The sequence below is a fragment of the Corynebacterium sp. HMSC056E09 genome, from assembly GCF_001813425.1.
Taxonomy (GTDB): domain Bacteria; phylum Actinomycetota; class Actinomycetes; order Mycobacteriales; family Mycobacteriaceae; genus Corynebacterium; species Corynebacterium hesseae.
Genome location: NZ_KV812506.1, coordinates 56105 through 103417 on the forward strand (window position 1 = coordinate 56105; position 47313 = coordinate 103417).

Here is a 47313-nt window from a genome sequence, read left to right on the forward strand (position 1 = left end):
GACGCCCCGGCCGTGGAGGCGCGCCGCGCGGAGATCATTGAGGCCATCGGGCGCACGTGCAAGCCCTACTTCGGCGACCTCGATGAGATGTCCTATTCCGCGTGGCTGCAGCGCTACCTTGAGCTGTCCTACCTGGACGGCTGGGTTGATGAATCCTGGTTTGATCGATTCACGCGCATGGTGGCGCGGGCTGAGGCCCGACTTAACCCGGTCGATCAAGGCGAGATTGAGCTGCGCGTTGAGGTTGACCGCGAGAACCCGGCTGAGGCAGTTGTCCAGCTAACCGAACTCTACGGTGACGCGGCGCTGCACCCGACCGACGCCGCGTGGTTCATTCAGCTCGTGGATGGTCCCGGCAAACCCGCAAACTTTGTGCCGGTCATCGATGCTGACGTACGCCGCCGCTGGCGCCGCGACACCCTGTGGCAGGCACACGATGAGCATTACGAGGCCGACGAGGTCTGCATCATCCCCGGCACGTCAGCCGTTGAGGGAATCGCGCAGGCCAACGAGCCGGTGGCACAGATACTCGGCCGCTTCGAGCAGGCGGCGCTTGCGCTTCTCGACGGGACTGACGATGACTCTGGCGAGCCCGCTTTCAGCACTGAAGAGCTCATCCGCCGCGCCCCGAGCCTGAATTGGGCCGGGCGCGAGCAGCCCAACCCCCTGCGCCTTGGGCTTGATGGCGCCGAGCTGGAAGCTGCGGGCGAGGAGGCCATGTGGTTGACCGTTCCTTTCCACTCCGATGCGTCGATGCGTGTTCGCATCACTCCGCCGAGCATTCCGGGTGCCTCACCACTCGTTAGGGTCGAGGATGCCGAGACCGCCATGCGGGAGCTGCTGCGCCAGGCCCTCGGCGGTGACCTTCCGGACGTTAGCTCTGGGACCGCGACGGTCAGCGCTCACCTCAGCACCACCGACATCGCCCACTACAGCGCGGTGACCAGCGGGGAGATGAGCGCTACTGTCTCGCCCGATGTCCTCGTCGGCCTCGCCTGGCCGGCCACCTTCGCTGTGCTGGCCGGTGCCCACACGCAGTCAGGGGAGCCGGTGGTGGAGGGCTTTCTTGACCTGGTCCACCTCGAGCACTCGCTGAGCCTCAAACCAGATACCTGGGAGCTGCTTCGCGCCAGCGCCGCGCCGGGCTCCGAGCCTTTGGACCTGCGCTACACCGCTGAGCTGGAGGAGGTACGCGATACACCGTCGGGGCGCGTAGTCGACGTTTCTGTCGGCGTGACTGCAGCCATGCGCGGAGAAGAACATGAGTTTGCACAGATGCATGAGCGCTTCCTCATCACCGGGCGCCGCGGTGACGCCGCGCTCGAGCTCGCGCGCGCCACGACTTTTGGTGCACAAGAAAGCGGGGCGGAGACAGCAGCGACTTTGGTCCGTGAGACACCGCGCTCCTTCCGCCACCGCACCAGCGTGGTGGCACCGGAATCCTTGCTGCCTTTCGCCGTGGTCACGGGGGATAGGAATCCCATTCACCTGTCATCGAACGCGGCGGCATTGGCGGGACATCGTGAAGGCCCCATCGTCCACGGCATGTGGACCTCGGCGCTCGCGCAGGCGGCCGCGGCTTTCGACGGTGCCCGCGTCCTCGACTGGTCCGCTACCTGGCTTGCACCTGTGCTGCCGGGCAGTGAGGTGGAGTTTGAGGTGGAACGGGTGGGCGTCGACAAGCGGCGCGGCTACGGTGAGGTCCGCAGCGTGACCGCCACCAGCCAGGGCGTGCCGGTGCTACAGGCGCGAGCAACGATGAGCAGCCCCACCACCTTCTATGCCTTCCCCGGCCAGGGCATCCAGTCCCCGGGGATGGGGGTGAAGGACTATGCGGAATCCGCAGCGGCGCGTGCGGTGTGGGAGCGCGCGGACAAGCACACGCGGCAGAGCTTGAGCTTCTCCATCCTGGAGATTGTCCGCCACAACCCCGACACCGTGGTGGTGGATGGTGAGACCTTCACGCACCCGGACGGGGTGCTCTACCTGACGCAGTTCACGCAGGTGGCCATGGCGACGCTGGGCTGCGCACAGATCGCAGCACTCAAGGAAGCTGGGGTCCTCGAAGACAGTGCCTTCTTCGCTGGCCACTCGGTGGGCGAGTACAACGCTTTGGCTGCCTATGCCGAGGTCCTGTCGCTGGAGGCGGTCCTGGACATCGTTTATGTCCGCGGGCTGACCATGCACCGACTGGTCGAGCGCGATTCCGCTGGCCAGTCCCTCTATGGTTTGGCGGCGCTGCGCCCGCACAAGATGAAGATGAGCGCGAGCGAGGCCTTCGCCCATGTCGCCCGCATGGCCGCGGAGACGGGTGAGTTCCTCGAAGTGGTCAACCACAATATTGCCGGGCGTCAATACGCGGTCGCCGGGACGAAGGCGGGCCTGGATGCGCTGGCGAGCGACGCCGAGCACCGCGCCCCCGGGCAACGCGCCGTCATCCCCATCCCGGGGATTGACGTGCCCTTCCACTCCTCCCGCTTAGAGGGCGGCGTGGCGGATTTCCGCGCCCACCTCGATGCACTCATCCCTGCAGAAATCAACCTCGACGTGCTGGTGGGGCGCTATATTCCAAACCTCGTGGCGCGGCCCTTTGCGCTGAGCCGTGAGTTCGTGGAGTCCATCGCAGAAGTGGTGGACTCGGAGCCTATCGAGGAGATCCTGGCGGATTTCGATGGTGCCGTGGCGAGCCCGGCGCGTCTGGGCCGAACCCTGCTCATCGAGCTTTTGGCCTGGCAGTTTGCCTCCCCAGTGCGCTGGATAGAGACCCAGGACCTGCTCCTTGGTGGGCTCGGCGTGGAGCGTTTCATCGAGGTTGGCGTTGGCACCGCGCCCACGCTGACCAACATGCTGGGCCAAACCCTGCGGCTTCCCCAGTATGCGGGCAGCACAGGCATTGAGGTACTCAACTACGAGCGCGACCGTGGGCGGGTCTTTGCCGAAGACGCCGAGACGGCACCCGAGTCAGCAGCGCAGGATTCTGCGGACGCCGTCGAAGCACAGGCAGATGAGCCTGAGTCGAGGCAGCCATCCGAGAGCGCACACCGGGAAGACTCCGTGCACGCCCCGCGCGAGGAGGCCCCAGCCGCCGTCGAGGATCTTCCGCTCAGCGTGCACCAGGCCCTCGAGATGCTCATCGCGCTGTGGACGAAGGTCCGGCCTGATCAGATGGCGGCGACCGATTCCATCGAAACCCTCGTGGAAGGCGTGTCCTCCCGCCGCAACCAGTTGCTCGTTGACCTCGGCGTGGAGTTCGGTATCAGCGCCATCGAGAATGCCGCGGACGCACCCATCTCGCAGCTGGCGGAGAGCGTGGCGCAGCGCGCACCGGGCTACGCAACGTTTGGGGAGGTCCTCGCGGAGCACGTCGCGCAGGCGCTCACCCGGCTGACCGGGCCTGCGGGCAAGAAGCCGAGCTACGTGGCGGAGCGCGTGAGCAATACCTGGGGATTGGGCTCGGGCTGGGCCGATCGCGCTATTGCACAGCTGGTCTTGGGCACGCGCGAGGGTTCGTCGCTGCGCGGCGGGGAGCTGGCCAGCTTGCCCATGACCGGTGTGGCGTCGGTTGCTGAGCTCGATGCGCTCATCGACGCCTCCGTGAACGCCGCCGGCGAGCGCGAAGGAGTCTCGTTGCAGAAGGCCGCAGCACCAATGCCACACGAGACCGTGGACCCGGAGGCGGTGCGCACTTATACCGAGCGCCTTGAAGCGGCGCTGGAGGATTCCGCCCGCGCGGCACTCGCCGCCCTGGGGCGCGAGGAGACCCCGACTGAGCAGGGGGACAGCGCTTCGCCCACGGAGCTGGAGCAGCTCGTTGCAGCGGAGCTCGGCCCGGACTGGCAGCGACAGGTCGCCCCCGCATTTGATGCGCGCAAGGCAGTGCTTCTCGACGACCGCTGGGCCAGCGCCCGCGAGGACATCGCCCGCGCGGCCGCCGCCGGGGAAGCAGAGCCCGAGCTGGACGTGCTGGGCACCGGTGAGGAGGTTGCGCTCCTGGCTGAGCACTTCGGCTATGAGGACCTAACCCGCGATGCCCGCACCCCGGCCGACGGATTGCTCTTCGCCGGGCAGATGGCCGTGATGACGGGTGGCTCGCCGGGTTCGATTGCCGCCGAGCTCATCGGCGAGCTGCTCGCGGAAGGAGCGACCGTGATTGCGACGACTTCCCAACTAAGCCACGAGCGCCTCGAGTTCTATAAGGAGCTCTATCGCAGCCGTGCCGTCGGCGCGGCAGCACTATGGGTTGTTCCGGCGAACCTTAATTCCTTCGCGGACGTGGACGCGCTTGCGGAATGGATTGCGGCGGAGCGCACCGCCACCGTCGGTGGAAAGTCTGTGCAGCTCAAGCCTGCTTACGTGCCAGATCTCCTCTTCCCCTTCGCCGCGCCGCGTGTGGCCGGCACTCTTGCGGATGCCGGGGCGGGGGCGGAGTCCCAGATGCGTCTGCTGCTGTGGTCGGTGGAGAAGCTCATCGCGTCGCTGTCCGGCGTAGGCGCGGATACACATGTTGGCCACCGGCTGCACGTGGTGCTTCCGGGCTCGCCCAACCGCGGGCGCTTCGGCGGCGATGGCGCTTATGGCGAGGCCAAGGCGGCCCTCGATGCATTGGTTAACCGCTGGTCTTCCGAGCAATTCAGTTGGGGCGCGCGCACCTCGCTGGTGCATGCCCAGATCGGGTGGGTGCGCGGCACCGGGCTGATGGGCGGCAACGACCCATTGGTTGAGCAGGTGGAGGCCCGCGGCGTGCGGACCTTCTCGGCGAAGGAGATGGCGGTGCAGCTTATCGACGCCACCGCCTCCCCTCGCATCCGCGCCGAAGCAGCACAGGCGCCGCTGAGCGTGGACCTCACCGGCGGGCTGGCCGAGGCTGAGCTGGACTTTGCAGAGCTGGCCCGCGCGGCGCAGCCCGAGACTGCCGACGCATCGAGCGCAGCCGCTAGTTTGCGCGAAGAGAAAACGCCGCGAACGGTAAAAGCCCTGCCGAACGTGCTCAGGCCTGCCGAGTGCACCAGCCCAGACTTCAACGGGGTGACGCAGTCCCTCGAGGACATGGTGGTCATCGTCGGGGCCGGCGAGCTCGGCCCGCTGGGTTCATCGCGTACTCGCTATGAGGCGGAGGTCGGCGGTGAGCTCTCCGCCGCCGGAGTGCTGGAGCTGGCCTGGAGCCGCGGGCTCATCAGCTGGGATGAGCGCACAGCCGGATGGCTGACGGCCGAAGGAGAGGAGGTAGCCGAGGAAGACGTCTACGCGCGCTTCCACGACGAGGTCCTCGCCGGGATTGGTGTGCGCCGCTTCCACGATGACTTTGGCCCGCACCTGCCCATGGTGGATAACCTCGCGCCCGAGCTGACCACCATCTACTTGGAGAAGCCGCTGAGCTTCACCGTGCAGGACGAAGAGACGGCGCGCAGCTTCGTCGACAGCTGCGAGGGCACTACGCTGCGCCGCGTCACTGATGCGACCGGTGAGGATGAATGGCAGGTCACCCGGGCCGCGGGCTCGTCGGTGCGCGTACCGCGCCGCGTGGCCATGACCCGCTTTGTGGGCGGCCAGATTCCGGAGGGCTTCGACCCGCAGGTCTACGGCATCCCCGCGGACATGGTGGATAACCTCGACCGCCTCGCCCTGTGGAACCTCGTGTGCGCTGTGGAGGCCTTCCTGTCAGCGGGCTTTAGCCCCGCCGAGCTCTTAGCCCACATCCACCCGGCGCGCGTGAGCTCCACCCAGGGAACCGGCATGGCAGGCCAGGAGGCGCTGCGCTCGCTGTACGTCGATAAGCTCTTGGCCCAGCCGCGGCCCAATGACATCCTCCAGGAAGCGCTGCCCAACGTCATTGCCGCGCACGTGATGCAGTCCTATGTCGGCGGCTATGGCCAGATGGTGCACCCCGTGGCCGCCTGTGCCACGGCGGCAGTGTCGGTGGAGGAGGGCGTCGACAAGCTGCGCCTGCGCAAAGCGGACTTCGTCGTGGCCGGCGGCATCGACGCCCTGTCGATTGAGGGAATCACCGGGTTCGGTGACATGGCGGCCACGGCCGATAGCGCGGAGATGGCGGCGAAGGGGATTGATTACCGCTTCTTCTCCCGCGCTAACGACCGCCGCCGCGGCGGCTTCGTGGAATCCGAAGGCGGCGGAACCATCCTGCTCGCCCGTGGATCCTTCGCGGCCGAGATGGGGTTGCCGGTGCTTGGCGTGGTGGGCTTTGCCGAGTCCTTCGCCGATGGCGCGCACACCTCCATCCCCGCGCCGGGCATGGGCGCGCTCTCGGCGGCGCGGGGTGGGCAGGACTCCCGCCTGGCCCGCTCGCTGAAGGCCCTCGGCGTGGGCGCGGACGATATCGCGGTGGTGTCGAAGCACGATACCTCCACCAACGCCAACGACCCCAACGAATCTGACCTGCACGAGCGCATCGCCGCCGCGCTTGGCCGCAGCCCCGGCAACCCGCTGTATGTGGTTTCGCAGAAGAGCCTGACCGGGCACGCCAAGGGCGGTGCAGCCGCCTTCCAGCTCATCGGTCTGACTCAGGCGTTGCGTAGTGGAGTCCTCCCGCCGAATCGTTCGCTTGATTGCGTTGACCCCGTGCTGCGCCGCCACGCGCACCTGGTGTGGCTGCGCCAACCGTTGGACCTGCGCCGCACCCCGCCGAAGGCAGGTTTGGTGACCTCCCTGGGCTTCGGACATGTCTCCGCCCTCATCGCGCTTGTACACCCCGGTGCGTTTTATGCCGCGCTGGTTCGTGAGCGGGGTGAGGCCGAGGCCGAAGCATGGCGCTCAGCCGCCGCCGAGCGGGAGCGGTGTGGCTTGCGGCGCCTGGAAAAGGCCATGCGTGGCGGGCCCGCCTTGTACGAGCGGCCGATGAACCGCAACCTGGGGGCGGGCACAGCCGCCGAGGTAGCTGAACGCGAGGCCGCGGTGCTGTTGAGCGAGTCTGCGCGCCTGCGCGGAGGCACCTTGGATCCGAAGGGAGGAAGCACGGCTCAACGGGGGTAGCAAACCGTGGAGTATCCCCAGCTTGTACCCTCTGGAACGATAAAGAAGCAGGTCAGATGGGTTGGAGAAGTCCCTCCACCTGGGGCACCATGCAAGGGTGAAAAATGCTAAGAAACCACTGCTAGGTCTCATCTCGGTCGCTGCCGCCGCCGTGCTTACTGCATGTTCGGCCACCGGTGGCGCGCCCCGCCCCGACGCTGACGGCGAGCTAGCCGGTGGCGTCGACACCGAGCGTCTTGTCGTCGCCATGATCTCCCACGGCGCGCCGGGGGATACCTACTGGGACCTCGTGCGTAAGGGCGCGGAGGATGCCGCCCGCAAGGACAATATCGAGCTGCGCTACTCCTCCGACCCGGAAGCGCCCAACCAGGCAAACCTGGTGCAGTCCGCCATCGACTCCGGCGTGGATGGCATCGCCGTGACCATGCCCAACTCTGGTGCGATTGGGCCTGTGGCCAAGAAGGCTTCCGATGCCGGCATCCCCACCGTCGGTCTTAACGCCGGCATGGATGATTACCAGAAGTACGGCATGAGCGCCTTCTTCGGCCAGGAAGAAAAAGTCGCCGGCACCAAGGCCGGCGAGCGCCTCAAGGATGATGGCGCCAAGCACGTCTTGTGCGTTATCCACGAGCAAGGCAACTCCTCGCAGGAGTCGCGCTGCGCCGGCGTGAAGAAGGGGCTGGACAACGGCAAGGTTGAGCTCCTGTACGTCAACGGCAAGGATCTGACCGCCGCGCAGTCCACCATTAACGCGAAGCTGAGCCAGGATCCTTCCATCGACTGGGTGATGGCGCTGCAGGCCTCCGTGGCCATGCGCTCCGCCGACGCGGTTGCCGACGCCTCCTCCAAGGCCAAGGTCTCCACTTTCGACACCAACGCCGAGCTTGTCGGAGCCATCGCGGATAAGCGCATTCAGTGGGCCGTCGACCAGCAGCCCTATATGCAGGGCTACCTCGCCGTCGACTCGCTGTGGTTGGCGCACCGCAACGGATCCACCATGGGCGGCGGCCGCCCGGTTTATACCGGCCCCTCCTTCGTGGATTCCACCAACGTGGACATCATCTCCGAATCCGCTAAGGAAGGTCTGCGATGAGCGAAGCCACGACTGCATCCGACGAGGTGCAATCACACCCCGCCGATACCCGCCTGACCCGCCGTAGCGGCTTCGCGCGCCTCATCCGCCGCCCGGAGCTGGCCAGCCTGCTCGGCGCGGTGGTTATCTTCGTCCTCTTCATGATCGTGGCGCCCGCCTTCCGCTCGGTTGAGGCTTTCTCCACGGTGCTCTACGCCAGCTCCACGCTGGGCATCGTGGCCTTGGCGGTGGGCCTGCTCATGATTGGTAATGAGTTTGATCTGTCCTCCGGCGTGGCGGTGACGTCCGCGGCGCTCGTGGCCACCATGCTCAACTACAACTTCCACCTCAACTCGTGGGTGGGCGTGGGCCTATCCCTGCTGACCGCGCTGGCCATCGGTGCGCTCAACGGTTTCCTCGTGGTGCGCACCAAGATCGATTCCTTCCTTATTACGCTGGCGGCTTTCCTCATGCTGCAGGGCCTCAACCTGGCGATCACCAAGCTGGTGACCGGCCAGGTGGCCACCCCGACCATCGCTGACATGGAAGGATTCAGCTCGGCCCGCGTCATTTTTGCCGGCACCATCCACATCGGTGGCTTGAGCATCCGCGCCACCGTCATCTGGTGGATCCTCTTCGTCGCCATTGCGTCGTGGGTGCTGTACAAGACGCGCTGGGGAAACTGGATCTTCGCCGTGGGCGGCGATGATGAAGCCGCCCGCGCCGTCGGCGTTCCCGTGCGCCGCGTCAAGGTGGCGCTGTTCATGCTCGTCGGCTTCGCGGCGTGGTTCGTGGGCATGCACACCCTCTTTGCCTTCGACTCCATCCAGGCCGGCCAGGGCATTGGTAACGAGTTCCTCTACATCATCGCCGCGGTCATTGGCGGATGTTCCATGACCGGCGGGCGCGGTACGGCGGTGGGCACGGCCATCGGCGCGCTCATCTTCGGCATGACGAACCAAGGCATCGTGTACGCCGGCTGGAACCCCGACTGGTTCAAGTTCTTCCTCGGCGCCATGCTGCTCTTTGCCGTGCTGACGAACACCTCGGTGGCCAACTTTACGAGGAAGCGATAACCATGATTGAGCTGCACGATATTTCCCAAACCTTCGGCAACTTCCACGCCCTGCGCGGCATCAACCTCTCTGTGAAAGAGGGCGCGGTGACCTGCGTGCTGGGTGATAACGGCGCGGGCAAGTCCACGCTGATCAAGATCCTCGCCGGCCTCAACCAGCCCACCGGCGGCACCATCACCGTCGATGGGGAAGAGGTGAACTTCACCAGCCCGCGCGATTCCCTCGACGCGGGTATTGCCACCGTGTACCAGGATTTGGCGCTGGTTCCCTCGCTGTCGGTGTGGCGCAACTTCTTCCTGGGCCAGGAACTCACCGGGGCGCTGGGGAGCTTGCGCGAGGAAGAGATGAAGCGCATTACGCACGAGCAGCTGTCCGAGATGGGCATTGAGCTTGGCGACGTCTCCGTGGAACTCTCCGCGCTCTCCGGCGGCCAGCGCCAGGTGGTGGCGATTGCCCGCGCCATCTACTTCGGCGCGCGCTACATCATCCTGGACGAGCCCACCGCAGCACTCGGCGTGAAACAGTCGGGCATGGTGCTGCGCTTTATCGACGCCGCCCGCGAACGCGGCATGGGCGTGGTCTTTATTACGCACAACCCGCAGCATGCCTACCTCGTGGGCGATCACTTCATCGTGCTCACGGTGGGGCAGATGTCGCTGGACGCCTCCAAGGAGGAGGTCACGTTGCCGGAGCTGACCCAGTGGATGGCGGGCGGCGACGAGCTGGAGGAGCTCAAACAGGAGCTGGCACGCTAAGCTTGCCCGCATGACAAAAAGTGGCGTGAGCGTGGGCACCGACCTGGTGCACATTCCGTCCTTTGCCCAGCAGCTGGAGCTTCCCGGCACGCGCTTCGCGCAGGTTTTCAGCGCCTCCGAATTGCGCGTGGCGCAGGCCCGGGGGCTGAGCGGTGCTGCCCGCGCGCAGCACCTGGCGGGGCGCTGGGCGGCGAAGGAGGCCTTCATTAAGGCGTGGTCGCAAGCGCTCTACGGGCGTCCGCCGGTCCTAGCGGAGGAGGCCGTGGACTGGGCGGAGATTGAGGTCCGCCCGGATGCGTGGGGGCGAGTAGCACTCGAGTTGCGTGGTGAGATTGCCCGCCTCACGCGGGAATCCCTGGGGGAGTTTTCCACGGCGCTGTCCATTAGCCACGATGGTGATTACGCCACCGCCATTGTGTACCTTTCGCGCTAAACACGCCTGGTCGCACCTGACTTCGCTGGGTGTGGCTAGGCGCTCGTGGCAATAGCGAAGAGGTAGGCGATGAGCATGCGCTTAATCTCTTCCACCACGCCATCAAAGCTTTCCTCGGAGCGCATGGTGCTGTAGTTGAGCAGGGAAACCACGGTGTGGACGAGGAAGGCGGCGATCTCCACACGGGCGTCGGCGTCCATGCCCTGGGCAAGAGGCTCGATGATTTCCGCGATGGGCTTGAGCAGGCTGAGCTCCGTGTCGGCGGCCGTGGCACGGGTCGCGGGTGTGGACTGCACGGCGTGCCACACCGCACGGCGCGAGGGGTCGTTGCGCCAAACACGAGCCATGCGGTCAATGAATTCTTCGAGGAAGTCCGGCCATTGCAGGGCCGGAACGCGCTGGGAAAAGCGCTCAACCTCAGCCAACATCTCCGCGGTGTCTTGGCGGTCGAGCTCGCAGATCAGCACGTACTTGTTGGCGAAGTACTGGTAGAGCGTGCCAATCGGCACTTCCGCGCGGCGCGAGACTTCGTCGAAAGTAAAGGACTCGAAGCCATAGTCCACGAGCGTCTCCCGCGCGCAGGACAAGATCCGGTCATACTTGGCCCGGCTGCGCGCCTGCGCTGGGCGACGCCTCGGGACCAGAATCTCCGGTGACTTCGAGCTGGATTCCACGGTTTAGTTGAGCCCCTTAAGCACGCGGGCGACGTGGCCGGTGGCCTTGACGTTGTACATGGCTTGGCCGATCGTGCCGTCCTCTTCCACAAGGAAGGTAGAGCGGATAACCCCCTGGACGATCTTGCCGTAGTTCTTCTTCTCGCCGAAAGCGGCATAAGCCGTCATGACTTCCTTGTCAGGGTCAGACAGCAACGGGAAGTTGAGCTCATGGTCCTCGCGGAACTTTGCCAGTGCCTCGGGCTTGTCAGGGGAGATTCCCACCACGGCGATGTTCATGTCATTGAGCTGCTCCAGGCTGTCGCGGAAGTCGCAGGCTTCCTTCGTGCAGCCAGGGGTGTTGGCGCGCGGGTAGAAGTAAACCACGACGCGCTGGCCAGCATAGTCACTCAGACTTACGGTGTTGCCGGCATCATCGCTCAAGGAAAAAGCGGGAGCCTTGTCTCCTACGGACAGTCGTTGTGCTTCAGTCATGCTGTCTACCTTACCGTGCCCTACGGGGAGGCTATCTGGCGTATCTACGCCACCGAGGGTGAAACAAACGTTGGTCAACTCTGCAGGGGAGCTGGCGGTCAATGTAGAATGTCGACGTTAGAACCACAACGGTTAGAAAGACACTAACCGCAGCAACACCGAACGAAGCCAAATTCAGGAGATTCACGTGGCACGCAACATTGATGATATCCAGCGCGACATCGAGCGCACCCGCCGTCAGCTGGCTAGCACCTTGGATGAGCTGGCTGATCGCAGCAAGCCGCAGAACTTCGTCGAGGACGCTAAGGGCGCGGCAACCCAGAAGCTGCAGGAGCGCAATGTGCAGATGGCGCTCGCCGGCGTTGGTGCAGCCGTCGTAGGCCTTATCGCTTTCTCCGTTTTCCGCTCCAAGCGCCGCAAGTCCGATATCAAGGAACTGCAGCGCCTGCTCGCTGAGCGTCGCTAGAGCCGGTTAGCGCCGTTGGGCGCGACTGCATACCTAGAGGCCCTGCCTTGGGAAATACCCCGGGGTGGGGCATTTTTGTGCTCCGTATGCGTTACTGGAAGCATTGCCTACCCTATGCAGGCTTTGGGTAGCCTTACCTGTCTGTGTAGTATGAACCTCCGAACAGACCATAAGACCAAAGTTTGAAGGAGAAATCGTGCTTCACGTATCGACGCCTGCAGGCCAGGCATCCCGTCCGCGCGCCGGGCGAGTAGTAGGGGCGTGCGCCATGGTGGCGGCGCTGGCCAGCGCGCTGGCGGGCTGTGCCTCCGACAATGCCGATGCCGGCAGCGAGCAGGCCACGGGAGCGCAGGGGACTGCCGCTGTGAGTTTCACAGACCTTGCCGGCCGCCAGGTGGAGCTGGACCACGCGCCGGAACGCGTCATCCTGGGAGAAGGCCGCAGCGTCTTTGCCACCGGCATCCTCAACAAGGAAGACCCGCTGGACAAGGTCGTGGCCATCGGATCGGACCTGAAGCAGAATGTGCCCGACTACTACCGCGAGTTGGAAAAGACCACGCCCAAAGTCAACGAGCTGCCGGAAATCGGCGGCTTCACCAAGGGCGATGTCACTGTGGAGGAGCTCATCAGCCTCGACCCGGACCTCATCGTGCTCTCCAAGGATCAGTACGAGGCCTCCCAGACCGCTGGGCTCACCGACAAGCTGGATCAGGCCGGCCTGACCTATGCCGTCACGGACTTCCGCGCCAAGCCCTTGGAGAACACCATTCCCACCATGGAAATCTTCGCCGATATCTTCGGCCACGAGGACCGCGCGGAGGAGTTCATCGCGGACTGGCAAAAGAACGTGGATCTGGTAACCGAGCGCGCCACGAAAGCGCAGGACAAGCCCTCCACCTTCGTGTGGCGCGCAGCGGGTGTCTCCGATTGCTGCGGCTCGTGGAATGACTCCAACATTTCTGAGCTGGTCAACGTCGCCGGTGGAAAGAACGTGGCAGACGGCATCATCGAGGGTGAGTCCGGCGCGCTGACCCCGGAGAAGGTCATCGACGCCAATCCCGACATGATCATTGCCACCGGCGGCGACTGGTCCGCCAAAGTGGATAACGCAAAGGGCCACACCGGCTTCGCTGCCGCCGGCTATGGCATCAGCGAAAAGGATGCCCACGAGAGCGCCGCTTCGCTGGCCGGCGTCCAACCTGGTTTTGAGGATCTTTCTGCCGTCAAGGAGCACAACCTCCACGGCCTGTGGCACCAGTTCTACAACTCGCCCTTCAACTACCTGGCACTCCTTCAGATCGCCGCGTGGCTCCACCCAGAGGACTACGCAGACGTCAACGTTCAGAAAGAATGGGCCGAAGCCCAAGAGAAATACTCGCCCGTCCCCGGCGACGGAACCTTCTTCAGCACCAACTAGTCATGAGCATTCTCACCTCAACCGCGCGCTCGGCAAGCCCTGAACGGACCACGCACGCAGAAACCGCGGTGCTTCCCGTGGAGGCCCTCGCACGCGAGCACTCCCGCGTGACCCGCCGCCGCATCGCCATCGTCGCCGGGCTTATCGGCGTAGCGCTCGCCGCATTCGTTGTTAGCGTGATCGTTGGCGCCATCGACCTCACCCCGGGGCAGGTGCTGCGGGGGATGGTGGATCCGGGAGGCGTCGACAAGCAAACGCGTACAGTCCTGTGGAGCCTGCGCCTGCCTATGGCCGTCATGGCGCTGCTTATTGGGGCCAGCCTGTCACTGGCTGGCGCGCAGATGCAGACCATCCTGGATAATCCGCTGGCGGAGCCCTTTACCCTCGGAATCTCCGCGGCGGCTGCCTTCGGCGGGGCCAGCGCCATCGTGTTGCGTTGGCAGCTTCTGGCCCAGCCGCAGTTCAACCTCGCGCTCATCGCGTGGCTGTCGGCGGCGCTGGCCACGGCCATCATCGTCGTCGCCGCCGTCATCCGCGGTGCGAAGTCCGAAACGATGGTGCTTCTCGGCATCGGCCTCGTCTTCTTCTTCCAAGCCATGCTGGCGCTCATTCAATACCGCTCTTCCAGCGAGGCTCTCCAGCAGATCGTCTTTTGGTCCATGGGTTCGCTTACCCGCGCCAGCTGGCAGGCCAACGCCGTGCTGGCCGGCGTGCTTGCGGTGGCCTTGCCCATCCTGGGAGCGCTGTCGTGGCGGCTGACGGCGCTGCGGCTTGGTGACGCCCGCGCCACCGCCCTCGGTATCAACACCTCCCGCCTACGCGTGATTGTTCTCGTCGTGGTCTCGCTCGTCGCGGCCACCACCGTGGCTTTCGCCGGCATCATCGGTTTTATCGGCCTGGTGGGCCCGCACATCGCGCGCATGTTGGTGGGTGAGGACCAGCGTTACTTCGTGCCGGCCTCCATGGCCGCAGGCGCGGCGGTGATGTGCGCCGCCCACGCGCTCAGCCTCCTGATTAAGCCCGGGCTGGCCATCCCCATCGGCATCGTCACCTCGCTTCTGGGCGTGCCATTCTTCATCGCCATCGTCATGACTCGGAGGAGGGCATTGTGGACGTAGAACTCACCATCACCGATCTATCTGCCGGCTATGGCTCGCGCACGGTGGTGGACGGGCTGAGCCTTCCCACCCTGCGCGGCGGGCAGGTCGTGGGGCTGCTGGGGCCGAACGCATCCGGCAAGACCACCACCATCAAGACGCTCGCCGGCGTGCACCGCGCGCGGGGCGGCACGGTGGACTTTCGCGTCGACGGCCAGAGCCCGCGCGGACAGCGGCGCCGCCAGCTCATCGGCTATGTGCCGCAGGGCCTGCCACACACCGCGGCGCTGCGCGCGTTTGAGGCGGTGCTGATTGCGGCGCGGCGCGAAGCGTGCGAGGACCCAATCACCCGCACCGCCGCGGTCCTGCACTCCATGGGGCTCGACGACATTGCGCAGCGCTACCTCAACGAGCTCTCCGGCGGCCAACGCCAGCTCGTCGCCGTGGCGCAGATGCTGGTGGGGACCCCTGGGCTCATGCTTCTCGACGAACCCACCTCCGCCCTCGACCTCAACCGGCAGCTCTTCGTCTTGGGCCGCGTGCGGGCAAAAGCTCGGGAGGAAGGAAGCCTCGCGTTGGTGGCGATTCATGACATCAACCTGGCCGCCCGGATGTGCGACCAGCTCGTCGTGCTCCATGGCGGCAAGGCCTGCGCCCATGGCGCGCCGGGGGAGGTGCTCACGGAGGAGCTCTTGCGCGAGGTCTACGGCGTAGAGACGGATGTGCTGGACCACTGCGGGCAACCCGTCGTGGCGCTGCGGGAGGTTAGTTAGACTCGGGCCGTGTGAGCCGAAATTCGCCCGAAAACCTCCTGTTGTACCTCACCCCGGAGGATGAAAACACCATCCGGGACGTCTATGCTGCCCTGGCTCAGCGTGGCTTTCCGGTGCAGCACCAGCGCCCGCACATTACGGTGACGTTCGCGCCGGCGCTCGAGACCGCAGTCGTCGACGAGGCCCGCAACCTGCTCCCGCCGCTTCTGCCCGCGGCCTTTCGCCGCGTGGGCACGGTGGTCTTTGGGACGAAGAGTAAACAGACCGTGGCGTGGCTTTTAGAAACCACGGATGAGCTGGAATCCGCCGCGCGCCGCCTCAGTGCCTCGAACCCGGAGGGGAGGGGCCCGCGGTGGACCCCGCACCTGACGATGGGTCTGCGGCTGCCGCGAGCGATGGTGCCGGAGTACATGCGGGCGCTCGATGAAATCTCGACCTTTGAGCACAAGGAATTCACGGCGGCGCAGGCCGCGTGGTGGCGGCCCAAGACGCAGCAGCTCGAGGTCTTGGGCTAGGATCGGAAAAGCCCCTCACCACGGGGGTGAGGGGCTTGAACTGTGCGCCATCAGGGACTTGAACCCCGAACCCACTGATTAAGAGTCAGTTGCTCTGCCAATTGAGCTAATGGCGCTTGGTGTTTCTGACCGGCTCTGATTTCCTCAGTGCCTGCCGTGCAACGAGATGTAACTTTAACACCCTCTTCGTAAAAAGGTAAAATCGCCAGGTAAATGGGTGTTTTCTGCGATCAATGCCATGGCTAAATGCTTCTCTCAAAGAGTCGCGGGTGTGGAAGTCTGACGGGTGGGTAACGAAACGGTTAAGAGCGGTGGCGCTAACTGGTTCGTAGGGTGCGTGTGCGGTTAGGCTATGTGCACTCTTATTATTGTCTGCGTCTTTCTATGAGCTAGGGGTTTGTGTGCATTCTCTATTCCCTTCCGCACGTCCCGCAATGCTTCTCTCGAGTATCGTTGCGACCGCTTCACTCTTAACCGCCTGCACCATTGGTGGTGCCGCGGATTCCGGTCCGGCCACTGACCAATCGGAGGCTGACGTCAAAGCGAGCGCTTCGGCGGAAGCATCGGCGTCGGCAGCCGCCAAGGCGAAGCAGCTGAAGTTTTCCGTCAAGGATGGTGCGAGCGACGTCGATCCCTCCAAGCCGGTTGAGGTTACGTCCCCGGCCGGGCTTAAGTCGGTGACAATGACCAACGAAGCCGGCATCGAAGTGGACGATGAGCTGTCATCTGATTCGAAGACGTGGAAGAGTGCAGAAGTGCTGGGGTATAACCGCACCTACACCATTGACGCTACGGACAAGGACGGCACCCATAAAACCATCACCTTCACCACCCCGCAGGCAGCAGGCGTGTCCGAAGTGGCCTTGAGTCCGATACCGGATTCTGAGGTGGGGGTTGGCCAGGTTATCGGCGTGCGTTTCGGAAACTACGTCACCGACCGCAAGGCGGCCGAAGAGGCAATCACAGTCAAGACCGAGCCTGCCGTTGAAGGTGCTTTCTACTGGGTCAACAACCAGGAAGTGCGGTGGCGCCCGGAAAACTACTGGGAACCCGGCACGAAAGTGACCGTCGATGTCGACCTGTACGGCCGCAACCTCGGCGGCGGCATCTACGGCGGTGAGGATGCTTCCACAAACTTCACCATTGGTGACCGCGTCATCGCGCTGATCGACAACAACACGAAGATGATGTCGGTGTTCAAAAACGGTGAAGTGCTGCGCCGTTTGCCTGTTTCGATGGGCAGGGATGGTCAGTGGGATACCCCGAACGGCACCTATGTCATCGGTGACAAGTACCCGTCCCTCGTTATGGACTCCACTACCTTCGGCCTGGCTCTCGATGCCGGCGGCTACAGGACTGATGTTCAGTGGGCAACCCAGATGTCGTACTCGGGTATCTATGTCCACTCAGCTCCGTGGGCAGTTGGCGCGCTGGGCAGCTATAACCAGTCCCATGGCTGTATCAATGTAACCCCCGAGGCCGCTCAGTGGTTCCAGAATACGGTCAAGCGCGGCGATATTGTGAGGGTCTCCAACACCGGCGGCGGCGTGCTGAGCCCGCTCGATGGTCTGGGTGATTGGAACATGGACTGGGCTTCTTGGTCTGCAGGCAACGCTACCGCTAATCAGTAGCGGCCGGGCAGCACTAGCGCGGCAGACCGCGGCGTCGAGACACTGTCTTGTCAAAGGGAATCCAAAACCGCAGGGCGGCGTCCTGGTTCTTTGAGATGCCGATGCGCGGCCCGCGGACCCACTCAGGTTCCTTATCGCGTTGTTTAAGGTGAATGGGCGTGCCGTTGTCCGCGATACTGAAGCCAAGGGCCCTGCCTAAATTTCCCGGTCCGCGGGCGAGGTTATGAAATTCCGTGTCGCCCCGGCGTTGGTAGGCAAGGTCTACTCCGTCGATGACTTCCCCGCCGCGGAGCAAGCAACCCTGACCGGTTCCTTCGGGCGCGCAGACGATGTTGCCGTTCCGGTGGATGCCGTAGGACATGTAGACGTAGAGGCGGCCGGGCGGGCCGAACATGGCGGCGTTGCGCGGGGTGCGGCCGTTGAAGGTGTGAGAGGCCTCATCGTCTGCGCCGAGGTAAGCCTCGACCTCCGTGATGCGCACCGAAACGCCGTTGTGCGTGAGCACCGTGCCCAGAAGCTGGGGAGCAACGACGTCGGCGGTGTCGGTGAAATCGATCATTGCCGCAGTCTAACGCGAAAACAAACGTTAGGCCTTAGCTCGTTCTTCCTCGGCCTCAATCTCTGCGTTGAAATTACGCTTGGAGGCCTGCCACTGGTCCTCAGTCATTCCGATACGCCAGTAGCCAGAGATAGAAACGTCTTCCTTGGGAATCCCGGATTCAACGAAAAGGAAGCGACGAAGCTCTTTGATCATTTCGGCGACTCCGTGGATGAACCATCCGGTTTTCTTCTCCTGGGGGATACCAGCCGCGCGGACCACACGGGATAGCTCAGTACCGTGGGTAGCGCCATTGCGGACTACCCAGGTGATTTCCACGCCATCGCGGGTGGGCAGTTCAAACGTGCGGTCTTCGGCTTCGATCTCGATATATGCAGTCGCAGTCGCGCCGTCGGGAAGCCGCTTCAAGCCAGCGCTGATGGCCGGTGCTGCAGACTCGTCGCCGGCGAACACAAAGTGCTCATAGTCTTTGGTTGGTCCCCACGCGCCACCAGGGCCGAGGAAACCGAGCTTCTCTCCAACCTCGGCTCTGCGTGCCCAAGGGCCAGCCAGGCCGGAATCACCGTGGGACACAAAGTCGATGTCGAAATCCCCGGTTTCTGAGTTCACGTTGATCAGGGTGTAGGTGCGGAGAATTGGCTGCTTGTCGCGCGGTTGCTCTGCGCGAATCTGCTCGATATTAAACGGCCAGGAGTAGTCGGCACCTTCTGGCACGAACAACAACTTGATGTAGTGATCTGTAAACTCCAGCTCCTTGCCTATGAATGCTGGGGAGCTCATGTGTAACCGAACCAGGTCTGGAGATACTTGGCGGCGGCCAGTCACGGTCGCTTCATGTGCCTTGCGGGGTTTGCGCTTCGGCGCTGCCTCTTTAACCTGGTCAGCCATTGTCATCACTATCCTTGCTATCTCTTCAAGAGCTTAGATCTTCTGTGAGGGCAGAAGCCTACATACTCTAAGTTTAGGTAAGGCTAACATACTCAAGTCCGGCTGGTTGTGGGGCTTGGTGGTGCGCGGGTGCGGTGGCTCAATGCAAAAAGTTGACCCCGCATCCTACTCAAGCGGAAAGCGGGGTCTATTCAGGGTGGCTGACGGGCTCGAACCCGCGACACGCAGGGTCGCAGTTTCGTAATTTTCGTTAGTGAGCGTAGATGGCCTCGAAAAGGATCCTTGCAGCGAGAGGAGTGTTTTCGGAGTGGTCCTACTACACTGAGGTACGACGATCTACGACTGGCTACGCGTAGTTTAAAGCGTAATTAAGCGCATGACGGATTCGATGTTCACTCGGCCTGTGTGACCACGAATTGTGGCTACCGTTGATCTGGCGATACGCGGCCGTGACAGATGATTTACACACGTTAATTTCCGTGTGGAACAGGCAGTATGATAATGGCATGGACCTCTCGTTTCATCCCATCACCGACCCTATGGCATTCTCGCAGGGCATCGCTGGTGATTATGAGTTCAACCAGCATTGGTTGGGCACATACCGACTATCCGAGGACTATGAATGGTACGAGGTGCGCGATGGCGGTGAACAAGTTGCGCTACTGGAGTTGGACTTGAAGCCTCACCGGAGTTACTGGAGTGACTCCGCCTACCCCCTGCCAATGGATGGCCCCGACGTGATCGAGATTCAGTTCATCGACGTCAGGCTCGCTCATCGGGGTCGTGGCATAGGAAAAGCAATCGTTCACTGGGTGGTAGAGCAGTACCCACAGCGGCAAATGCTGGCGCTGGCTGAAGGATCGGACGGATTTTGGCAATCTTTAGGGTGGGACTTAATCGTGCCTGATGAAAGCGGATTCCGTCCGATGTACGCTTCGCCGCTATAGCGCCGAGATGAGCCAGTCAACCCATGCGCAGGGACAAAGTATCGAACGCACTTCAATTGACTTTCACTTTGAGGTAGCCATCACGTGGTATTAAGAACCCTTAGTAGTACTTCGTTAGGTGGGGTCCGCGCGGTGGCCGTAAGGGCACTGGCCCAGCAGATGGATGACAGCGGCCTGGAGGTCTGCCGGGACGGCGTAGAAACTCAGCCCGCCTCCGGGGCTTGTGGGGCCAGGTCGTCGGCCAAGCGTTGCCCGGTGGCAGACAGGTGCGCCGCGGTTACCAGTGTGACGTGATGATGGCAGCCCAGCCCGGTAGTCATGTTCGATGCGGCCTGTGGACCTTCGACCACCGGACCAACTCCTCGATCGGGGTGCCCTCATCCAGCGTCAATAACCAGTAGTCACTGGGCTCAGCTGCGCCGTCGGACCACTCGGCCCGTAACCAGCACCTCGGCAGCGACCCGTCCGGATCGCGGGTGCCCCGCGCACCCGCTCAATCTCATTTGTCCTGATACGCGCTGATCTGCTCCTGCAGACATCTCTCCACAAGAGCTAACAAAGCACTACTAGGGCCTCTCGCTCTGAGCCTTCTTGAGAAGGCTCGTCGCTAACTCGAACCCAATCACTTGGTCAATACTGCTGCTCAACTTGCGGACATTTCCAAGTTGCCCAGCGTATTGCTTCATCTTAGTCCTAATGCTGTCGACGTTTAGTTGCGCCTGCTCGGTTGAATCTAGTTTGCCCACCTTTGAGTCAATGAGTTGATCTGCAATTAAACTCACTTCTTCGACGCTCAAGGGATGAAACTCAATAAACGCATTGAAGCGGGAGTAAAGTGCTTCTCCCAATGCCTTCTTCACCGCTTCCTCGGAGCCATAATTCGACGTGCAGATGATGAGCGGGCTTCCCACCTTCGTACGATAGTTCTTGTCTTCTAGAACGCCCTCGTCAAACAATTCGTAAAAGGCGCTATGGAAGACTGGACTCGCCTTATCGAACTCATCGAACAGGATCACGTTGGACTCTCGTTCCATCAAGTCATGTGCGAGTGAGGGTTCTTGGTGACTGCCTCCGAACACGTAGGAGGCAAACTTTTCGCTATGAAGCATGGAGAATTGCTTACGGAAAAGGTCTCCGCCAGTGAGTTTGCTGATGAACTTGGCGGTCTCAGTTTTGCCAACACCCGACGGGCCATAAAACATCACGACTACCGGCCCGTTCCCTTTTTGGCTAGCTAACGGATACATAGCGGCTAAAAGCTCATTCTTTACAGAACCTTGCCCGACCAAGTGGTCATTAAAACCGTCGTAAAATTCTCGAAGAAGTCGGGGATTAAATCCACCGTAGTTGTAGTGGATCTCCGTCACTTCCGCAATGCGCTGAACATGAGAGCGGACCACTTGTGGAGGATTGTTTAAGTAAATATTCTTGGGGTCGATAGACTGAATTAGACCGCCGAAATTGGAAATCGTTGCCTCGACCAAGCTCGCATAATCACCAGAGTTGACGACGACATGCTCTGGCCCTTCCACAGGGTCCTGGTCCTCGGTAGGAGGCGCATCACGTTGCACTATTACGAGCTCCCGCGCCCTACTGTCTCGTTCATAGACAATGTCTAAGAATGACTCTGATCCGATTGTGTCGGTTCGCTCTTCAAACCACGAGGGGGGACCATAATAGATTTCCGCCTTCATGCTGCGAGTCACTCCGCCGCCTTGCCTTCAACTGCCGCAAGAACTACATCAAAAACCGGCAGAGCTACGTCCTCCCTAGAGTCCAGAACTGCTTGCATGGAATCTTGAACCAGATCTACTAGTTTCGGAGTGCCCGTTGCGCCTTGGGCCATTTCGGACTCAATGTTCAGGCTTGCCTCTGTCGTTCGTCCGACTTCAATACCGTGGAAAACCAAGTTCATCCGGGTTAAATCTGATAAACCATAGTTGTTTCGAAAGGCACGAATGTTAAATCGGAGTACAACCTTCCTGTCATTGACGTTCTCGCCAAGCAACTCGTAGTACCCCTTCGCTTTTTCTAAAGCCTCATCCATACGTGCGATATCGAAGTCTGCATCCTCGGTACGAGCAGCAATCATGAATGGGGTGTAAATCTTCATAAATGCCATCGAGTTTTGAGCAGCGAAAACACTATAACCTTCGAGCTTCCTAATCTTCGCGTCCTCGCCTGCAGATTTTAGATAGTCAGTGAGAATGGTGTTAGCCAGCGTTTTGCTTAGGATACTCTCGCCCGCAATAGAGGCTTCCGCGCTAGCCCCCAGATCAGCAGAGCCTCGCAGAAAAGGCAGCCAACTCAGCCTCGCGCTAAGTTTTGCATCGACGTCTGCGTGAGCTTCTGTGGTTCGGTTATGAATATCTTCTTTAGTTGTAGAGAGATTACCTCCTGCAACGATGTCCAGATAGTCGGACGCGGTCTCCTGGTCGAAATAGACAACCTTTACGATTTCCTGGCTCTCACGCTTTTTACCTGCCACTTGCACTCCTGCGGATTAAACTTAGTCCTTTGTATAATTATACGTTATTAATACATTGGATCTGACCCACAAGACTGCAGTCCCTGATAGTGCTTTGTTAGTTGTCTCTCGGCCGGTGGTGCATCGAACCCGATTACCGCGAACTCAAGCATGGTTTGGGGCTGGATCATTTCGAGGGCCAGTACCACCATGTCACTTTGGTGATTGTGGCGCATCTGTTCGTCGGGATGAAACGGTCAGTGGATCATCCAAAACCCGGTCGGCGGGCTGTGTCCCTACACCGTGCTCGCAGGGGCCCAGGCCGCCGTCATCAGCTTGGTGAGGGGCACTCCCCGTACTGCCACTGGCCGAGAGGCCTCTGACAAAGCACTATAGGACGTGTTACAAAATTCATTTCAGTCAGTACCGAACGGTTGCTGGCTGGCCGTTGCATCAAGCGCACCGCTAACTTGCCTAGATGGGTGGCGCACTCATGATGTTGCTTTAACCGGTTGATTTCCGCACTATGGAATTACGCCTTCGGTATGCTTCCCGATCAAAAACAGTGGTCTACCACTGGCGGAGTCTCTACGCCTCTGATGAGCAGCCAGGTCGTTCGGTGGAGAGATTGTCGTCGTTGTCCACCGTGATCGCGGGAGATGGAAAGGCGTCGATGTGCGACAGTTGGAAACAAAACCTTGCGCTTGGGAAAACGGCTGGCAGAAGTCTTGTAACCCTATGTTTCACAGGGGCCGTCATGTATAGGCGCTTTTTATCAACGCCTGTCTTCGTCGGTGACCAGTTATTCTCGTATGCATGATGCAGAAAACTCTACTGGAGGCGTACGGTCTCGAATCCTGGTGGAACACGATGTTTACGGAGCCGGAGAAACAGCGCATCAGGGAGGTTTATGCGGAGCATACGGATGGTGACGTGATCGACAAGGACCCTCTTGTGCTCACAATTGGAGACAGCCAACTGGAACCCGAAGACGTCGATGTTACGAGAATTCTTCAGCTACTTACTCAGTGGTTCCATCGGAACAGTGACAAGGGTATTTGGATAAAACTTTCAGAATCCTGGCATCATTTTGCTGACCCCTACATGACACCCGTCGATAGGCATTTTGCTCTCAGTGACACAATGAAAGCGTACTACCGTAGGCGTGACGAACCAGAATTCCTGGCCAAAACAATTGCTACATGCAAGGTCATGATTTCGCTGGAAAAGACTGTGGCAGGGGCAATGTTTGACGCCGGGCTAGGACGATTCTTGCCTGAGAATGCTCACTTGTTCGAAGGCCGGGTAGTGTACACAGAGCTCGGTCCACAGGTTCTCCCTGGACATCCGGGATTTAAGCAGCTGGCGATTATTTATGAGAAGCAGAAAGAGTTCCAAGCAGCCCTAGACCTCTGTGTTGAGGCCCGAGACGCAGGCTGGGACGGAGACTGGGACAAACGGATAGTTCGGCTCGAAAAGAAGTTGGGTAAGTAAGGGCTCGAGGCCTGAAGACGTCACCGCCGGCCCGTGTTTTCGCCAGGCTATTGGGCTCAGGTCGTTATTCTTTTTAACGCATGTGTGCACTCGGATCACGGCGGGGCTCGTACGTATCGTCTACGAAAGGAATTGAGGAGGCCGAGTGGGTTATCTGACCTCGCGCCCACGCACGGATGCTGGGCGCACTATCTACCGGCTAGCGCTCAAGCTCACCCCATGAATTCGCCACGGTCTACCCCACCTAGTTAAACGAGAAGACTCTCGTCAAAGACCCCCAAACAGGTCGCTGGACACGAACCTGGACCCATGCCAACGTGCGCAAGGCCTACAACAGCCTCAACCACCTCTGGCGCAGCAAACTGCTATTTGTCTACCTCAACCCGCCTGAAGAAGTCCTTGATACTGACCGGATCAAAGCCACCACCAACAGCCTGGAAGGCGGAATCAACTCCCAGCTGAAACTACTAGCACGAACCCACCGCGGACGACGCGGAGAACACCAACGCCGAATGCTGGAGTGGTGGCTCTACCTAAAAACTGAACTGCCCGACGATCCCGTAGAAATCGCCAGGCAATCCAACTGGGGACAGGACCAACTCGCCAAAGTACAAACCCTGACCCACAACGAGAACCAAGCCGACCACGAAACAGGACGACCAGCCCTCTACGGCAACGCCATCGACACCAACTACACTCGATTTAATCGGCATCCAAAAGGCCAAATCTAGCCCTAGGGGTTAAGGCTTAAGGGACATTTCGTGTGGATAAACCGATACGGATTCTCGGGGCAGCCTGGGATAATTCCTTGATCTTGATTTTGAATCGGTTCCAACGGCCCGATCTGTGAAATCAACAACGGATAACACTAGGTCTGTGGTAGGTAAGCCGCAGCTGGTGCGATTAGGCCAATTCCTATGGCGACGTCCGCACCGAAGCCCCCTGTACATCCACTGGACCTAGCCAGGCCTCAAGACTTCGGACGCAATGGGAAAGCGGCATACGCGACCTGGACGAAAGAAGAGCTCACACGACGTGGCCACCCAGACGGGCAACCAGCCACATTCGACACCCACATCGACAACGAATGGAACCCCAGCTTAGGCATAAGAAAAGGCTGGGCCGGACGCTCCTAAATCCACACGAAATGTCCCTTAGTGCGACACGCCGCAAATCCACACGAAATGTCCCTTAAGCCGGGGTTAAGGGGCTACGCCCAGTCATCCGGCCTGGAAGCGGCCAAATCTAGCCCCGACGACACGCCGAGTCAGACACACATTTTGACCCTTAAGCCCCGGTTAAGGGACATTTTGATCCTTAACCCCCAAATAAGAAACCCCCTCACCTTGCTTCCCAAGGTCAGGGGGTATTTTCGGGGTGGCTGACGGGGCTCGAACCCGCGACACCCAGGATCACAACCTGGTGCTCTACCAGCTGAACTACAGCCACCATCGTTGCCTGAAAGCAACGAGATACAGGTTAACTCACCTCGTTGAATTTACAAAAACGCCTGGTAGTCATCGGTAGTGGCAGCCTTAAGATCCTCCGCTTCCGCGGTGGAGGGGCCGTCGTCCGTGCGGAATACGCTGCGGCGGTAGAAGTCGAGCTCTCGAATGGATTCAATAATGTCTTGCAGGGCTCGGTGCGCCATGCCCTTTTGTGGCTGGTTGTAGTATGCCCGCGGGTGCCAGCGGCGTGCTAGTTCCTTAATCGTGGAAACGTCAATCATTCGGTAGTGCAGTGCGGCGTCCAGGCGCGGCATGTACTCACGAATGAAGGTGCGGTCCGTGGCGATGGAATTGCCTGCAAGGGGAGCAGGGTGGTTGGCGTCGCAGTGCTTCTCGACGAGCTTCAGTACCGCTTCCTCCGCCTCTTCGATTGTGATCGTGGATTCCCGGATTTCCTTGTCGAGACCGGACTTCGCGTGCATCTCGGTGACGAAGTCATCCATCTCCGCCAGTTCTTCCTCGGTAGCGTGCACGACGAGGTCGAGGCCCTCGTCGAGGATGTTTAATTCGGCGTCCGTGATGACGGCAGCGACTTCCACGATTACGTGGCGCTGCGGTTCAAGTCCGGTCATCTCCAAGTCGATCCAGACGAGGCGGTCATTTTTGGCGGGGATATCACTCATGGCTTCCACCATAGTTTCTCTTCGGTCATGGTTTGGGAGGTGCCCTAGTTGGCTGAGGTGGGGGTAAATGGGGGTGAGGAGGGGTCTCGTTGTGGAAGGCGCCTTTTTATTCGAGGTGTGCTGGGGTTTTCTGGTTGGCATTGAGGGGCAGTGTCGAGGGCTTTTTGAACTTTTTCATGATTTCTCTCACCAAAGCCTTGGGAGATGGGACATTATTAGGTCAGCCTTTAAAGTGATGGCACTCACATATATCGAAGGACGGAAACCTACCGATGTCAGCCTTTCTTGACACTCTCAACTCATTAATTTGGTCACCAGCATTAGTCTTCCTGTGCCTCGGCGCGGGAATTTATTTCACCCTGGCCACCAAGTTCTTACAGGTGCGCTGCATTCCGGACATGATTAAGCAGCTGAAGGACGGCGAAAGCTCCGATTCAGGTGTCTCGTCCTTCCAATCGCTGATGATTTCCCTGGCGGGCCGCGTTGGCGTGGGAAACATTTCGGGCGTTGCAACCGCCATCGCTTTCGGCGGCCCAGGTGCCGTGTTCTGGATGTGGGCGGTGGCTCTGCTGGGTTCCGCAACTTCTTTCGTGGAATGTACCTTGGCGCAGGTTTATAAGGAGAAGGACCAAGACACCGACGAATACCGCGGTGGTCCGGCTTATTACATCGAGAAGGCCTATAAGCACACCAAGGCCGGTCCTTTCATGGTGGTCTATGGAATCGTCTTCGCTATTGCGATGATCCTTGCCACCAGCTACTTCCTGCCCGGCATTCAGGCAAACGGCGTGGCTGCGGCCGTACAGAACGCTTGGGGTGTTGAGGTCGGTTGGTCTGCCGTGATTCTGGGCGGAATCCTCGCCATCATCATTATTGGTGGCGTGAAGCGCATCGCTAACTTCGCCTCCCTCGTGGTCCCGTTCATGGCCGGCGCTTATATCCTTTTTGCCATCATCATCCTGATCATGAACTTCAACCAGATCCCCGAGGTCTTCGGCATGATCTTTAAGTCCGCTTTCGGCGCGGAGCAGGCTTTCTCCGGCCTATTGGGCTCGGCCATCATGTGGGGCGTGAAGCGCGGTATCTACTCCAACGAGGCAGGCCAAGGTACCGGCCCACAATCTGCCGCAGCTGCGGAGGTATCCCACCCAGCCAAGCAGGGCTTCGTGCAGGCCTTCGCGGTCTACATTGACACCCTCTTCGTGTGCTCTGCTACCGCATTCATCATCATCTCTACCGACATGTACAAGGTCTTCGAAGGCGAGTCGGAGGATGGCCCAGTGCGCTACGCCGGTGCAATCCCGGATGGGGTCGAGGTCGGTCCGGGCTTTGTCCAGCACGGTCTGGACACCCTGTTGGCAGGTTTCGGCCCGAGCTTCATTGCCATCGCTATTGCCTTCTTCGCCTTTACCACCGTTCTGGCGTACTACTACATGGCGGAGGTCAACCTGACCTATTTCAACCGCTGGATTAGCAACAAGACCGCCCGCCGCGCGCTGGTGTGGCTTCTTCGTATCCTCCTTGTCGTGTCCGTGGTTATCGGCGCGACGACGACTCCGGGTGCTGCCTGGGCGCTGGGCGATATCGGCGTTGGCGCGACCGCGTGGCTCAACATCATCGCCATCCTCTTCCTGCAGGTCCCAGCCCTCAAGTGCCTCAAGGATTACAGCGCGCAGAAGGCTGCTGGCAAGGACCCCCAATTCGACCCAGAAGCGTTGGGTATCAAGAACGCCGAGTTCTGGGTAGAGCGCAAGCTCGCCCGGGAGGAGGCCGCACAGAAGGCTATCGCGGAGCAATCGCCGCTCCAAGGCAAGTAAAGCAATGCCCGCTCTCCACGGAGGAGAGCGGGCATTTTTATGTCCTAGGCCATCTTGGAATAGAAGCTGCCGATGAGCGGTGCAGCAATTGGGGTGGGCACAATCTTGCCCAACGCGTTCATTGCTTTTGATAGCGGCCCAGGGACCACGCGGCGCTGGTTGCGGGCCATGGCCTCCAGGGTCTCTTCGGAGCAGGACTCATAGGTGGTCCACAAGAAATCCGGGACTACCTTGTCCACGATGGATTGCTCTTCTTCGGGGATGACGGCATCGCGCACCGGGCCGGGGGCAAGCAGCGTGCAGGTCACGCCGGAGCCCTTGAGCTCGTAGTGCAGGGCCTCCGTAAACGCGTTAACACCTGCCTTGGTGAACACGTAGGTGGCGTTGTTCGGGATGGAGACGTTGCCCGCGGCCGATCCCACGTTGCAGATAGCGCCGCTGCGTCGCGGCAGCATTTGCTCAAGGGCGGCGCGCGTCAGGCGGTGAACGGCCTTTGCATTGAGGTCGAACTGCCGGGTTTCATAATCCCAGTCCTGCTCCATGAACTTGCCAAAGCTGGCGATGCCCGCCGAGTTGACGATGATGGAGATTTCCTTGCCCGCCATGAACTCGATGACGCGGTCCACGTCTGCGACCTCGGAGAGGTCCGCTGCCAGCGCGATGGCGTCCACCTCGTGGCGCGAGCGCAGGTCCGCGGCGATGGATCCAAGGACGTCTTCGCGGCGGGCAACGAGAATGACGTTGTAGCCGCGGGCGGCTAGGTCCTTGGCCATCGCAGCGCCAATGCCCTGGCTAGCGCCGGTCAGCAGCGCATACGAGGAGCGGGTAGGGGCGGGCAGCCCGGGGGAGTGAGCCATGAAACGGCGTCCTTTCTCTCAGGGTGGGAAGTTTCCACCCAGCGTAGAGCAATCAGGGTCTAAATCAGGGTAAACACCGATGAACCCTTCGGCCCAACTCTGGATAATGGACAGTGAAAGGAGACATCATGAACAACCAACGTTTGACCCGTTCCACAACTGACACGATGCTCGGAGGCGTGTGCGGCGGCATCGCACAGACCTACAACCTCGACCCGACCTTGGTGCGAATCCTCTTCGTTGTTGCCACGCTGCTGGGCTTCTCAGGAATTCTGCTCTACCTCATCCTCTGGGTCGTCATTCCAGTGGAGTAATCGGTAGTTTCTGCAAATTACTGCAGCGGGCCCATCGCCATGAACCGCTTCCACGTTTCCCATTCATCCCGCAGACGCGGCAGGGCGCTGGGTGGGGTAGCGGTGCCGTCGACAAGCACGGCGTCCTGCATGCGCACTCCGTAGTCGAAGAAGAGAGCCCCGTGCCCGGAGGCGCCATAACGTAGAACCGGCACCAAATTGAGCCCGTCGAATGACAAGGGGGCGTTGGGGCGCACATCAAGCCCCGCGATCGCCGCGAGGGTAGGAGCTAGGTCGAGCGGGGAGACAAGCTCAGTGCACTCCCCGGACTCTGCAACTCCGGGCCACAGGAAAGACATCGCGGCCTTATCATCCTGCAGGGAACACACCGCCACGACGCCATCGAGATCATCCAACACGTGGGGGTCTGGTTGCTCAAGAAGCCGAAAGACCCGTGATGATGCGGGGCGGGTGTCCTCCCGAACCTCGAAGCCAGCTGCCGCAAAGATGTCCGTGATGCGCGTTGTGGCTCCGCGCTGCGGGTACTGCCCGGTGAGCACTCCGCGGCGTGACTCCGCATAGCTTGGTGACGTCCCCCAGGCATTGCTGAAGCGCATTCCGCGCAGCGCGGATTGTGGAGCGTGGTCAAAAGTCGCGAGGGTGATGTCCATAAGAGTGTGTCCAAATTGTGCCCAAAGGCCACTTTCCGAGGCTTAATAAAACCCCAAAAGTGGCCCTGACCTGCGTGCCCCCAGCAGGATTCGAACCCGCGACACATGGGGTAGAAACCCACTGCTCTAATCCACTGAGCTATGGAGGCGTACCGCGCCATCATAACGCACCGGGGCGTGAAGTCCGATTATCGGGCTACCACTGGCGTTGGCTCGGCGTTGGCGTTGAGGAGGACGTCGTTAAGCGTGCGCGCCGCTGGGCTCAGCGCACGGTCCGCGCGGTGGATGACGAGCGCTTGCACGGTCGGGAGGGCTTCCGCGATTCGCCGGAAGTGGACTCCCTGCTGGCCCAAAGCCTGCGCGGTGTGCGGCAGGAGGCTGATGCCGTAGTCGCCCGCCACGAGTGGCAACCCCGTTTGCAATGTGGGAACTTCTTGGACCGTGACGGGCTTGCTTAATGCCGACTTAGCCCACACCTGATCCATTGCTTCCGGCAAACCGCTGAGTTCCGGCCAGCGCGGCGGCAAGAGCCAGGTCTCAGCGCTCAGGTCGGTCAACCGCACGGGGTCAGGCAAGCCTTTTAGCCTCTCGGGGAGCGCGACGCGCACCTCAATTTCTGCGGCGCAGTCAATGGTGAGCTGCGCGCCGTAGTCTTGGCGGAAGCGCTGTGGGTTAGTGGTGAGGAGGATTCCTAACTCCGCTGAGCCATCCAGGACCTCTCTCAACGTGGCGGTTGGTTCTAAGTCCTTTAAGGAAACACTTACCTCCGGTGCGCGCTGGCGCATGCGGCACAGAATCTCAGGCATATAAAGCCAGTTGAACTCAGGGGCGGAGCATAACGTCACCGAGCCCGCGCTGCCGGATGCAATTTCGGCAAGGCGCGTGGTGGCGGTGGTAAGAAGGGAATCTATCGAGGTAGCGACGCCATAGAGGTAATCTCCGGCCTCTGTGGTTCGGACTCCACCGCGCCCGCGGGAGAGCAGCTTCACGTTGAGATCCTTTTCAAGTTTGCGCACGGTTAGGCTTAAAGAAGGTTGCGTGAGCTGCAGTGCTTCCGCAGCTTGCGTGAATGAACCGTGGTCCACAACGGACCGAAAATGGTGAAGCTGGCGAGAGTCCATAAGAGCAGACTACCCGAAAGCTGAGAAAAAACTACCTTTTAGGTAAGAGAACCTCCGTGGCGGTAGACTGCCCACCATGCACACTGAGAAAGAAACTCCCAGCTCACAGCGCTTTCGGGGGTCGGCGCGCTCGACGTCGGGAGCGCAGCCTTCCCGCTTGTTGAATCTTTCTTTCATCGTCTTCGCGGGCCTCGTGGGCGGAATTATTTCTCTGTTCTTTCTTGCGGACTCGCTCGCCGCCCTAGGCATCCCCGACCCAGGGCGCATGACAACGTTCGGCCTTCCCTTCTTCCGCGCTATCGCGTGGATGCTCATGGCGCTTTCGATCGGCTCCTTTATGTCGAGCGCCTTCTTTATTTACCCGGCGGTACCGGATAAGGACAACGAGCGTCTCATCAAGGCCACGCTCACCGTCGATGGGCACATCGCAGCGCGGACCGGCGCATGGGCGGCGGTGGGCGCCGCGGTGGTGTCTTTATTAGAGGTCCCTCTCGTCATGTCGGATCTCACCGGTACCCCGTTGGCTAAGGTTCTCAACCCGGAGCTCATGGGCATGGCAGTGGGGCAGATCGCGGCGTCGCAAGTCTGGCTGCTCACCGCAGCTATCGCAGTGGTTGTTGCCGTATCTGGTTTTGTCGCACGCACGTGGGCGGGCCAAGTCGGAACGTTTTTCTTGTCCTTGTTGCTGACGGTGCCTCTCGGGATGGAGGGCCACTCGGCTTCCGGTGGCGATCATGACTACGGTACGAACTCGCTGCTGCTGCACCTGTTCTTCATCATGCTCTGGGTCGGTGGACTCATGGGGCTCATCGCCCATGGCCGCCGCCTTGGCCCAGATATGGGTGTGGCGGTGCGTCGCTATTCCTCGGTCGCGTTGTTCTCCATCGTGGGGCTGGCAGCTACAGGCGTAGTTAATGCGCTGATTCGCGTTGAGTTCGGGGATCTGTTCACTACTCGGTACGGCCTGTTAGTGCTGAGCAAAGCGGTGCTCACCGTGGTGTTGGCAGCCATCGGCTTCGTGCACCGACGGGTTACCATCCCTCACTTGAAGAGTTCGCCGCGCCTGTTTATCAGGGTGGCTGTGGTTGAGGTTCTCATCATGGCGGCGACCGTTGGCGTAGCCATCTCGATGGGCCGTACGCCGCCCCCGCCGCCGCGGGACCCGAATCTCAACGCCATGCAGATTCTGCTGGGCTATGAGCTTTTCGACGCCCCCACCGCCACCAACGTGTGGACCATGTTCCGCTTTGATCTCATGTTTGGCTCGCTGGGGATCGTGCTGGCCGGCTTCTACCTGTACGCGCTGTGGCGCCTCAAGCGCCGCGGGCTGACGTGGTCGGCAGGACGCACTGCGTGGTTCCTTGTGGGAGCGCTGGGCATGACGCTGATTATGAGCAATGGCATCGGCTTGTATATGCCGGCGCTGTACTCCATGCACATGTTGGTGCACATGATTCTGTCCATGGCAGTCCCGCTGTGCCTTGTGCTGGGCGCTCCGGTGACCTTAGTGATGGAAGCTTTTGAGCCTGGGGAGCCGGGCAAGCCCACGCTTCACGACGCCGCCGTCGCCCTCACCAAGGCTCGTACCTTGCGCATTCTTACGCATCCAGCGGTCAACGTTGTGCAGTTCCTGGCTTTCCTTTACGTGCTCTACCTTTTCCCGAACTTTTATGAGCTCGCCATTTCGGAACACGCTGGGCACGTGATTATGAACTGGGTCTTCTTGATCTCTGGCTACATCTACTACTGGGAAGTTATTGGCCCGGACCCGTTGCCGTGGCGCGCGCCGACGGGCATTCGCCTGCTCATCCTCTTCGTGTCGATGCCCCTGCACCTTTTTGCCGGCGTCTACCTCATGCAGATGCAAGTCATTCTGGGCTTGGACTTCTATGAGTCCTTGAGCTTGCCGTGGCACCCGGACTTTGTCACGGACCAACGAACCGGCGGCGGTATTTCCTGGGGCTTCGGCCAATTCCCGCTGGTGATTGTGTTTGGTTCGCTATTCCTTGACTGGCTGCGGGAGGATCGTGCCACCGCTCGGCGCCATGATGCTAAGGCGGATATTGACGGCGATGCTGATTTGGAAAGCTATAACGCCATGCTCAAGCAGATGAGCGAAGGGGATGATTCCACCTTCCGCCAGCACTAGCGGGAGTGCCCACCCTGGGTGCGTGAAAAAGAGTGCTTACCGGGCGAAACGGATATGTTGTTGATGCTTTCAACAAGTTATCCACAGGTTGGCAGTGAGGTCATTGCGGGCGCGCTGATGGGTGGCGATGATGCGAGGTACGGGAGGCGCATCGCTTCCTCGCATTGAAAAGAGCACCAGCCACAAACAGCAAAGGAATCACGCAATGTCTCAATACCCAATTTCACTCACGGGGCGCCTGACTCACGACCCCCACCTGACCAAAATCAGCGAAACCATGTACAAGGCCCGCCTCCGCTTTGCTTCCTCGCGCAGCGTTCCGGAAAAGGATGACGAGGGCAAGACTGTGTGGCGGGAGCTGGACCTTAACTATATCGACGGTGAGGTGTGGGGCCAGTGCGCCATCAATGTTAAGAAGTCCCTGTTTAAGGGCATGCCGGTCTTTGTTATGGGCTCCATTGTCACGGACCGGTGGGAGGATAAGAACGGGGCAAAGCGCTCTAGGACCTATATCAAGATCGCCCACGTGGGCCTCGACCTCAACCGCTTCTGCATCACCTCCACCAAGATTGGTACTTCCTATGGTGAGGAGGGCAGCGAAGCCCTCTGGCTGGGGGAGAATCCGCCAGTACTGGATGTGGATTACACGGCACCGCCGAGTACTGCGGAGGATGAGGCATTGCCGGCTGCTCTGCAGTCGGGAGATACCCCGCAGGATACTGCGGCGGATCGTCAGCAAGCGCAGAGCGCGGCCGAAGCTCACCGCGAACCGGCGCCAGAAGAAGCTATGGCCTAAGGACGGGGGACTACCACCGCCCATGTGATGTACTCTTTGTACTGTTATTGACCAATCCTGACAGAAGTAAAGGGTGAAACATGGGCGAATTCATCTACACGATGAAAAACGTGCGTAAGGCCATCGGTGACAAGGTTATTTTGGACAATGTCACTATGGCTTTCTACCCGGGCGCCAAGATTGGCGTCGTGGGCCCCAACGGTGCAGGTAAGTCCTCGATCCTGAAAATTATGGCCGGCCTCGATCAGCCTTCCAACGGCGAGGCTTTCATTGACCCGGGCAAGACGGTCGGCATCCTCCTCCAGGAGCCGCCGCTCAACGAGGAGAAGACGGTCCGCGAGAACGTCGAAGAAGGCCTCGGGGAGATTTTCCAGAAGAAGCAGCGCTTCGAGGAGATCGCGGAAGAGATGGCCACCAACTACTCCGACGAGCTCATGGAAGAAATGGGCAAGCTACAGGAGGAGCTCGACCACGCGGATGCGTGGGAGGTTGACTCCAAGATCGAGCAGGCCATGGAGGCACTGCGCTGCCCGCCGTCTGATGACCCGGTGACTAACCTGTCCGGTGGTGAGCGCCGCCGCGTCGCGCTGGCCAAGCTGCTGCTGAGTGAACCGGATCTCCTGCTGCTCGACGAGCCCACTAACCACCTCGACGCCGAGTCCGTCCAGTGGTTGGAGAAGCACCTCGAGTCCTACCCGGGCGCCGTCCTGGCCGTGACCCACGACCGCTACTTCCTCGACCACGTTGCGGGCTGGATCTGTGAGGTTGATCGCGGCAAGCTCTACCCCTACGAGGGCAACTACTCCACTTACCTGGAGAAGAAGGCTGAGCGCCTCGAAGTTGCTGGTGCTAAGGACAAGAAGCTGCAGAAGCGCCTCAAGGAAGAACTCGCGTGGGTTCGTTCCGGTGCGAAGGCGCGCCAGGCCAAGAACAAGGCCCGTCTCCAGCGCTACGAGGAGATGGCTGCAGAAGCCGAGCAGTACAAGAAGCTCGACTTCGAGGAGATTCAGATTCCGACCCCGCCGCGCCTGGGCAACAAGGTTGTGGAGGTCAAGGACCTGACCAAGGGCTTCGATGGTCGCGTCCTTATTAAGGACCTGTCCTTCACCCTGCCGCGCAACGGCATCGTCGGTGTTATCGGCCCGAACGGTGTGGGTAAGTCCACCCTGTTCAAGACCATCGTGGGCCTGGAAGAGCCGGATTCCGGTTCTGTCACCGTCGGCGAGACCGTCAAGCTTTCCTACGTTGACCAGGGACGCGAAAACATCGACCCAGAGGCCACCGTGTGGGAGGTCGTCTCCGATGGGCTGGACTACATCCACGTTGGCCAGAACGAGATGCCGTCCCGCGCCTACCTCTCCGCATTCGGTTTTAAGGGCCCGGACCAGCAGAAGCCGTCTAAGGTTCTTTCCGGTGGTGAGCGCAACCGCCTGAACCTGGCCCTGACCCTCAAAGAGGGCGGCAACCTGATCCTCCTCGATGAGCCGACCAACGACTTGGACGTGGAAACCTTGGGCTCCCTGGAAAACGCGCTGGAAAAGTTCCCCGGCTGCGCCGTGGTTATTTCCCACGATCGCTGGTTCCTCGACCGCACCTGTACCCACATCCTGGCCTGGGAAGGCAATGTCGCGGAAGGCCAGTGGTTCTGGTTCGAGGGTAACTTCGGCGATTACGAGAAGAACAAGGTCGAGCGCCTCGGTGAGGACGCCGCCCGTCCGTCTCGCGTTACCCACCGCAAGCTCAGCCGCTAGGGCCGCTCAGCCCTAACACTCAAAGGAAATCTTCGGAAGGATTCTGGAATGCCCGCTCAGAATGTTGTGTCGGAGGAGACTAAGGACAACGTCCACGAGCTCACCGTGGGAGTGCGTTGGTCGGACTTCGACATGTACGGCCACATGATGAACGCCAACTTTATCGAGCTGGCGCAGGAAGCGCGCTTGGCCTTTGCCATGCACCACTTCTATTCACGTGGCCTAAACATGGTGGCTTTTGTTCGCCACATCGACGCGGACTATGTCCGCCCCATCAAGTGGGATGGACGGCATGGCACGGTGACGGTGGAGACCACGGTGGTGCGCCTTGGAGCCACGTCGTTTACCACTCGTCAGAAGATCAAGGACGCGCAAGGCCAGGTGGCCTGCGTCATCGACTGTGTGCAGGTCACCATTGATCCAGATACCCAGATGCCGCGGGAGGTTTCTGAGCAGGAGCGCACCATCATCCTGGAAAATGCTGTCGTCGAGTTGGACGAGCAGTAGGCGGCCAGCGCAATTATGGAGAGTGAATCCCTGACATTGCACAACGGCGGGGTGGGGCTACAGGCCCTCCTCGCTCGTGCGACGGGGCTGGATGCCTCAGCGACGGTGCGCTTGCGTCAATACGACGCCACCCACGTTGAGGTTTTTGTCACGACCCCCTTCGATGTCGTCGTAGCGCGGCGCTGCGAAGGCAACGTTGGTCGCGATGGGGCAGTGGTGTCGGCGCAGGCGCTTCTCGACGCCCTCCGCACCACCCCCGAACACCTTCTTGAAGAGGACGGGGCGGAGGTGCTTGATCTAGGCCCCGCGCGCGACCCCTCATGGCCGGGGGCCTTGCCGCCGGCAACGGGGTTTCGAGAGATTGATTCATTGCCTGTCGACGTCGTCCGTGACTTAGCGGATAAAGGCCGGCAGCTAGCCCGGCAATTCTCTGGTCCGATGGGCCCGCCGAAAGGCCTGTTGAATCAAACCGTGCTCACCGTGGAGAGCGCGGAGACCCAAGTAGAGATTCCTATGCGGATGATCTTCGCCTGCACGAGTTTGGGCCTCATCCCGGGCTTTGCTGCGTCACTCAATATCCCCCGCCACCTGCGCGTGGCGGGCAAGGGGCGGTGGGTGCGCCTCGACGCGCCCTATGGCAGTGTTTATCACTCCACGCGGCTGTCTTTGTTCTAAAACGTCTCCAGCCTCGCCGCCGCAGAGTCCGCGGCGGGGCGCGGCACCGCGGAAGGAAAACTGTGTGGTTTCTACGCCCGCAACGCAGCGTGATTTGCGTTACCATTAAGGGGTCGAATTCAGTTTCTTTAATAAAAGGAGATGACTCGCACGATGCGTATTGCGGCACCCAAAGAAATCATGAACAACGAGAACCGCGTCGCTCTTACCCCGAGCGCTGCGCACGCACTCATCAAAGATGGCCATGAGGTTCTAGTGGAAACTGGGGCCGGAGAAGGCGCTTCTTTTCCGGACTCCGAGTACCAAGCCGTGGGCGCGACGATCGTCGCCACCGCCAAGGAGGCCTGGGCGGCGGACATGGTGGTCAAAGTCAAAGAACCGCTCGAGGCCGAGTATGGCTACCTGCGCGAGGATCTGCTGCTCTTCACTTATCTCCACCTGGCGGCGGACCGTCCGCTGACGGACGCCCTGGTTGAGGCCGGAACCACCGCCGTGGCCTATGAGACGGTTACCGATGCCCGCGGCACTCTGCCGCTTTTGACACCGATGTCCCAGGTGGCCGGGCGCCTCGCCGTCATTGAGGGAACTCACCATCTGTTGTCCACGCAGGGTGGGCGTGGCTTGTTGGTCTCCGGCGTGCCGGGCACCCAACCGGCGCGAGTGGTGGTCATCGGCGGTGGCCAGGTTGGCGCGTCCGCGGTGGCTATGGCGCACGGCCTGCGCGCGGAAGTCACGGTGCTCGACCTCGACCCACACGTCCTGCAGCGCTTCGATGAGCAGTACCAGGGCGGCGTGCGCACCCTGGTGTCGGACCCTGCCACGCTGGAAGCGGAGCTTCTCGCCGCCGACCTCGTCATCGGCGCCGTCCTCGTACCCGGTGCTGCCGCCCCGAAGTTGGTTCGGGAGGATGTGGTTAAGCGCATGAAGAAGGGCGCCGTGCTTGTCGACGTTGCCATTGACCAAGGCGGCTGCTTCGAGAACTCCCACAAGACCTCGCACGATGAGCCCACCTTCAAGGTGCACGACACCCTCTTCTACTGTGTTGCCAACATGCCGGGCGCGGTGGCGAACACCTCCGCACGCGCACTCGGCTCGGCCACCTTGCCGTACATGCGCGCCCTGGCTGCCGGAGGCTTCGACGGTGCAGTCGAGCGCTTCCCGGGCTTGGCCAATGGTCTGATGACCCGCGGGGGAGAGCTGGTGTCCCAGCCCGTGAAGGAGGCCTTCGGGCTTTAGGGTGCGCGGTTGATGAGCATCGCCGCTACTCGCTCCATGTGGTCCCAAATCATCGCGCGATAGGCCGGCGGGATGGTGTCTTCGTCGATCTGCGCCAACGAGTTGCCCATGAGCTCGAGCCAGCGATCATGGGCAGCTATGTCGATGGAGTAGGGCGCGTGGCGCATGCGCAGGCGCGGGTGACCGCGATTCTCTGAGAAGAGCTGGGGTCCGCCCCAGTACTGCACGAGGAACCAGGTCAGACGTTTTTCCGCGCCCTCCCAATCCTGCTGCGGGTACATCGGCCCGATGAGATCATCGTCGCGCACCTGTGCATAGAAACCACCGACGAGTTTCTCAAAAGTCTCCATTCCACCGACGGCTTCGTACACGCTCGTTGGTTGCACGCCTAATCTTCCTTTCGCGTCAGGCTGGGTTCTTCCAAATCAAAGATAGCCATCCCTCGCGGGTAGGGCGTGGTAATTCCTTCCGTATGCATGGCGGTGAGGATTTTCGCCTGCATCGCGCGCTGCACATCCCATTGTTTGCCCGGTAGCGTCTTGACGGAAACGCGGTAGGACATGTGGTCAACTTCCAAACCGGACATGCCATTGACCGTAGGTTTGGCCAGGATGAAGCCCTTGATTTCGGGGTCGCGGGCGGCGTTCTCTGCTGCGGAGGTGATGACATCGACTGCGCGGGTGGGGTCGTTGCTCAGTGCGATGGGGACTTGCACGCGGGCGACGGAGTAGCGGTCGGAATGGTTGGCCACCTGCAAGATTTCGCCGTTACGGACGTACCATAGCGCGCCATCGATATCGCGGACCGTGGTAATACGTAGGGAAATGGACTCCACGTCGCCGAAGACCCCGTTTCCGAGGTCGATGGTGTCACCGATGCCGTACTGGTCTTCCATGAGCATGAAGATGCCGGACAGGAAGTCCTTGACCAGCGCTTGGGCGCCGAAACCAAGGGCGACACCAACCACGCCGGCTGAGGCTACGAGCGGGGCGACGTTGACTCCGAGCTTGTCCAAGATAGCGAGCGCTGCCCAGACCCAGACGAATATGGCAACCGCGGAGCGTCCAACGCCGGCGAGGGTCTGGATGCGGGAGGTGCGCCGAGCCTCCTGTGTTTGCTCGAGGACTTTGTCGGTTGTTCGGTGCGCTTTGCGCGGGGAGAGCGGCGAGCTGAGCTTGCCCTTCTTGATGCTGTTATCAGCCAGCTTGGTGATGAGTCGGCGCAGCAGCCAGCTGCCGATGATGGCGACGATGAGGATGAGCGCGATGCCGATGGGTTTGTCGATGAGCCAGGACTGCATGTTTTCTGTTTGCCACCAGCGGGTGACTGCGTCGACAGCCCCGTCGGTTGGCTCGGAGGAAGCGCTTAGGTATGCGGTTGGTCTGGTCACGTGTGTCCTTTCTGCTATCGCTCACAACTGACGCTTACCGATGGTAGGGAAGAGAGCTGAATATAAAAAGCTTGTCTTTCCCGCGACTGAACAGCTTGGTCTAGAATTGTGCCTCATGACTGACAACCGCACCCTTGGCTTTTCCTCTCGTTCAATCCATGCCGGTTACCAGCCGGATCCCTACATGGGATCCATCAACGTACCGATCTACGCCTCCACGACCTACCAACAGGACGGCCTCGCGCAGTTGCGCGGCGGCTATGAGTACGGGCGAGTGGCCAACCCCACCGTTCATTCTCTGGAGAAGACCCTTGCGGCGCTGGAGAATGCCGAGTATGCGCGTTGTTTCGCCACGGGCATGGCGGCCGTCGATACCCTCATTCGGATTCTTGTTCGTCCAGGTGACCACGTCATCCTCGGCAACGATGCCTATGGCGGCATGTATCGCCTCCTGCACCATGATTACGGCGAGTGGGGTATCGAGCTGTCCATCGTCAACACCGCCGATGCCGCGGCGGTAGAGGCGGCGTTGAAAGAGAACACCAAGCTCATTTGGTTGGAGACCCCAACCAACCCAGCGACGACGATCACGGATATCGCCGCAGTCTCTGAGGTTGTTAAGGCGGCTGGCGACGCCCAAGTCGTCGTCGACAACACCTTTGCCACGCCCTACCTGCAGAACCCTTTGGAGTTGGGCGCGGACCACGTCCTGCACTCCACCACGAAGTACCTGGGCGGCCACTCGGATGTGCTGGGTGGAGCGGTCGTGACCAACTCCGCGGAGATGGATGAGCGCCTGCTCTATTTCCAGGGCAACGTCGGCGCGGTATCCTCGCCTTTCGACGCCTACCTCACCGCCCGCGGCATCAAAACCCTTGAAGTGCGCATGGACCGCCACTGTTCCAATGCGCAGGCCGTGGCCGAGTTCCTCGAATCCCGCCCGGAGGTCAAGCAGGTTCTCTACCCGGGCCTGCCCTCGCATCCGGGCCACGAGCTGGCGAAGAAGCAGATGCGTGGCTTCGGCGGGATGATGTCCGTGCGCTTCCACAGCGAGGAGCACGCCCGCCAGATTTGTCTCAACACCAAGCTCATCTCGCTGGCTGAGTCCCTCGGCGGTGTCGAGTCCCTCATTGAGCACCCACAGAACATGACGCACATTTCCGCTGAGGGCTCCGAGCTCGTGCCACCGGCAGACCTCGTGCGCATCTCGGTGGGCATCGAGTCCATCGATGACTTGCTCGCGGACCTGGAGCAGGCCCTCGACGCCTTACACTAGTAATCGGAGAATCTACCTGTAGGAGAGGCATGACACGAACCACACAACAATTGGGGTCCTTCAGCGATGAGGTGGACGCAGCACGAGAGTTCTGGGCCTCATACTTCGACGAGATTCCAGTTCCATTTGCGAACGGTTCCGATGAACCTACCGAGGAGTTCATTCAATTCCTCCAAGGAACCCACCCCAGGTACCCGCAGGCCACCGTTGCGTCGCAAGGTGAAAACGTGGAAGCATTCCTGAAATCTTGCATGCACGAGCAGGACTTTGCCACTTTTACTAAGTGGAATGCAGATGCCCTCAATGGCGACAGCCTTAACCTCGAAAGCCCAACGTTTAAGGAGTATCTCTGCGGCGCAGTTTTCGCTCCTTCTGATGCCTTTAAGAAGCGCATTAGTGCTGAATTTAAGGATGAGCGCATCGAGGAGAGTGCCGAGGCAATCAAGGAGGCATTTAGCGCGGAGGCTGCGGAGAGTGCCGCGAGCCTTACGCGAACCGTTCCGGAATCCTTGTCGGTCAAGCTAGATAGCGGCATCGAGCACATTCGCATCCTGTGGCTGCTGAAGAATCCGGCATATGGCGGAAATGACGTCATCAGACTGTCTCGAGACGGTATGGAAGGCGTAGCAAATACAAAAGATGGGGGAGAGGCCTTTACTCCCTTCATCAGGGATCAAGGCAACGTCGCGGCGCTGTTCTCGAATGACGTCGACAACGCTCGCTTGCCCTGGGACATTGCAGATGACAAAGGCTGGTATTTCGATCGCGCACGCTTTTACCTCTTCGATGACTGTGAAGAAAAAGAGCCTGTTTCGTGGAATGAGGTCATTCCGGAGCGTTCCGAATCGGGTGAGCGAGCAGGTGACATCGTGCGCATGGAGATGTTCCCCTACAGGACCAAAGCGTCTGGTGACATCCCCAAGGTCATCGAAAGCAACAACAAGAAGGGACTTGTTCTACCGTCTCAGGAGCGCGTGTTCAGATGCCTCATCGCCTTCCTCAAAGAGGCTAAGCACGGCTACATTATTTGCGCCCGTGACCCGCAGCTATGGCGAGATGTTATCGGTGCTTTTATCGACGCGACCCCTTCTCTCGAAGTTGAAAAGGACGCAATCCTTGCGGCGTTTACGGGTCACGTATGGGAGTTCAAGGGACAGAACGCGCACCTCAATGTGAAGAATCTCGTTCCACCACTAGATAGCCGCGTCGCGGCGCTGCAACAGGTCTTCGCACGCAAATAGCACGTGACCCCGAGGAATGAGTCGGGGCCACGCGGCGGCTAGAGCGTGCCGAGCAGGGAGCCGGCCGTGCGGTCGGTCTCCTGCAGCATGAGTGGGTCCGTGCCGGGCATGGGGGAGATGGTGGTGTCCGGCCACTGCGAATAGGTGGGGATGCCCACGATGTGCAGGCGCGGGTCTTCGGTGCCACCGGGGTTGACCACGCGGCGGTTCCATGTCGTCTCCGGCGAGCCGGTGGACTGACCATGGTCGACGAACGCTCGCACCCGCCCATTGAGGGACACCGCGAGAGGATCACCGGCGCGGCGGACATCGGGGGAGTGCATCCAGGCGTCGATAAGCCAGGCGGAGGAAGCCTCGTTGTGCACGGTGCGCAGCGTGAACTTCTCTCCGATCTCCAGCTGGGGGCGCTGCCCCAGGAAGGTGACGAGGCCGGCGTCGACAAGCGCGAGCAGCTGGCGGGTGCGGAAGAGCGGCGGACCCGACCCCACCATCTGCCCGAAGGCCATGAACTCCTTGAAGGTGCTGGTGCGCGACTCCCACGTCATCCGGCCTTCCGAGCCGGCAATCGACGAGGGCTTGCGCGCGGCCGAGATAGCCCACAGCGCGGACTTCAGCGGGGAATCGGCGGCGGCGACGGCCTCGATGATGTCGCGTGCTAGGCCTTCGGCAATGTACTCGGTGACCTCACCACCGGTGAAATCATCGAGCGGGTTCGCCCAGTGCGCAAGATCTAACGGCTGGGCGGAGGAACCCTCGAGGGCTACGGTGAGCTGGTCCGCCATGCCTGTCAGGTCGTCGGCATCCACCGCGGTGGCGTCGATGGTGGCGATGATATCCGCGAGGGGGCGCTGCGGGGCATCGGGTGCGACCCGCGCCTGGTTCTCGTAGTACTCGGCGTAGGCATCGCGCAGAATGTGCGGCAGTAGTTGCGTGCCGAAGTTCAGCTCAGCCTCCGGATCCAGGGCGGCCACCGCGGCGCGGAAGCGGGTCAGGGCGGCCTTCGGCGGCAGCGCGTGGTATTCCGACTTCGGGATATAAGGGTAGCCGCGGCCGGAGGAGACGATGAAGTGCGGCTCCTCACCGCTGGGCTCGTAGCGCAGCCCGGAGCGCGTGGAGGGATCCTCCACAAACTCACCACCGCGGTCGATGGTGAGCAGCGCCATGATGTCGAAAAAGCCCATACCCAGGCCGCGGACCAGGACCTTCTCGCCCGCGGGGACCGCAGACACCGGCTGTTCGACGGGGTTGTCTGGCCGCACCCAATGCAGGTCCGAGTGTGCAGCCTCCGCCAGGGGGCGTTCGGACTCGCTCAGCGCGGGCACCTGCCAGCCGTAGGCCAGGACGGTGGCGTCGGCGGTGACGGTGGAGGCGTCGGAAAGTGCTATGACATCGTGGTCCTCAGCGGCTTCGATGGACAGCGCGCGGGCGCGGTGCTGGACGACGTCCACGCTCTCCGGCAGCTGCGCCAGCGCAACCTCAAAGACCCACTCCAGGTAGGCGCCGTAAAGCGCGCGGGAGGGGTTGGACTCCGGGCGGGTGTGCGCGAGCTCTTCGGCAAAGGAAGCAGCGAGCTCCTCGCGCGGCGGGTGGGAATCATAAAGCTCCAGCTTGGCAGGCGCGATGTCGGGGCGCTCGCCGCGCAGGAGCTGGATCCACTCGTAGAGGATGGGGCCCTCGAGGACCGGCGCGGTGGTGGTGGAGCTGGGCTCGGTGAACAGAGTGACCGCGCCGGCCAGCGTGTTCATGCACAACGTGCGGGTCTGCTCCGTATCCCAAATGCGGCCAGCGCCCAGCGGGGCATCATCGATGATGTGGAGGCGCAGGGGTGACTCAAGGGGGGTCGCGCGCAGGTGGGCCGCGAGGCGCTCGACCAGCGAGATGCCGCGTGGGCCGGCCCCGACGATGGCGATGGAGGGCATAAAAATCAACCTCAAACTTTTAGACTGTTCTGTCTAGTGGAATAATACCGGTCAGTATACGTTGTGTTAAATCCGTAGACACAATTCAAACCGACTATCTACTCTCTGAAAGCAATACCGTGAAAACCCTACGCGCACTCGCCGCCACCCTGGCAGCAGCCCTCGCCTTAGCCGGCTGCTCCGCCGTGGAACGGCCGGACGGGGAGGACAACGTCCTCACCTACCTAGAGCCGCAGTTCTTCCGCACGCTCTACCCGCCGGCCGCCGGCTTTTATCCCAACGGCGGCGTGGTCAACCAGCTGACCGATCGCCTCCTGTACCAAGACCCCGAGACCCTCGAGCTCTCGCCGTGGATCGCCACGGAGATGCCCAAGGTCAACGCCGATGCCACGGAGTACACGTTTAATATCCGTACCGACGTCACCTACTCCGACGGTTCCCCGCTAACTGCCGAGAACGTCGTGGCCAACTTCGACCTCTTCGGCCGCGGCGATAAATCCCGCACGCTGACCAGCTCCGAGCAGATTGCCAACTATGACCACGGCGAGGTCGTGGACGAGGACACCGTGAAGTTCTACTTCACCCAGTCTTCTCCGGGCTTCCTCCAGGCCACCTCCGCCTACAACGCCGGCCTGCTCTCCGATTCAACGCTGGCCTTGGACAACGAGGGCTTCGGCCCCGGCAACGCGGTCAACGTCATTGGCTCGGGCCCCTTCGTGGTGGAATCGGAAGAAATCGGCACCGACCTTAAGCTCAAGACCCGCGAGGACTACGACTGGGCCCCGCCGGCCGTGAAGCACCAAGGGCGCGCGGAGATCGACGGCGTCCACTACATCCTCGCCGCCGAGGAATCCGTGCGCACCGGCGCTATTCTCTCCGGTCAGGCCGATATCGCCCGCCAAATCTCCGCCCCGCAGGAGTCGCTGCTGAAAGAACAAGGCGTTGACATCGTCTCGCGCGGCACGAACTCCATGAACAACCAGTTCGCCTTCCGCTTTAACCACCCGTTGCTGCAGGACAAGCGCGTGCGCGAGGCCATCATCCACGGCGTGGACCGCGAGGAAATCCTCCGCGTGCTCTTCTCCGAGTCCTACCCGCTGGCCACCTCCACGGTGGCCAAGACCGGCCTGGCCTACAAGGACCAGTCCGCCGCTTATACCTTCGACCCCGAGGAATCCAAGCGCCTCCTCGACGAGGCCGGCTGGGAGCCCGGCCCCGACGGCATCCGCGTCAAAGACGGCCAGCGCCTCGTCCTGCGCACCAACACCGCCTTGCCGCAGCCGCGCTCCAAGGAAGTCATGACCATGGTGCAGGACCAGCTGGGTGAGCTGGGCATCGGCATCCAGGTCAACGCCGGCGACCAGGCCACGCAGAACGCCGATGCCAAGGACGTTGACAAGGTGCAGATCTACCACTCGATGGTGGGCCGCGCCGACTACGACGTCATCACCTCGCTCTACGGCATCAACAACCGCGACGCCTTCCTCAACCAAGACGCGGAGGGCACCCCAATCGACGCGCACCTGCAGGAGCTTCTCGACGCCGTCCTCGACACCCCCGACAAGGAAGGCCGCATCAAGGCCACGGAAGAAGTCCAGGACTACATCACCGAGCAGGCCTATGCGCTGCCGCTCTTTGAGGAGCCCGTGGTCTACGCCGTCCGGCCGGGTATTTCGGGCTTCAGCCCGGAATCGGTGGCGCGCCCGTGGTTCTACGAGGTGTCCATCGACGCCGCGGCATCGGATGAGGAGGAGAAATAAATGACAACCCGCCAACTCTTCAGCCGCATTGGGCAGGCCCTCCTCGTGCTGCTCATTACCTACACCGTGGCCTTTGTGCTCCTGTCGGCGCTGCCATCGGATGCCGTCCAGTCGCGCTTCGGCGACCCTGCCCTGGGCCTGTCCCAGGCGGAGATTGACGCCATCCGGGAGGAGATGGGCGTCGACAAGCCGCTCGTGGTGCAATACTTCACGTCTCTGGGTGGCTTCCTCACCGGGCACTTCGGCAACTCCACGCAGTCGGGCGCTCCGGTAGCCACGCTGCTTGCCGACGCCCTTCCCCACACCCTCATCCTCGCCGCCAGCGCCATCGTTCTCGCACTCATCGTGGCCGTGCTCGTGGCCTTTGTGGCCACGCTGCCGGGGCTTGGCGCCATCGGTTCTTTCTTCCGGGGACTGCCTTCCTTCATGGTCTCGCTGCCCGGCTTCTGGATTGCCATCCTGCTCATCCAGTTCTTTTCCTTCCAGTTGGGCTGGGTGCGCGTCATTGAACCCGGCAGCGTGGAGGGCCTCATCCTGCCTACCTTGACGCTCTCGGTACCTATGGCCGCGCCGCTCATTCAGGTGTTGATCCGCTCCATCGATGAGACGCAATCGCGGCCCTTCGTCCAGGCGGTGCGCGCACGCGGCGCCTCGGAGGCGTGGATCTTCTGGCGAACTGTCCTGCGCAATTCGCTGCTGCCCACCTTGACCATGGCGGGCCTGCTCTTCGGTGAGCTCGTCGGCGGTGCCGTGGTGACCGAGACCGTCTTTGGCCGCACCGGCTTGGGCTACATGGTGGCGCAGGCCGTGGCGAACCGCGATACCCCGGTGCTGCTGGCCGTGGTTCTCATCGCTGCGACCTCCTACATCATCATCAACCTCGTGGTGGACCTGCTCTACCCGGTGCTGGATCCGCGCCTGCGCGCCAGCGCCCCGGAGCGCCGCGCTGCCGCTGCTGAAGAAAGGACGGTGCGCTCATGAGCATGACGCACACCAATCCGCTGCGTTCTTCACGAGCGCCGCGCCGCCACACTGCGAATCCCTGGCTCGCGCCGGGTTCCATCATCGCCATCGTGGTCCTCGTGATCGCTTTCCTGGCCGCGCTTTTCCCAAGTTTGTTCACCTCGGCCGACCCCTATGCGGGCACCGATGTGGCCCTGTTGCCGCCGGGGGAGTCCGGCCACCTCATGGGCACGGACGCGGTGGGCCGCGATCTCTACGCGCGCATTGTTTATGGTGCCCGCCAGTCGCTGCTCGGCGCGCTGATCGCCGTGGCCGTCGGCCTGGTCGTCGGCACGCTCATCGGTTTGCTCGCCGGCTCCCTCCGAGGAGCGGTGGACACCGTCCTCATGCGCGTGGTCGACGTGCTGCTGTCCATCCCCGGCATCCTGCTGTCGCTGTCCATCATCATCGTTCTGGGCTTTGGCTCCGTGCAGGCGGCGGTGGCTGTCGGTGCGACGTCCGTGGCGACCTTCGCCCGTTTGGCCCGCTCCCAGGTGATCACCGTGGCCAGCTCGGACTACATCGAGGCCGCATACGGCGCCGGTGCCACCCACGCCACGGTGCTCTTGCGCCACATCCTTCCCAACTCACTCACCCCTGTGATCGCCCTGGCCACCCTGCAGTTCGGCACCGCGATCCTGCAGCTGTCCATCCTCGGCTTCCTGGGCTACGGCGCCCCGCCGCCGACCCCGGAATGGGGCCTCATTATCGCCGAGGGCCGTGACTTCATGGCCACCGCCTGGTGGCTCATCATCCTGCCCGGCATCGCGCTGGTCGCCGTGGTGATGTCCGCCAACCGCCTGTCCCAAAACTTCCCCGTGGAGGCCTAACATGTCTGTTACAAAAAATGCAGCGCAGCCCCTGCTGCGCGTGCGGGACCTCAACGTGTCCTATTCCACCGCAGGTGGTGACGTTTCCGCCGTGCAAGGCGTCAACCTCGAGGTTCACCCGGGGCAGATGACCGCCATCGTGGGCGAGTCCGGCTCCGGCAAGACC

40 protein-coding genes, 3 tRNA genes and 3 pseudogenes (1 of these 46 running past the window's edge) are annotated in these 47313 nt (G+C 61.4%); 30 read left to right on the forward strand and 16 right to left on the reverse strand.

What is annotated here, in order from left to right; all coding sequences use genetic code 11:
- The 5 genes from HMPREF2912_RS07595 to HMPREF2912_RS07615 form a co-directional block, all read left to right on the forward strand.
- Positions 1–6987: the 3' portion of a type I polyketide synthase gene (locus HMPREF2912_RS07595; RefSeq protein WP_070683791.1), read on the forward strand. It extends 1947 nt beyond the left edge of the window; the window shows 6987 of its 8934 coding nt (coding positions 1948–8934); its start codon lies off the left edge, out of view; its stop codon occupies positions 6985–6987.
- 97 nt (positions 6988–7084) lie between these two features.
- On the forward strand, positions 7085–8080 hold the full coding sequence (locus HMPREF2912_RS07600) for a substrate-binding domain-containing protein (protein ID WP_070683793.1): 996 nt from the start codon (positions 7085–7087) through the stop codon (positions 8078–8080).
- A complete protein-coding gene (locus HMPREF2912_RS07605) occupies positions 8077–9135 on the forward strand; it encodes an ABC transporter permease (protein ID WP_070525336.1) in 1059 nt (352 codons plus the stop codon). Before HMPREF2912_RS07600 ends, HMPREF2912_RS07605 begins: the two co-directional genes overlap by 4 nt.
- Positions 9136–9137: 2 nt before the next feature.
- Entirely contained in the window at positions 9138–9890 is a 753-nt protein-coding gene (locus HMPREF2912_RS07610) for an ATP-binding cassette domain-containing protein (RefSeq protein WP_070525338.1), read from the forward strand.
- Positions 9891–9900: 10 nt separating this feature from the next.
- Complete coding sequence (locus HMPREF2912_RS07615) at positions 9901–10323, forward strand: holo-ACP synthase AcpS (RefSeq protein ID WP_070683760.1); 423 nt, start codon at positions 9901–9903, stop codon at positions 10321–10323.
- A 35-nt stretch (positions 10324–10358) separates the two neighbouring features.
- Here the strand turns inward: HMPREF2912_RS07615 and HMPREF2912_RS07620 are convergent, their stop codons facing one another.
- On the reverse strand, positions 10359–10997 hold the full coding sequence (locus HMPREF2912_RS07620; RefSeq protein ID WP_070522336.1) for a TetR family transcriptional regulator: 639 nt from the start codon (positions 10995–10997) through the stop codon (positions 10359–10361).
- Between the two features lie 3 nt (positions 10998–11000).
- The gene (gene bcp, locus HMPREF2912_RS07625) at positions 11001–11471 is read right to left on the reverse strand and encodes a thioredoxin-dependent thiol peroxidase (RefSeq protein WP_070522333.1); all 471 of its coding nucleotides are present in this window, start codon (positions 11469–11471) and stop codon (positions 11001–11003) included.
- A 187-nt stretch (positions 11472–11658) separates the two neighbouring features.
- Between bcp and HMPREF2912_RS07630 the strand changes: the two genes are divergently transcribed.
- The 5 genes from HMPREF2912_RS07630 to HMPREF2912_RS07650 all read left to right on the forward strand — a co-directional run bounded on the left by HMPREF2912_RS07630 (position 11659) and on the right by HMPREF2912_RS07650 (position 15739).
- Complete coding sequence (locus HMPREF2912_RS07630) at positions 11659–11937, forward strand: DUF3618 domain-containing protein (RefSeq protein WP_010191207.1); 279 nt, start codon at positions 11659–11661, stop codon at positions 11935–11937.
- Between the two features lie 268 nt (positions 11938–12205).
- On the forward strand, positions 12206–13354 hold the full coding sequence (locus HMPREF2912_RS07635) for an ABC transporter substrate-binding protein (RefSeq protein WP_070561410.1): 1149 nt from the start codon (positions 12206–12208) through the stop codon (positions 13352–13354).
- 2 nt (positions 13355–13356) lie between these two features.
- A complete protein-coding gene (locus HMPREF2912_RS07640; protein ID WP_246816490.1) occupies positions 13357–14472 on the forward strand; it encodes a FecCD family ABC transporter permease in 1116 nt (371 codons plus the stop codon).
- Positions 14463–15224 (forward strand): ABC transporter ATP-binding protein, encoded by a 762-nt coding sequence (locus tag HMPREF2912_RS07645; RefSeq protein ID WP_070683762.1) that lies wholly within the window; start codon positions 14463–14465, stop codon positions 15222–15224. The genes HMPREF2912_RS07640 and HMPREF2912_RS07645 overlap by 10 nt, the downstream gene beginning before the upstream one ends.
- Before the next feature lie 11 nt (positions 15225–15235).
- Positions 15236–15739, forward strand: a complete 504-nt coding sequence (locus tag HMPREF2912_RS07650) for a 2'-5' RNA ligase (RefSeq protein WP_070561406.1) — start codon at positions 15236–15238, stop codon at positions 15737–15739.
- Positions 15740–15782: 43 nt separating this feature from the next.
- Here the strand turns inward: HMPREF2912_RS07650 and HMPREF2912_RS07655 are convergent.
- A tRNA-Lys gene (locus HMPREF2912_RS07655) sits at positions 15783–15855 on the reverse strand.
- Positions 15856–16173: 318 nt separating this feature from the next.
- Here HMPREF2912_RS07655 and HMPREF2912_RS07660 point away from each other — a divergent pair.
- Entirely contained in the window at positions 16174–17370 is a 1197-nt protein-coding gene (locus tag HMPREF2912_RS07660; protein WP_198531024.1) for a L,D-transpeptidase, read from the forward strand.
- Between the two features lie 13 nt (positions 17371–17383).
- On the opposite strand, the gene HMPREF2912_RS07665 is transcribed toward HMPREF2912_RS07660, so the two are convergent.
- Together HMPREF2912_RS07665 and HMPREF2912_RS07670 are read right to left on the reverse strand one after the other, a co-directional pair.
- Positions 17384–17929, reverse strand: coding sequence for a DNA-3-methyladenine glycosylase (locus tag HMPREF2912_RS07665; protein ID WP_070683766.1), 546 nt, complete (start codon positions 17927–17929; stop codon positions 17384–17386).
- 27 nt (positions 17930–17956) lie between these two features.
- Complete coding sequence (locus HMPREF2912_RS07670; protein WP_070562193.1) at positions 17957–18817, reverse strand: siderophore-interacting protein; 861 nt, start codon at positions 18815–18817, stop codon at positions 17957–17959.
- Between the two features lie 506 nt (positions 18818–19323).
- Between HMPREF2912_RS07670 and HMPREF2912_RS07675 the strand changes: the two genes are divergently transcribed.
- Positions 19324–19764, forward strand: coding sequence for a GNAT family N-acetyltransferase (locus HMPREF2912_RS07675; protein WP_070683768.1), 441 nt, complete (start codon positions 19324–19326; stop codon positions 19762–19764).
- 566 nt (positions 19765–20330) lie between these two features.
- On the opposite strand, the gene HMPREF2912_RS07680 is transcribed toward HMPREF2912_RS07675, so the two are convergent.
- Both HMPREF2912_RS07680 and HMPREF2912_RS13225 read right to left on the reverse strand, forming a co-directional pair.
- On the reverse strand, positions 20331–21335 hold the full coding sequence (locus HMPREF2912_RS07680; RefSeq protein WP_246816491.1) for an AAA family ATPase: 1005 nt from the start codon (positions 21333–21335) through the stop codon (positions 20331–20333).
- Between the two features lie 131 nt (positions 21336–21466).
- Positions 21467–22252 (reverse strand): DUF6414 family protein, encoded by a 786-nt coding sequence (locus HMPREF2912_RS13225; RefSeq protein WP_070562200.1) that lies wholly within the window; start codon positions 22250–22252, stop codon positions 21467–21469.
- Positions 22253–22365: 113 nt separating this feature from the next.
- On the opposite strand from HMPREF2912_RS13225, the pseudogene HMPREF2912_RS13410 reads away from it, so the two are divergent.
- The 4 genes and pseudogenes from HMPREF2912_RS13410 to HMPREF2912_RS12880 form a co-directional block, all read left to right on the forward strand.
- A pseudogene (locus tag HMPREF2912_RS13410) lies at positions 22366–22614 on the forward strand (hypothetical protein); the annotation flags it as partial.
- Positions 22615–23047: 433 nt separating this feature from the next.
- On the forward strand, positions 23048–23725 hold the full coding sequence (locus HMPREF2912_RS07690) for a hypothetical protein (RefSeq protein ID WP_141746399.1): 678 nt from the start codon (positions 23048–23050) through the stop codon (positions 23723–23725).
- A 151-nt stretch (positions 23726–23876) separates the two neighbouring features.
- Positions 23877–24456, forward strand: a pseudogene (locus HMPREF2912_RS07695) (IS256 family transposase); the annotation flags it as partial.
- A 210-nt stretch (positions 24457–24666) separates the two neighbouring features.
- Positions 24667–24861 (forward strand): annotated as a pseudogene (locus HMPREF2912_RS12880) (IS256 family transposase); the annotation flags it as partial.
- Positions 24862–25101: 240 nt separating this feature from the next.
- On the opposite strand, the gene HMPREF2912_RS07700 reads toward HMPREF2912_RS12880, so the two are convergent.
- Together HMPREF2912_RS07700 and orn are read right to left on the reverse strand one after the other, a co-directional pair.
- Positions 25102–25174: transfer RNA gene (locus HMPREF2912_RS07700), tRNA-His, on the reverse strand.
- A 49-nt stretch (positions 25175–25223) separates the two neighbouring features.
- Positions 25224–25856, reverse strand: coding sequence for an oligoribonuclease (gene orn, locus HMPREF2912_RS07705; RefSeq protein ID WP_070522488.1), 633 nt, complete (start codon positions 25854–25856; stop codon positions 25224–25226).
- A gap of 272 nt (positions 25857–26128) precedes the next feature.
- Here orn and HMPREF2912_RS07710 point away from each other — a divergent pair, with 272 nt between their 5' ends.
- Complete coding sequence (locus HMPREF2912_RS07710; RefSeq protein ID WP_070683770.1) at positions 26129–27673, forward strand: alanine/glycine:cation symporter family protein; 1545 nt, start codon at positions 26129–26131, stop codon at positions 27671–27673.
- 44 nt (positions 27674–27717) lie between these two features.
- Here the strand turns inward: HMPREF2912_RS07710 and cmrA are convergent, their stop codons facing one another.
- The gene (gene cmrA, locus HMPREF2912_RS07715) at positions 27718–28530 is read right to left on the reverse strand and encodes a mycolate reductase (RefSeq protein ID WP_070522301.1); all 813 of its coding nucleotides are present in this window, start codon (positions 28528–28530) and stop codon (positions 27718–27720) included.
- Positions 28531–28658: 128 nt separating this feature from the next.
- Between cmrA and HMPREF2912_RS07720 the strand changes: the two genes are divergently transcribed.
- On the forward strand, positions 28659–28844 hold the full coding sequence (locus tag HMPREF2912_RS07720) for a PspC domain-containing protein (RefSeq protein ID WP_010191177.1): 186 nt from the start codon (positions 28659–28661) through the stop codon (positions 28842–28844).
- A 17-nt stretch (positions 28845–28861) separates the two neighbouring features.
- Here the strand turns inward: HMPREF2912_RS07720 and HMPREF2912_RS07725 are convergent, their stop codons facing one another.
- The 3 genes from HMPREF2912_RS07725 to HMPREF2912_RS07735 all read right to left on the reverse strand — a co-directional run bounded on the left by HMPREF2912_RS07725 (position 28862) and on the right by HMPREF2912_RS07735 (position 30615).
- Entirely contained in the window at positions 28862–29494 is a 633-nt protein-coding gene (locus HMPREF2912_RS07725; protein WP_070522299.1) for a hypothetical protein, read from the reverse strand.
- 75 nt (positions 29495–29569) lie between these two features.
- Positions 29570–29643 (reverse strand) — tRNA-Arg (locus tag HMPREF2912_RS07730).
- Between the two features lie 39 nt (positions 29644–29682).
- Positions 29683–30615, reverse strand: a complete 933-nt coding sequence (locus HMPREF2912_RS07735) for a LysR family transcriptional regulator (RefSeq protein WP_070522298.1) — start codon at positions 30613–30615, stop codon at positions 29683–29685.
- A gap of 76 nt (positions 30616–30691) precedes the next feature.
- Here HMPREF2912_RS07735 and HMPREF2912_RS07740 point away from each other — a divergent pair, with 76 nt between their 5' ends.
- The 6 genes from HMPREF2912_RS07740 (at position 30692) to ald (ending at position 37729) form a co-directional block, all read left to right on the forward strand.
- Positions 30692–32764, forward strand: a complete 2073-nt coding sequence (locus HMPREF2912_RS07740; RefSeq protein ID WP_070522295.1) for a bifunctional copper resistance protein CopD/cytochrome c oxidase assembly protein — start codon at positions 30692–30694, stop codon at positions 32762–32764.
- A 205-nt stretch (positions 32765–32969) separates the two neighbouring features.
- On the forward strand, positions 32970–33560 hold the full coding sequence (locus HMPREF2912_RS07745) for a single-stranded DNA-binding protein (RefSeq protein WP_070522293.1): 591 nt from the start codon (positions 32970–32972) through the stop codon (positions 33558–33560).
- An 80-nt stretch (positions 33561–33640) separates the two neighbouring features.
- A complete protein-coding gene (gene ettA / locus HMPREF2912_RS07750; RefSeq protein WP_070522290.1) occupies positions 33641–35311 on the forward strand; it encodes an energy-dependent translational throttle protein EttA in 1671 nt (556 codons plus the stop codon).
- Between the two features lie 48 nt (positions 35312–35359).
- Positions 35360–35818 carry an acyl-CoA thioesterase gene (locus HMPREF2912_RS07755; protein WP_070522287.1) on the forward strand — a complete coding sequence of 153 codons (459 nt, stop codon included), beginning with the start codon at positions 35360–35362 and terminating at the stop codon, positions 35816–35818.
- A 15-nt stretch (positions 35819–35833) separates the two neighbouring features.
- Complete coding sequence (locus HMPREF2912_RS07760; RefSeq protein ID WP_070683773.1) at positions 35834–36493, forward strand: DUF8185 domain-containing protein; 660 nt, start codon at positions 35834–35836, stop codon at positions 36491–36493.
- 153 nt (positions 36494–36646) lie between these two features.
- The gene (gene ald / locus HMPREF2912_RS07765) at positions 36647–37729 is read left to right on the forward strand and encodes an alanine dehydrogenase (RefSeq protein WP_070563714.1); all 1083 of its coding nucleotides are present in this window, start codon (positions 36647–36649) and stop codon (positions 37727–37729) included.
- On the opposite strand, the gene HMPREF2912_RS07770 is transcribed toward ald, so the two are convergent.
- Positions 37726–38115 (reverse strand): globin, encoded by a 390-nt coding sequence (locus tag HMPREF2912_RS07770; RefSeq protein WP_083299178.1) that lies wholly within the window; start codon positions 38113–38115, stop codon positions 37726–37728. The genes ald and HMPREF2912_RS07770 overlap by 4 nt on opposite strands.
- A 2-nt stretch (positions 38116–38117) precedes the next feature.
- Entirely contained in the window at positions 38118–39119 is a 1002-nt protein-coding gene (locus tag HMPREF2912_RS07775) for a mechanosensitive ion channel family protein (RefSeq protein ID WP_070683775.1), read from the reverse strand.
- A 115-nt stretch (positions 39120–39234) separates the two neighbouring features.
- Between HMPREF2912_RS07775 and HMPREF2912_RS07780 the strand changes: the two genes are divergently transcribed.
- Positions 39235–40395 carry a cystathionine gamma-synthase gene (locus tag HMPREF2912_RS07780; RefSeq protein ID WP_070683776.1) on the forward strand — a complete coding sequence of 387 codons (1161 nt, stop codon included), beginning with the start codon at positions 39235–39237 and terminating at the stop codon, positions 40393–40395.
- Between the two features lie 29 nt (positions 40396–40424).
- A complete protein-coding gene (locus HMPREF2912_RS07785; protein ID WP_070683778.1) occupies positions 40425–41636 on the forward strand; it encodes a hypothetical protein in 1212 nt (403 codons plus the stop codon).
- A gap of 38 nt (positions 41637–41674) precedes the next feature.
- Here the strand turns inward: HMPREF2912_RS07785 and HMPREF2912_RS07790 are convergent, their stop codons facing one another.
- Positions 41675–43555 carry an FAD/NAD(P)-binding protein gene (locus tag HMPREF2912_RS07790; RefSeq protein ID WP_070683780.1) on the reverse strand — a complete coding sequence of 627 codons (1881 nt, stop codon included), beginning with the start codon at positions 43553–43555 and terminating at the stop codon, positions 41675–41677.
- Between the two features lie 119 nt (positions 43556–43674).
- Here HMPREF2912_RS07790 and HMPREF2912_RS07795 point away from each other — a divergent pair, with 119 nt between their 5' ends.
- From HMPREF2912_RS07795 to HMPREF2912_RS13415, 4 genes are all read left to right on the forward strand, one after another.
- The gene (locus tag HMPREF2912_RS07795; RefSeq protein WP_070683782.1) at positions 43675–45315 is read left to right on the forward strand and encodes a TIGR04028 family ABC transporter substrate-binding protein; all 1641 of its coding nucleotides are present in this window, start codon (positions 43675–43677) and stop codon (positions 45313–45315) included.
- Positions 45316–46296, forward strand: coding sequence for an ABC transporter permease (locus tag HMPREF2912_RS07800; protein WP_070531501.1), 981 nt, complete (start codon positions 45316–45318; stop codon positions 46294–46296).
- On the forward strand, positions 46293–47147 hold the full coding sequence (locus HMPREF2912_RS07805; protein WP_070596657.1) for an ABC transporter permease: 855 nt from the start codon (positions 46293–46295) through the stop codon (positions 47145–47147). Before HMPREF2912_RS07800 ends, HMPREF2912_RS07805 begins: the two co-directional genes overlap by 4 nt.
- A gap of 1 nt (position 47148) precedes the next feature.
- On the forward strand, positions 47149–47313 hold a 165-nt coding region (locus HMPREF2912_RS13415; RefSeq protein WP_148139410.1), incomplete at its 3' end, for an ATP-binding cassette domain-containing protein.

Excerpts from the sequence above, each read along its gene's own strand:
- HMPREF2912_RS07605 (WP_070525336.1), top strand. The coding sequence starts at position 8,077 with ATGAGCGAAGCCACGACTGCATCCGACGAGGTGCAATCACACCCCGCC.
- HMPREF2912_RS07610 (WP_070525338.1), top strand. The coding sequence starts at position 9,138 with ATGATTGAGCTGCACGATATTTCCCAAACCTTCGGCAACTTCCACGCC.
- HMPREF2912_RS07615 (WP_070683760.1), top strand. The coding sequence starts at position 9,901 with ATGACAAAAAGTGGCGTGAGCGTGGGCACCGACCTGGTGCACATTCCG.
- bcp (WP_070522333.1), bottom strand. The coding sequence starts at position 11,471 with ATGACTGAAGCACAACGACTGTCCGTAGGAGACAAGGCTCCCGCTTTT.
- HMPREF2912_RS07635 (WP_070561410.1), top strand. The coding sequence starts at position 12,206 with ATGGTGGCGGCGCTGGCCAGCGCGCTGGCGGGCTGTGCCTCCGACAAT.
- HMPREF2912_RS07640 (WP_246816490.1), top strand. The coding sequence starts at position 13,357 with ATGAGCATTCTCACCTCAACCGCGCGCTCGGCAAGCCCTGAACGGACC.
- HMPREF2912_RS07660 (WP_198531024.1), top strand. The coding sequence starts at position 16,174 with ATGCTTCTCTCGAGTATCGTTGCGACCGCTTCACTCTTAACCGCCTGC.
- HMPREF2912_RS07665 (WP_070683766.1), bottom strand. The coding sequence starts at position 17,929 with ATGATCGATTTCACCGACACCGCCGACGTCGTTGCTCCCCAGCTTCTG.
- HMPREF2912_RS07670 (WP_070562193.1), bottom strand. The coding sequence starts at position 18,817 with ATGGCTGACCAGGTTAAAGAGGCAGCGCCGAAGCGCAAACCCCGCAAG.
- HMPREF2912_RS07675 (WP_070683768.1), top strand. The coding sequence starts at position 19,324 with ATGGACCTCTCGTTTCATCCCATCACCGACCCTATGGCATTCTCGCAG.
- HMPREF2912_RS07690 (WP_141746399.1), top strand. The coding sequence starts at position 23,048 with ATGATGCAGAAAACTCTACTGGAGGCGTACGGTCTCGAATCCTGGTGG.
- orn (WP_070522488.1), bottom strand. The coding sequence starts at position 25,856 with ATGAGTGATATCCCCGCCAAAAATGACCGCCTCGTCTGGATCGACTTG.
- HMPREF2912_RS07710 (WP_070683770.1), top strand. The coding sequence starts at position 26,129 with ATGTCAGCCTTTCTTGACACTCTCAACTCATTAATTTGGTCACCAGCA.
- cmrA (WP_070522301.1), bottom strand. The coding sequence starts at position 28,530 with ATGGCTCACTCCCCCGGGCTGCCCGCCCCTACCCGCTCCTCGTATGCG.
- HMPREF2912_RS07720 (WP_010191177.1), top strand. The coding sequence starts at position 28,659 with ATGAACAACCAACGTTTGACCCGTTCCACAACTGACACGATGCTCGGA.
- HMPREF2912_RS07725 (WP_070522299.1), bottom strand. The coding sequence starts at position 29,494 with ATGGACATCACCCTCGCGACTTTTGACCACGCTCCACAATCCGCGCTG.
- HMPREF2912_RS07735 (WP_070522298.1), bottom strand. The coding sequence starts at position 30,615 with ATGGACTCTCGCCAGCTTCACCATTTTCGGTCCGTTGTGGACCACGGT.
- HMPREF2912_RS07740 (WP_070522295.1), top strand. The coding sequence starts at position 30,692 with ATGCACACTGAGAAAGAAACTCCCAGCTCACAGCGCTTTCGGGGGTCG.
- HMPREF2912_RS07745 (WP_070522293.1), top strand. The coding sequence starts at position 32,970 with ATGTCTCAATACCCAATTTCACTCACGGGGCGCCTGACTCACGACCCC.
- ettA (WP_070522290.1), top strand. The coding sequence starts at position 33,641 with ATGGGCGAATTCATCTACACGATGAAAAACGTGCGTAAGGCCATCGGT.
- HMPREF2912_RS07755 (WP_070522287.1), top strand. The coding sequence starts at position 35,360 with ATGCCCGCTCAGAATGTTGTGTCGGAGGAGACTAAGGACAACGTCCAC.
- HMPREF2912_RS07760 (WP_070683773.1), top strand. The coding sequence starts at position 35,834 with ATGGAGAGTGAATCCCTGACATTGCACAACGGCGGGGTGGGGCTACAG.
- ald (WP_070563714.1), top strand. The coding sequence starts at position 36,647 with ATGCGTATTGCGGCACCCAAAGAAATCATGAACAACGAGAACCGCGTC.
- HMPREF2912_RS07780 (WP_070683776.1), top strand. The coding sequence starts at position 39,235 with ATGACTGACAACCGCACCCTTGGCTTTTCCTCTCGTTCAATCCATGCC.
- HMPREF2912_RS07785 (WP_070683778.1), top strand. The coding sequence starts at position 40,425 with ATGACACGAACCACACAACAATTGGGGTCCTTCAGCGATGAGGTGGAC.
- HMPREF2912_RS07790 (WP_070683780.1), bottom strand. The coding sequence starts at position 43,555 with ATGCCCTCCATCGCCATCGTCGGGGCCGGCCCACGCGGCATCTCGCTG.
- HMPREF2912_RS07800 (WP_070531501.1), top strand. The coding sequence starts at position 45,316 with ATGACAACCCGCCAACTCTTCAGCCGCATTGGGCAGGCCCTCCTCGTG.
- HMPREF2912_RS07805 (WP_070596657.1), top strand. The coding sequence starts at position 46,293 with ATGAGCATGACGCACACCAATCCGCTGCGTTCTTCACGAGCGCCGCGC.